Origin of the sequence: Amycolatopsis sp. CA-128772 (assembly GCF_002904295.1) — a bacterium.
GTDB lineage: Bacteria > Actinomycetota > Actinomycetes > Mycobacteriales > Pseudonocardiaceae > Amycolatopsis.
The window spans coordinates 171,029-226,021 of the sequence record NZ_PPHG01000018.1; the positions used below are offsets into that span (position 1 = coordinate 171,029).

56 protein-coding genes and 1 riboswitch (2 of these 57 only partly in view) are annotated in these 54,993 nt (G+C 71.8%); of the genes, 27 read left to right on the plus strand and 29 right to left on the minus strand.

Annotated elements, in window-relative coordinates; genetic code table 11:
* The 3 genes from C2L59_RS07645 to C2L59_RS07655 all read left to right on the plus strand — a co-directional run.
* Positions 1-36 carry the 3' portion of a DegV family protein gene (locus C2L59_RS07645; RefSeq protein WP_103348792.1) on the plus strand. Its footprint begins 870 nt before the window's first position, so 36 of the gene's 906 nt are visible here — the last part of the coding sequence; its start codon lies beyond the left edge, outside the window; the stop codon is at positions 34-36.
* A gap of 102 nt (positions 37-138) precedes the next feature.
* Positions 139-855 (plus strand): ComEA family DNA-binding protein, encoded by a 717-nt coding sequence (locus tag C2L59_RS07650; protein WP_103348793.1) that lies wholly within the window; start codon positions 139-141, stop codon positions 853-855.
* Positions 852-3,233 carry a ComEC/Rec2 family competence protein gene (locus tag C2L59_RS07655; RefSeq protein WP_103348794.1) on the plus strand — a complete coding sequence of 794 codons (2,382 nt, stop codon included), beginning with the start codon at positions 852-854 and terminating at the stop codon, positions 3,231-3,233. Before C2L59_RS07650 ends, C2L59_RS07655 begins: the two co-directional genes overlap by 4 nt.
* A 681-nt stretch (positions 3,234-3,914) precedes the next feature.
* Here C2L59_RS07655 and thrC read toward each other — a convergent pair.
* Entirely contained in the window at positions 3,915-5,180 is a 1,266-nt protein-coding gene (thrC, locus tag C2L59_RS07660) for a threonine synthase (RefSeq protein ID WP_103348795.1), read from the minus strand.
* Positions 5,181-5,193: 13 nt separating this feature from the next.
* A riboswitch (SAM riboswitch) is annotated at positions 5,194-5,329 on the minus strand.
* Between the two features lie 147 nt (positions 5,330-5,476).
* Here thrC and holA point away from each other — a divergent pair.
* On the plus strand, positions 5,477-6,457 hold the full coding sequence (holA, locus tag C2L59_RS07665; protein WP_103348796.1) for a DNA polymerase III subunit delta: 981 nt from the start codon (positions 5,477-5,479) through the stop codon (positions 6,455-6,457).
* A gap of 245 nt (positions 6,458-6,702) precedes the next feature.
* Here the strand turns inward: holA and rpsT are convergent, their stop codons facing one another.
* Entirely contained in the window at positions 6,703-6,963 is a 261-nt protein-coding gene (rpsT, locus tag C2L59_RS07670; RefSeq protein ID WP_091316168.1) for a 30S ribosomal protein S20, read from the minus strand.
* 332 nt (positions 6,964-7,295) lie between these two features.
* Here rpsT and C2L59_RS07675 point away from each other — a divergent pair, with 332 nt between their 5' ends.
* Positions 7,296-8,159 carry an EamA family transporter gene (locus tag C2L59_RS07675; protein WP_199198959.1) on the plus strand — a complete coding sequence of 288 codons (864 nt, stop codon included), beginning with the start codon at positions 7,296-7,298 and terminating at the stop codon, positions 8,157-8,159.
* Positions 8,160-8,182: 23 nt separating this feature from the next.
* Positions 8,183-8,557, plus strand: coding sequence for a VOC family protein (locus tag C2L59_RS07680; protein WP_103348798.1), 375 nt, complete (start codon positions 8,183-8,185; stop codon positions 8,555-8,557).
* Here the strand turns inward: C2L59_RS07680 and C2L59_RS07685 are convergent.
* Positions 8,554-9,174 (minus strand): class I SAM-dependent methyltransferase, encoded by a 621-nt coding sequence (locus tag C2L59_RS07685; protein WP_103348799.1) that lies wholly within the window; start codon positions 9,172-9,174, stop codon positions 8,554-8,556. The genes C2L59_RS07680 and C2L59_RS07685 overlap by 4 nt on opposite strands.
* Before the next feature lie 67 nt (positions 9,175-9,241).
* On the opposite strand from C2L59_RS07685, the gene lepA reads away from it, so the two are divergent.
* Both lepA and C2L59_RS07695 read left to right on the plus strand, forming a co-directional pair.
* Positions 9,242-11,128 (plus strand): translation elongation factor 4, encoded by a 1,887-nt coding sequence (lepA, locus tag C2L59_RS07690; RefSeq protein ID WP_103348800.1) that lies wholly within the window; start codon positions 9,242-9,244, stop codon positions 11,126-11,128.
* A gap of 132 nt (positions 11,129-11,260) precedes the next feature.
* Positions 11,261-11,827, plus strand: a complete 567-nt coding sequence (locus tag C2L59_RS07695) for a Uma2 family endonuclease (protein ID WP_103348801.1) — start codon at positions 11,261-11,263, stop codon at positions 11,825-11,827.
* 6 nt (positions 11,828-11,833) lie between these two features.
* Here the strand turns inward: C2L59_RS07695 and C2L59_RS07700 are convergent, their stop codons facing one another.
* From C2L59_RS07700 to C2L59_RS07715, 4 genes are all read right to left on the minus strand, one after another.
* A complete protein-coding gene (locus C2L59_RS07700; RefSeq protein ID WP_103348802.1) occupies positions 11,834-12,412 on the minus strand; it encodes a PH domain-containing protein in 579 nt (192 codons plus the stop codon).
* Positions 12,413-12,439: 27 nt separating this feature from the next.
* Positions 12,440-12,886 carry a pyridoxamine 5'-phosphate oxidase family protein gene (locus tag C2L59_RS07705; protein ID WP_103348803.1) on the minus strand — a complete coding sequence of 149 codons (447 nt, stop codon included), beginning with the start codon at positions 12,884-12,886 and terminating at the stop codon, positions 12,440-12,442.
* Positions 12,887-13,132: 246 nt separating this feature from the next.
* The gene (locus tag C2L59_RS07710; protein ID WP_103348804.1) at positions 13,133-14,347 is read right to left on the minus strand and encodes a pentapeptide repeat-containing protein; all 1,215 of its coding nucleotides are present in this window, start codon (positions 14,345-14,347) and stop codon (positions 13,133-13,135) included.
* Between the two features lie 82 nt (positions 14,348-14,429).
* Positions 14,430-16,193, minus strand: coding sequence for a family 20 glycosylhydrolase (locus C2L59_RS07715; protein ID WP_103348805.1), 1,764 nt, complete (start codon positions 16,191-16,193; stop codon positions 14,430-14,432).
* A gap of 108 nt (positions 16,194-16,301) precedes the next feature.
* Between C2L59_RS07715 and C2L59_RS07720 the strand changes: the two genes are divergently transcribed.
* The 3 genes from C2L59_RS07720 to C2L59_RS07730 are packed head-to-tail and all read left to right on the plus strand — an operon-like array spanning position 16,302 to position 18,286.
* On the plus strand, positions 16,302-16,811 hold the full coding sequence (locus C2L59_RS07720) for a MarR family winged helix-turn-helix transcriptional regulator (RefSeq protein WP_103348806.1): 510 nt from the start codon (positions 16,302-16,304) through the stop codon (positions 16,809-16,811).
* A gap of 51 nt (positions 16,812-16,862) precedes the next feature.
* Positions 16,863-17,219 carry a nuclear transport factor 2 family protein gene (locus C2L59_RS07725; RefSeq protein WP_103348807.1) on the plus strand — a complete coding sequence of 119 codons (357 nt, stop codon included), beginning with the start codon at positions 16,863-16,865 and terminating at the stop codon, positions 17,217-17,219.
* A 17-nt stretch (positions 17,220-17,236) separates the two neighbouring features.
* A complete protein-coding gene (locus C2L59_RS07730) occupies positions 17,237-18,286 on the plus strand; it encodes a nitronate monooxygenase family protein (RefSeq protein WP_103348808.1) in 1,050 nt (349 codons plus the stop codon).
* On the opposite strand, the gene C2L59_RS07735 is transcribed toward C2L59_RS07730, so the two are convergent.
* The 3 genes from C2L59_RS07735 to C2L59_RS07745 all read right to left on the minus strand — a co-directional run bounded on the left by C2L59_RS07735 (position 18,283) and on the right by C2L59_RS07745 (position 21,955).
* Entirely contained in the window at positions 18,283-19,722 is a 1,440-nt protein-coding gene (locus C2L59_RS07735) for an amino acid permease (protein WP_199198961.1), read from the minus strand. The genes C2L59_RS07730 and C2L59_RS07735 overlap by 4 nt on opposite strands.
* A 90-nt stretch (positions 19,723-19,812) precedes the next feature.
* On the minus strand, positions 19,813-20,853 hold the full coding sequence (locus C2L59_RS07740) for an alpha/beta hydrolase (protein WP_103348810.1): 1,041 nt from the start codon (positions 20,851-20,853) through the stop codon (positions 19,813-19,815).
* A 136-nt stretch (positions 20,854-20,989) separates the two neighbouring features.
* Complete coding sequence (locus tag C2L59_RS07745) at positions 20,990-21,955, minus strand: zinc-binding dehydrogenase (RefSeq protein WP_103348811.1); 966 nt, start codon at positions 21,953-21,955, stop codon at positions 20,990-20,992.
* A 59-nt stretch (positions 21,956-22,014) separates the two neighbouring features.
* Here C2L59_RS07745 and C2L59_RS07750 point away from each other — a divergent pair, with 59 nt between their 5' ends.
* Genes C2L59_RS07750 through C2L59_RS07760 form a run of 3 tightly spaced genes read left to right on the plus strand, consistent with a single transcriptional unit; the run spans position 22,015 to position 23,056 of the window.
* Positions 22,015-22,215: a hypothetical protein gene (locus tag C2L59_RS07750; RefSeq protein ID WP_103348812.1), complete on the plus strand. Its 201-nt coding sequence runs from the start codon at positions 22,015-22,017 to the stop codon at positions 22,213-22,215.
* A gap of 11 nt (positions 22,216-22,226) precedes the next feature.
* Positions 22,227-22,694, plus strand: a complete 468-nt coding sequence (locus tag C2L59_RS07755) for a ribonuclease domain-containing protein (protein WP_103348813.1) — start codon at positions 22,227-22,229, stop codon at positions 22,692-22,694.
* Complete coding sequence (locus C2L59_RS07760) at positions 22,691-23,056, plus strand: barstar family protein (protein ID WP_103348814.1); 366 nt, start codon at positions 22,691-22,693, stop codon at positions 23,054-23,056. Before C2L59_RS07755 ends, C2L59_RS07760 begins: the two co-directional genes overlap by 4 nt.
* On the opposite strand, the gene C2L59_RS07765 is transcribed toward C2L59_RS07760, so the two are convergent.
* Positions 23,031-24,008, minus strand: coding sequence for an Lrp/AsnC family transcriptional regulator (locus C2L59_RS07765; protein ID WP_103348815.1), 978 nt, complete (start codon positions 24,006-24,008; stop codon positions 23,031-23,033). The genes C2L59_RS07760 and C2L59_RS07765 overlap by 26 nt on opposite strands.
* A gap of 102 nt (positions 24,009-24,110) precedes the next feature.
* Here C2L59_RS07765 and C2L59_RS07770 point away from each other — a divergent pair, with 102 nt between their 5' ends.
* Positions 24,111-25,400, plus strand: coding sequence for an MFS transporter (locus C2L59_RS07770; RefSeq protein WP_103348816.1), 1,290 nt, complete (start codon positions 24,111-24,113; stop codon positions 25,398-25,400).
* Here C2L59_RS07770 and C2L59_RS07775 read toward each other — a convergent pair.
* On the minus strand, positions 25,397-26,164 hold the full coding sequence (locus C2L59_RS07775) for an enoyl-CoA hydratase family protein (protein WP_103348817.1): 768 nt from the start codon (positions 26,162-26,164) through the stop codon (positions 25,397-25,399). The two genes, C2L59_RS07770 and C2L59_RS07775, sit on opposite strands and share 4 nt — an antisense overlap.
* A 501-nt stretch (positions 26,165-26,665) precedes the next feature.
* On the opposite strand from C2L59_RS07775, the gene C2L59_RS07785 reads away from it, so the two are divergent.
* On the plus strand, positions 26,666-28,084 hold the full coding sequence (locus tag C2L59_RS07785; protein WP_103348818.1) for a ricin-type beta-trefoil lectin domain protein: 1,419 nt from the start codon (positions 26,666-26,668) through the stop codon (positions 28,082-28,084).
* Between the two features lie 344 nt (positions 28,085-28,428).
* On the opposite strand, the gene C2L59_RS07790 is transcribed toward C2L59_RS07785, so the two are convergent.
* The 9 genes from C2L59_RS07790 to C2L59_RS07825 all read right to left on the minus strand — a co-directional run bounded on the left by C2L59_RS07790 (position 28,429) and on the right by C2L59_RS07825 (position 36,707).
* The gene (locus C2L59_RS07790) at positions 28,429-29,166 is read right to left on the minus strand and encodes a sirohydrochlorin chelatase (RefSeq protein WP_103348819.1); all 738 of its coding nucleotides are present in this window, start codon (positions 29,164-29,166) and stop codon (positions 28,429-28,431) included.
* Positions 29,163-30,425 (minus strand): sulfate adenylyltransferase subunit 1, encoded by a 1,263-nt coding sequence (locus C2L59_RS07795; protein WP_103348820.1) that lies wholly within the window; start codon positions 30,423-30,425, stop codon positions 29,163-29,165. Before C2L59_RS07795 ends, C2L59_RS07790 begins: the two co-directional genes overlap by 4 nt.
* Positions 30,425-31,345, minus strand: a complete 921-nt coding sequence (gene cysD / locus C2L59_RS07800; protein WP_103348821.1) for a sulfate adenylyltransferase subunit CysD — start codon at positions 31,343-31,345, stop codon at positions 30,425-30,427. Before cysD ends, C2L59_RS07795 begins: the two co-directional genes overlap by 1 nt.
* A gap of 12 nt (positions 31,346-31,357) precedes the next feature.
* A complete protein-coding gene (locus C2L59_RS07805; protein WP_103348822.1) occupies positions 31,358-32,053 on the minus strand; it encodes a phosphoadenylyl-sulfate reductase in 696 nt (231 codons plus the stop codon).
* Positions 32,050-32,199, minus strand: a complete 150-nt coding sequence (locus C2L59_RS48680; protein WP_103348823.1) for an Insertion element protein — start codon at positions 32,197-32,199, stop codon at positions 32,050-32,052. Before C2L59_RS48680 ends, C2L59_RS07805 begins: the two co-directional genes overlap by 4 nt.
* Positions 32,196-33,890, minus strand: coding sequence for a nitrite/sulfite reductase (locus C2L59_RS07815; RefSeq protein WP_103348824.1), 1,695 nt, complete (start codon positions 33,888-33,890; stop codon positions 32,196-32,198). The genes C2L59_RS48680 and C2L59_RS07815 overlap by 4 nt, the downstream gene beginning before the upstream one ends.
* 96 nt (positions 33,891-33,986) lie before the next feature.
* Positions 33,987-34,073: a putative leader peptide gene (locus C2L59_RS50245; protein WP_370444723.1), complete on the minus strand. Its 87-nt coding sequence runs from the start codon at positions 34,071-34,073 to the stop codon at positions 33,987-33,989.
* 91 nt (positions 34,074-34,164) lie between these two features.
* Complete coding sequence (locus C2L59_RS07820; RefSeq protein WP_103348825.1) at positions 34,165-36,123, minus strand: tetratricopeptide repeat protein; 1,959 nt, start codon at positions 36,121-36,123, stop codon at positions 34,165-34,167.
* A gap of 143 nt (positions 36,124-36,266) precedes the next feature.
* Positions 36,267-36,707: a chromosome partitioning protein gene (locus tag C2L59_RS07825; protein ID WP_103348826.1), complete on the minus strand. Its 441-nt coding sequence runs from the start codon at positions 36,705-36,707 to the stop codon at positions 36,267-36,269.
* A gap of 106 nt (positions 36,708-36,813) precedes the next feature.
* On the opposite strand from C2L59_RS07825, the gene C2L59_RS07830 reads away from it, so the two are divergent.
* The 3 genes from C2L59_RS07830 to C2L59_RS07840 all read left to right on the plus strand — a co-directional run bounded on the left by C2L59_RS07830 (position 36,814) and on the right by C2L59_RS07840 (position 39,490).
* Entirely contained in the window at positions 36,814-37,230 is a 417-nt protein-coding gene (locus C2L59_RS07830) for a VOC family protein (protein WP_103348827.1), read from the plus strand.
* A 61-nt stretch (positions 37,231-37,291) separates the two neighbouring features.
* Positions 37,292-38,509 (plus strand): radical SAM family heme chaperone HemW, encoded by a 1,218-nt coding sequence (gene hemW, locus C2L59_RS07835; protein WP_233223325.1) that lies wholly within the window; start codon positions 37,292-37,294, stop codon positions 38,507-38,509.
* A 60-nt stretch (positions 38,510-38,569) separates the two neighbouring features.
* Positions 38,570-39,490 carry an NADP-dependent oxidoreductase gene (locus tag C2L59_RS07840; RefSeq protein WP_103348829.1) on the plus strand — a complete coding sequence of 307 codons (921 nt, stop codon included), beginning with the start codon at positions 38,570-38,572 and terminating at the stop codon, positions 39,488-39,490.
* On the opposite strand, the gene C2L59_RS07845 is transcribed toward C2L59_RS07840, so the two are convergent.
* Positions 39,487-40,188: a TetR/AcrR family transcriptional regulator gene (locus C2L59_RS07845; RefSeq protein WP_255410248.1), complete on the minus strand. Its 702-nt coding sequence runs from the start codon at positions 40,186-40,188 to the stop codon at positions 39,487-39,489. The genes C2L59_RS07840 and C2L59_RS07845 overlap by 4 nt on opposite strands.
* An 80-nt stretch (positions 40,189-40,268) precedes the next feature.
* On the opposite strand from C2L59_RS07845, the gene C2L59_RS07850 reads away from it, so the two are divergent.
* The 4 genes from C2L59_RS07850 (at position 40,269) to C2L59_RS07865 (ending at position 43,126) form a co-directional block, all read left to right on the plus strand.
* The gene (locus tag C2L59_RS07850) at positions 40,269-40,682 is read left to right on the plus strand and encodes an SgcJ/EcaC family oxidoreductase (protein ID WP_103348830.1); all 414 of its coding nucleotides are present in this window, start codon (positions 40,269-40,271) and stop codon (positions 40,680-40,682) included.
* Positions 40,679-41,011, plus strand: coding sequence for a hypothetical protein (locus tag C2L59_RS07855; RefSeq protein ID WP_233223326.1), 333 nt, complete (start codon positions 40,679-40,681; stop codon positions 41,009-41,011). Before C2L59_RS07850 ends, C2L59_RS07855 begins: the two co-directional genes overlap by 4 nt.
* A 63-nt stretch (positions 41,012-41,074) precedes the next feature.
* On the plus strand, positions 41,075-41,887 hold the full coding sequence (locus C2L59_RS07860; RefSeq protein ID WP_199198962.1) for a siderophore-interacting protein: 813 nt from the start codon (positions 41,075-41,077) through the stop codon (positions 41,885-41,887).
* Positions 41,888-41,896: 9 nt separating this feature from the next.
* Positions 41,897-43,126 carry a serine hydrolase gene (locus tag C2L59_RS07865; RefSeq protein ID WP_103348831.1) on the plus strand — a complete coding sequence of 410 codons (1,230 nt, stop codon included), beginning with the start codon at positions 41,897-41,899 and terminating at the stop codon, positions 43,124-43,126.
* Here the strand turns inward: C2L59_RS07865 and C2L59_RS07870 are convergent.
* Positions 43,105-43,530 carry a hypothetical protein gene (locus C2L59_RS07870; protein WP_233223327.1) on the minus strand — a complete coding sequence of 142 codons (426 nt, stop codon included), beginning with the start codon at positions 43,528-43,530 and terminating at the stop codon, positions 43,105-43,107. The two genes, C2L59_RS07865 and C2L59_RS07870, sit on opposite strands and share 22 nt — an antisense overlap.
* Before the next feature lie 171 nt (positions 43,531-43,701).
* Positions 43,702-44,307: a DJ-1/PfpI family protein gene (locus C2L59_RS07875; protein ID WP_103348832.1), complete on the minus strand. Its 606-nt coding sequence runs from the start codon at positions 44,305-44,307 to the stop codon at positions 43,702-43,704.
* Between the two features lie 63 nt (positions 44,308-44,370).
* Between C2L59_RS07875 and C2L59_RS07880 the strand changes: the two genes are divergently transcribed.
* Positions 44,371-45,702 (plus strand): PLP-dependent aminotransferase family protein, encoded by a 1,332-nt coding sequence (locus C2L59_RS07880; RefSeq protein ID WP_103348833.1) that lies wholly within the window; start codon positions 44,371-44,373, stop codon positions 45,700-45,702.
* A gap of 16 nt (positions 45,703-45,718) precedes the next feature.
* Here the strand turns inward: C2L59_RS07880 and C2L59_RS07885 are convergent, their stop codons facing one another.
* From C2L59_RS07885 to C2L59_RS07905, 5 genes are all read right to left on the minus strand, one after another.
* Positions 45,719-47,140 carry an alpha/beta hydrolase gene (locus C2L59_RS07885; protein WP_103348834.1) on the minus strand — a complete coding sequence of 474 codons (1,422 nt, stop codon included), beginning with the start codon at positions 47,138-47,140 and terminating at the stop codon, positions 45,719-45,721.
* Between the two features lie 71 nt (positions 47,141-47,211).
* Positions 47,212-48,210, minus strand: coding sequence for a TIGR03842 family LLM class F420-dependent oxidoreductase (locus tag C2L59_RS07890; protein ID WP_103348835.1), 999 nt, complete (start codon positions 48,208-48,210; stop codon positions 47,212-47,214).
* Between the two features lie 7 nt (positions 48,211-48,217).
* The gene (hydA, locus tag C2L59_RS07895) at positions 48,218-49,654 is read right to left on the minus strand and encodes a dihydropyrimidinase (protein ID WP_233223328.1); all 1,437 of its coding nucleotides are present in this window, start codon (positions 49,652-49,654) and stop codon (positions 48,218-48,220) included.
* Positions 49,654-50,436, minus strand: coding sequence for a nitrilase-related carbon-nitrogen hydrolase (locus tag C2L59_RS07900; protein WP_233223334.1), 783 nt, complete (start codon positions 50,434-50,436; stop codon positions 49,654-49,656). Before C2L59_RS07900 ends, hydA begins: the two co-directional genes overlap by 1 nt.
* 10 nt (positions 50,437-50,446) lie before the next feature.
* Positions 50,447-52,006 (minus strand): NCS1 family nucleobase:cation symporter-1, encoded by a 1,560-nt coding sequence (locus C2L59_RS07905; RefSeq protein WP_103348837.1) that lies wholly within the window; start codon positions 52,004-52,006, stop codon positions 50,447-50,449.
* A gap of 240 nt (positions 52,007-52,246) precedes the next feature.
* Here C2L59_RS07905 and C2L59_RS07910 point away from each other — a divergent pair, with 240 nt between their 5' ends.
* The 3 genes from C2L59_RS07910 to C2L59_RS07920 all read left to right on the plus strand — a co-directional run.
* On the plus strand, positions 52,247-52,918 hold the full coding sequence (locus tag C2L59_RS07910) for a response regulator transcription factor (RefSeq protein ID WP_199198970.1): 672 nt from the start codon (positions 52,247-52,249) through the stop codon (positions 52,916-52,918).
* A complete protein-coding gene (locus C2L59_RS07915) occupies positions 52,915-53,904 on the plus strand; it encodes an ATP-binding protein (protein ID WP_103348839.1) in 990 nt (329 codons plus the stop codon). The genes C2L59_RS07910 and C2L59_RS07915 overlap by 4 nt, the downstream gene beginning before the upstream one ends.
* Before the next feature lie 236 nt (positions 53,905-54,140).
* Positions 54,141-54,993, plus strand: partial view of a DUF4153 domain-containing protein gene (locus C2L59_RS07920; protein ID WP_103348840.1) — the 5' portion only. It continues 620 nt past the right edge of the window; only the first 853 of its 1,473 coding nucleotides appear in the window; it begins with the start codon at positions 54,141-54,143; its stop codon lies beyond the right edge, outside the window.

Here is a 54,993-nt window from a genome sequence, read left to right on the forward strand (position 1 = left end):
TCCAGCATGCCACCCGGGTACGACGAAAACGGCTGATCCCGGGCTTCGCGCCGGCCATCCACCCACAACACCCCGGTTGTCCACAGGACGCGGCGGCACCCCTGTCGGACCCTCCCCGCGGGCCCTAACGTCGATCGTGTGTTCGAGCAGACCGCCCGGGATCCGGGCCCTCCCGTCAACGACCGGCTCTCCTGGCTGGCCGACCAGCTCTCGCCCGATGCGAGCACGGTCGGACCGGGCGGCCGGCTGATCCGACGCTGGCTGCCGGGCGGACCGCCCGGAGCCGGCCGCCGCCGGTGGGCGCTGGCCGGCGTCCTCGCCGCGGTCGTGGTGATCGTCCTCGGCTCGGTCGCCCTGGCCGCGGACAGCCCGGCGCCCGAGCCGCCACCCGCGCTGCCGAGCGCGAAACCGGCGGCCGAGGCGCGCGCCGCGCCGCCGCCCGGTCTCGTGGTCAGCGTGATCGGCCGCGTCCGCTCGCCGGGGCTGATCACGGTGTCCCAGGGCGCCCGGGTGGCCGACGTGTTGCGCGCGGCCGGCGGCGCGGAGCCGGGCGTGGACCTCGGTCCGTTGAACCTGGCCCGCAAGGTGGCCGACGGCGAGCAGCTGGCGGTCGGGGTCCCGGCGCCCGCGGCAGTGCCCGGCTCGGCGCCGACGGGCAGCGGGAAGGTCGACCTGAACACGGCCACGCCGGACCAGCTGGACACACTGCCCGGCGTCGGCGAGGTGATGGCCAAGCGGATCGTCCAGTGGCGCACCGACCACGGCGGCTTCGCCAAGGTCGAGCAGCTGCGCGACGTCGACGGCATCGGGGAAAGCAAGTTCGCCCGCCTGCGAGAGCAGGTGACGGTCGGATGAGCGCCCTTCCCGTGGTCGACACCCGGCAGGACATGCGGCTGGTCCCGGCCGCGCTGGCGTGCTGGCTCGCGGCCCTGGCCGGCCTGCTGCTCGGCTGGTGGGCGGCCGTCGCGGCCGGCCTGGCGTCGGCGGTCGTCGCCGGGCTGGTGCTCTGGCGGGCCCGCGAACGTCCGCGGGTGCGCGAGGCGGCGGCGGTCCTGCTGGCGCTGGGCCTGCTCGCCGCCGGCCCGGTTGCCTGGCGCATCCGTGACGCGCAGGAGGACGGACTCCGGGCCGTGGCAGCGGAAGGGCCGCCCGCAGCGTTGCGAGTCGTCGTCGCCGAACGTCCGAAGCCCGTGCGCAGTGCGGGGTACGCCGACCGGCAGGCCGGCGCGCGGTCGGTCGTACTCGCGGCCGACGTGCTCACGGCGTCGGTCGACGGGCGGCCGGTCCCGTCGTCCGGGCGCGTCCTGCTGCTGGCGCCGGTCGCGCAGTGGGCGTCGCTGCTGCCGGGCCAAGAGGTGAGCGTGACCGGCCCGCTGATGCCGCCGCGCGGCTCGGACCTGACCGTGGCGGTCCTGTCCGTGCGCGGACCGCCGGGCGAGCCCGGCCCGGCGCCGTGGTGGCAGCGGGCGGCGGCCGGGCTGCGCACCGGTCTGCACGACCTGTGCCAGGTCCTGCCCGACGAGCCGGCGGGCCTGCTGCCGGGACTGGTGCTGGGCGACACGAGTGCGCTGTCGCCGCGCGTCGAGCAGGAGTTCGTCACGGCGGGCCTCGCGCACCTCACCGCGGTCAGCGGCGGGAACCTGGCGGTCGTCTGCGGGGCGGTGCTGCTCCTGCTGCGCCTGCTCCGGCTCGGGCCGCGGTTGTCGGCGACGGCGGCCGGGACGTGCCTGGCCGGGTTCCTCGTCCTGGTCGGCCCGGAGCCGAGCGTGCTGCGCGCCGGTGTCATGGCGGCCGTGGCGTTGCTGGCGCTGGCCTTGGGACGGCGGGGTTCGGCGCTGCCCGCGTTGGCGTTCGCGGTGTGCGTGCTGGTGGTGGCGGATCCGGCGATGGCCACGGACTTCGGGTTCGCCCTGTCGGTCTGCGCGACCGCCGGGCTCGTCCTGCTCGCGCCCCGCTGGGCCGGCGCGCTGGTCCGCCGCGGCGTCCCGCCGGGCTTCGCGGAAGGGCTGGCGATCCCGCTGGCGGCCTTCCTCGTGACGGCGCCGGTCCTCGCGGGCATGGCGGGCTCCGTGAGCCTGGTTTCGGTGCTGACCAACATCCTGGCCGCGCCGGTGGTGGCTCCGGCGACGGTGCTCGGCGTGCTGGCGACGCTGACCGGCCCGTGGTGGCCGGGCGCCGGGAAGATCCTGGTGCACTTGGCCGATCCCGAGGCCCGCTGGCTGATCACGGTGGCCCGCCACGGCGCACGAGCCCCGGGCGCGGTCGTCACCTGGCCCGGCGGCTGGACGGGCGGGCTCCTCGCTGCCGCCGTCCTCGGCGGACTGGTCCTCGCGGCCCGCCACCGGCGCGTGCGGCTGCTGATGGCGGTGCTCGTCGTCGGGGTGCTGCTGGTGTTCGTGCCGGTGAAGGTCCTGGCACCGGGCTGGCCACCGCAGAACTGGGCGGCGGTCGAGTGCGACGTCGGCCAGGGCGATGCGATCGTGCTGGCAACGGCAACACCCGGCCGCGCGATCGTGGTCGACACCGGACCCGAACCGGGACCGGTCGACGAGTGCCTGAACCGCCTCGGCGTCGACCGGATCCCCCTGCTGGTGCTGAGCCACCTGCACGCGGACCACATCGGCGGCCTCACCTCGGTCTTCGACGGCCGCGCGGTGGGCGCAATCGCGGTCGGGCCGGGCCGCGCGCCGGAGTGGGCGTGGCGGCAGGTCGCAGCGGAGGCCGCCCGGCAGGCCGTGCCGTTGGTCGAACTGAGCCCCGGGGAGCACCTGGATTGGCCAGGGCTGTCCCTGGACGTGCTCGGCCCCCGGTACGTGCCCTCCCGCTCACCCGGCCAGCAGGACGGCACCACGATCAACAACAGCTCGGTGGTCCTGCGCGCAAAAACCCCAGCGGGCCGGCTCTTGCTGACGGGCGACGTCGAGCTGGCGGCCCAGGCAGACCTCCTGGCCGACATCACCGACTTGAGAGCGGAGGTCCTGAAAGTCCCCCACCACGGCTCGAGATATTCCTTGCCGTCGTTCCTCGCGGCCGTGGAGCCGCGGGTGGCATTGGTCAGCGTGGGAGCAGGCAACACCTACGGCCACCCGAACAAGTCCACATTGGACACATTGACGGCCCTGGGAGCACGGGTCACGAGAACGGATCTCGACGGCGACACGGCAGTGGTGCCCGACCCAGCGGGCCCGGCAATCGCCCGCCGCGGCGAGCCCCGCGGACCGCCCCGCCCCTGAGCCGACACTGCTGCGCGCTGGTTCGCTCATCCGCCGGCAGGGCTGACTCACGTCGGCGAGCTCCGCGGACCGCCCCGGAGCACGGGCTCGGCCGCATCCGCCGAGTCCGTCGGCGGTGAGCTGCCGTGGTGAGCCGCGCGGCCGCCCCGCCTCTGAGCGCCGAGCTCGGCCGCACCCGCCGAGCCCGTTGGCGGTGAGCTGCCGCGGTGAGCCCCGTGGGCCGCCCTGCCTCTGAGCGGACACCTGCTGCGCGCTGGTTCGCTCATTCGCCGGCAGGGCTGACTCATGTCGGCGAGCCCACCGGACCGCCCCCTGAGCGCGGGCTCGGCCGCACCGGCCGAGCCCGGCGGCGGTGAGCTGCCGCGGCGGCGAGCCCCGTGGCACACCGCGCCCCGAACTGAGGCTCGCGGAGCCGCTGAGCCTTTCGGTGGCGAGTTGCCCGGGCGCGAGCCCGGCTTGCATCGGGCCAGTGCGTCGGCCGATCGCCCCCAGTCCAGCGCCCCTGAGCCGGCGCAGGTTTCCTGCTGGGCGAACCTGCCCCGGGCCGGCCAGCGGCACAAGCGAATCACTCACCGGCCGGGCTCACGCATCGGGCGGCTCACCTCACCGGACCCGCCACCTTGGCGCCCAACCGCCGACCACACCGGGGCGAGCAACGCATGCCCGCCCCGGTGCGGCAGCTCAGTAGCCGAGCGCCTTGTTCACCGCGGCGGCCGACGGCGGCAGAGTCGCCTTCGGGCCGACGTGGTTCTCGATCGCGTCCAGGGTCTTGAGGCCGTCGCCGGTGATGAGGAGGACCGTCTCCGCGTCCGGGTCCAGCTTGCCCGTCTCGACCAGCTTCTTCGCCGTGGCGACCGTGACGCCACCCGCCGTCTCGGTGAAGATGCCCTCCGTGCGGGCCAGCAGGCGGATGCCCTCGACGACCTCTTCGTCGGAGACGTCCTCGATCGCGCCGCCGGTGCGGTTGACGATGTCCAGCACGTACGGGCCGTCGGCCGGGTTGCCGATCGCCAGCGAACGGGCGATCGTGTCCGGCTTCACCGGCTGGACCACGTCGTGGCCCTCGCGGAAGGCCGCCGACACCGGGGAGCAGCCCGTGGCCTGCGCGCCGAACACCTTGTACGGGCTGGCTTCCACCAGGCCGAGCTGGCCCAGCTCGCGGAAACCCTTGTCCACCTTGGTCAGCTGCGAACCGGAGGCGATCGGGACGACGATCTGCGGCGGGATGCGCCAGCCGAGCTGCTCGGCGACCTCGAAGGCCAGCGTCTTCGAACCCTCCGAGTAGTACGGCCGGACGTTCACGTTGACGAACGCCCACTTCGGGTGCTCGCCCGCCAGCTCGGTGGCGAGGCGGTTGACGTCGTCGTAGTTGCCGTCGATGGCGAGGAGGTCGCCGTCGTACACCGCGGTGGTGAGGATCTTGGCGCGCTCGAGGGTCTTGGGGATCAGCACGACCGACCGCCAGCCCGCGCGGGCCGCGGCGGCGGCCGTCGCGTTGGCCAGGTTGCCGGTCGACGGACACGCGAGCACCTCGAACCCGAACTCGCGGGCCGCGGCCAGGGCGACGGCGACGACGCGGTCCTTGAACGAGTGCGTCGGGTTTCCGGTGTCGTCCTTGACCCACACGCGCTTGAGGCCGAGTTCCTTGGCGAGGCGGTCGGCGCGGACCAGCCGCGTCGCGCCCGGCTCGGTGTTCGGGATCTCTTCGACGTTGGACGGAACCGGGAGGAGCTTCTTGTAACGCCAGATGTTCTTCGGGCCCGCCTCGATGTCCTCGCGGCGGACGCGGCCGAAGTCGTAGGCGACCTCGAGCGGTGAGAAGTCTTCGGCGGAAACGAACTCCGGGGCGAGCGGCTGCCGGTGGCCCTCTTCCTTCGACACCAGTTCGACGGCGGGACCGAGATCCGGGGTCTTCGTGGTGGAGGTCGTGCCGAGGGTTGCGGTCATCGCGAGGTTCCTTTCCTCATCTGCCCCGCCGGGAAGCGGGCCGGAATTGGCACCGTGGTCGTCAGCTACCCCGCGATCGCGGGATGACAGGCTGTACGCCGGTTGCCGGGGCTTCGTCGGGCCGTTCCCTCTGCCCCTCTGGATGAGCGGTATTCGATTGTCGGAGCGCGCACACCGGATCTTCCGGGGCGGGCTGCCTCGGCTACACCGTACGACATCGCGCGCCGGCCGTGCCACGGTGGCCGGTCGACATCACCGGAGCGGGGGCACGACAGCGCAAGTGAGAAGATTCCGGGGTGACCGCGCAAGCCACCGCCCCGGCCCCGTTGCACCTGGTGCTGGGCGAGGAAGAACTGCTGATCGAGCGGGCCGTCCGCGAGACGCTCGAGGCCGCCCGCGCGACGGACGCGACGGCGGAGCTGAGCCGGGTCCGGGTGTCCGATCTCACAGCCCCTGAGCTCGCCGAACTGGTCAGCCCCTCGCTGTTCAGCGAGGGGCGGGTGATCGTCCTGGAGTCGGCGCAGGACATCTCGCAGGAGCTGGCCGACGCCGTGGCGGCGTACCTGAAGGACCCGGCGGACGGGGTCGTGCTCGTCGTCGTGCACACCGGCGGCGGGCGCAGCAAGGCGGGCAAGTCGCTCCCGGCCACGCTGAAGAAGGCCGGCGCCGAGATCACGGAGTGCCCGAAGCTGACCAAGCCGGCCGAGCGTGAGCAGTTCGTGCGCCACGAGGTGCGCCGGGTGGGCGGCAAGATCGACCCGGCCGGGGTCGCCGCGCTGATCGACGCCGTCGGCTCCGACCTGCGGGAACTCTCCTCCGCGGCGACGCAGCTGGTCGCGGACACGGGCGGCACCGTCGACGCCGAGGCCGTGCGGCGCTACCACCGCGGCCGCGCCGACGTGACGGGCTTCGCGGTCGCGGAGAGGGCGGTGAGCGGCGACCGCGCGGCGGCGCTGGAGTCGCTGCGCTGGGCGATGCAGCTGGGGGTCCCGCACGTGCTGGTCGCCGACGCGCTGGCCGACGCGGTCCGCACGATCGCCCGGGTCGCCGGCGCCGGCCGGGGCAACCCGAACCAGCTGGCGGGCGAGCTGGGGATGCCGCCGTGGAAGATCCGCAAGGCGCAGGGCCAGGTCCGCGGCTGGAACCCCGACGGCCTGGCCGCGGCGATGCGCGTGGTCGCGCGGCTGAACGCCGAGGTCAAGGGCGTGGCGGCGGACCCGGGCTACGCACTGGAGCGAGCGGTCCTCGAGGTAGCCGCAGCCAAGGGCGACCGCTGACCGCCGCCGGCCGGTAGCGGCGGAAGGTGATCAATGATCGCCGCTGGCGAGGGCGGCCGGGACGAATGATCGCGGCTGGCTGACCGCGGCCCGCGCACGCCACTACGAGCTTCGCCGCTGCGCTCCGCGAGGCGGGCTGCCGGGGAAAGTAGCGCGCCCGGCGGTCCTCGAACTCGCCGGCAAAGCGCTCCCGGGCATGAAGAAGGCCCCGGCCGGAGCCGGGGCCTTCCCAGAAATCAACCAGCTCAGAGCGCGTTGACGCGCTTCGCCAGCGCCGACTTCTTGTTGGCGGCCTGGTTGGCGTGGATGACGCCCTTCGAGACGGCCTTGTCCAGCTTCTGGGCGGCGTCGCGCTGCAGCTCGGCGGCCTTGGCCTTGTCGCCGGCCTCGGCGGCTTCGCGGACCTTGCGGATCGCGGTCTTCACCGAGGACCGGATCGCCTGGTTGCGCTGACGCGCCTTCTCGTTCGTCGTGATGCGCTTGATCTGCGACTTGATGTTGGCCATAGGGCAACTCCTGTTTCACTCGGTGAGATCGCCGCCGCGCTGAAGTGGCCCTGCGAAAACGCAGGTTTCCTCCATGACGGAATGCCGCACGGGCAGCGAACGGCCACTCTAACAGCCCGGCCACCGGCGTCCGGCGCCGGGAGTACCGTGGGTGACGGCAGTGCCTAGGGTTCCGTCGCCGGTCCGAGCAGCCCGAACCACACAACCAGGGCCGGCGAGGCTGGTCCGAGCGGCACCATCGGCGGGCCCGGACGGCCCTGCCGTTCATCTGACGGGGCAAAAGCCTGGAGGACCCGGTTCTCGCGCGCGCGAGAACCCGCCGGAGGGGTCCCGTGAACGTCACCGCCTTGTCCCTCGTCCTCGTCGCCGCCGTCGTGCACGCCGGCTGGAACCTCGCCGCCAAGCGGATCTCGTCCGGGGGTACGCAGTTCGTCTGGCTCTACTACACCGTCGGCGCCGTCCTGCTGCTTCCCATTACCGTCGTGCTGCTCGTCGTCGAACAGGACCGTCCACAGTGGAGCTGGCTGCTCGCCGCCGGGGTGACGGCCGTCCTGCACGTCGCCTACGGTGTCGTGCTGCAGCGCGGGTACCGCGTCGGGGACCTCTCCGTCGTCTACCCCGTCGCGCGCGGTACCGGGCCGCTGCTGTCGGTGCTGGCCGCCGTGCTGGTGCTCGGGGAACGCCCCGGCCCGCTGGGACTGGTCGGCGCCTTCCTGGTCATCGCCGGGGTGCTGGTGATCAGCACCGGCCGGCGGGCGGACGACCCCCGGGCGGTGCACGCGGGAATCCGGTACGGCCTGCTGACCGGGGCCGTCATCGCCGGCTACACGCTCTGGGACGCGCACTCGGTGACCGGCCTCGGCGTGCCGCCGGTCGTCTACTTCGGCCTCGGCTCGGTGCTGCAGAGCGTCCTGCTCGTGCCCGGTGCGCTGGCCGATCGGGGCGAAGTCGCGCGGATCTGGCGGGAGCAGCGGCGTGAGGTGCTCGTCGTCGCGGTGCTGTCGCCGGTCGCCTACGTCCTCGTGCTGTTCGCCCTCACCATGGCGCCGGTCAGCCTGGTCGCCCCGGCCCGGGAGCTGAGCATCGTGCTCGGCAGCCTCGCCGCGTGGCTGGTGCTGGGCGAACGCGACGCCGGGCGGCGGCTGGCCGGGGCGGTGATCGTGCTGTCCGGCATCGCCGCGATTGCGGCCGCCTGAGCCCGTCCGGTAGGGATGGTCGGATGGAGATCCTGAAGAGCCGGGTGCTGATCCGCCCGCGGGACGCCGCCGTGTCCACGGCGTTCTACCGCGACACCCTCGGGCTGGCCGTGGAGCGGGAGTTCCCGGGCGGCACCGTCTTCTTCCTCGGCCACGGCTCCCTCGAGGTCTCCGGCCGGGGCGAGACGGGCGCCTCGCCCGACCTGGTGCTCTGGCTGCAGGTCCGGGACCTGGCCGGCACCCTCGCGGACCTGAAGGCCCGGGGCCTGGAACCGGTGCGGGACGCCCAGCGCGAGCCCTGGGGTCTCGACGAGGCCTGGATCGCCGACCCGGACGGCACGCGGATCGTGCTGGTCGAGGTGCCGGAAGGCCACCCGATCCGCACGGACACCCGCTAGGCGGGCTTGCTCGCGCGCAACTGCGCCGCGAGCGCGGCGAAGCCCGGCGGCTCCCAGGTCCACGTCTGCAGGTCCGTGAAGCCCGCCGCGGCCGCTTCGTCGGCCAGGACGTGCCTGCTCACGGGCAGCCACTTCTCGTGCGCGGACAGCAGCAGCCGCCCGCCGGGGCGCAGCACCCGGAACAGCTCGGCGAACGCGGCCGCGCGGTCGTCCCAGAGCATGACGTTGTTCACGCTCAGCACGACGTCGGCGGACGCGTCCGGCTCGCCGGTGTGCGCGGCCGACCCTTCGCGCAGCTCGGCGCGGTCCCCGCAGCGCTCGTGGCAGAGCCCGAGCATCTCGGGGGAGGGGTCGACGCCGATGGTGCGCCCGGCCAGCCGCGCGGCGGCGGCCAGGCCGACGCCGGGGCCGGGCCCGACGACCAGGACGGTCTCGTGCGGCTCGATCTTCGCCAGGTCGACGATGCGGTGTTCGGTGGCGGCGTTGCCCCTCGCCATCACCCAGCCGCCGAGGCGGCCGAGCGTGCCGGACGGGTGACCGAAGGCCCGGTCGAGGACGCGGTCGAAGCCGCCTGGATCCGGCTGGGGAGGCGGGGCCGGCTGGTGCGAAGTGCTCATACTTCGAGGGCACCACTTCTCGGATCGGCCCGCATCGGGGATGACCCCCACCCGCACCCGGAGGGTCATGGGAACATGGAGGTGGCCATCCCCGACTTTCCGAGGACTCATTCGAGTGACGACGTTCGCCGACACCACCTTCACGCCTCCGGAGCTCATCCGGAACTTCTGCATCATCGCGCACATCGACCACGGCAAGTCGACCCTGGCCGACCGCATGCTGCAGCTCACCGGCGTCGTCGAAGAGCGCGCCATGCGGGCCCAGTACCTCGACCGGATGGACATCGAGCGCGAGCGCGGGATCACCATCAAGGCGCAGAACGTCCGGCTGCCCTGGAAGGTCGACGGGCAGGACCACGTCCTGCACATGATCGACACCCCCGGCCACGTCGACTTCACCTACGAGGTCTCCCGGGCCCTGGAGGCGTGCGAAGGCGCCGTCCTGCTGGTCGACGCCGCGCAGGGGATCGAGGCCCAGACGCTGGCCAACCTGTACCTCGCCCTGGAGAACAACCTCCAGATCATCCCGGTGCTCAACAAGATCGACCTGCCCTCGGCCGACCCCGACAAGTACGCGGGTGAGCTGGCCCACATCATCGGCTGCGAGCCGGACGACGTGCTGCGGGTCTCGGCCAAGACCGGCATGGGCGTCGGCGCGCTGCTCGACGAGGTCGTCAAGCAGGTCCCGGCGCCGCAGGGCGACGCCGACGCGCCCGCCCGGGCGATGATCTTCGACTCGGTGTACGACACCTACCGCGGCGTCGTCACCTACATCCGCGTCGTCGACGGCAAGATCACCCCGCGCGAGCGCATCAAGATGATGTCCACCGGCGCCACCCACGAGCTGCTGGAAGTCGGCATCATCTCGCCCGAGCCGAAGGCGAGCAAGGGCCTCGGCGTCGGCGAGGTCGGCTACCTGATCACCGGCGTGAAGGACGTCCGCCAATCGAAGGTCGGCGACACCGTGACATCGGAGCGCCGCGGCGCGAAGGAGCCGCTGGCCGGCTACCGCGAGCCGAAGCCGATGGTCTATTCGGGACTGTACCCGGTGGACGGCTCCGACTACCCCGAGCTGCGCGAGGCCCTGGACAAGCTCCAGCTGAACGACGCGGCGCTCGCCTACGAGCCGGAGACGTCGGTGGCGCTGGGCTTCGGCTTCCGCTGCGGGTTCCTGGGCCTGCTGCACCTGGAGATCACCCGCGACCGGCTCGAGCGCGAGTTCGGCCTCGACCTGATTTCGACGGCGCCGAACGTCATCTACCGCGTGGTGCTGGAGGACCGCAGCGAGGTGGTCGTGACCAACCCGTCGGACTGGCCGACCGGGCTGAAGATCGCCGAGGTGCACGAACCGGTGTCGAAGGTGAGCATCCTCGCGCCGTCGGAGTTCGTCGGCACGATCATGGAGCTGTGCCAGACGAAGCGCGGCACGCTGCTGGGCATGGACTACCTGTCCGAGGACCGCGTCGAGCTGCGCTACAACATCCCGCTCGCGGAAATCATCTTCGACTTCTTTGACACGCTGAAGTCGCGTACGCGCGGCTACGCGTCTCTCGATTACGAAGAAGCCGGCGAGCAGATTTCGGATCTGGTCAAGGTGGATATCCTGCTGCAGGGGGAAACCGTCGACGCGTTCTCGGCGATCGTGCACAAGGACGCGGCCTACGGCTACGGCAACCGGATGGCGACGCGGCTGCGCGAGCTGATCCCGCGCCAGCAGTTCGAGGTCCCGATCCAGGCGGCGGTCGGCTCGCGGATCATCGCCCGCGAAACGATCCGCGCGATCCGCAAGGACGTCCTCGCGAAGTGCTACGGCGGTGACATCTCGCGGAAGCGGAAGCTGCTGGAGAAGCAGAAGGAAGGCAAGAAGCGGATGAAGACCGTCGGCCGGGTCGAGGTCCCGCAGGAAGCCTTCGTCGCCGCACTGTCCACTGAGGACGGCGGGAAGAAGAAGTAACTGTTCCGTTGATGTGACACCGGCGCCCATATTCACGCTTCCGCGTGGATATGGGCGCCGAACTCGTGTTCGATGTGGTTTCTGTCGGTGCTCTCTGGTTTTCTCTGGTGCGAAGAGCGAAAGGAGAGCACCATGACGGTCGTGGCTGACATCGAGCATCCCGCCGGTTCGGGCCCCCTGACGGTGCAGGACCTCGAGCGGATGCCCGACGATGGACGGCGTTGCGAACTCATCGACGGGGTGCTCATCGTGAGCCCCGCGCCCGGTGGAAGACACCAGAAGATCGCTTACCGGCTTCATGGCGTACTGGAAGCTGCGTGCCGGCCTGACTTCGAGGTCGTCGGCGCGCCGTTCGCGGTGCACTCGGGTGACAAGGTCGAGCTCCAGCCGGACGTCCTGGTCGGCTTGGACGAGGACTTCACGGACAAGGATCTCCCGGCGCCGCCGGTGCTGGCAGTCGAGGTGCTGTCGCCGAGCACGGCGATCCACGACCTCAACACGAAGAAAGCGGTCCACGAACGGCTGGGGACTGGCAGCTACTGGGTGATCGATGAGGAGCCCGCACTGACCGTGTTCGAGCTGGACGCGGGAGGCCACTACCCGCAGGTGGCCAAGGCGGCGGGCGATGAGGTGGCCGAGCTCGAGCGGCCGTTCCCGGTGCGAAACGTGCCCCGGGAGCTGCTGGGCCGGGTCGGCTGACGCGCGTCAGTACTCCCGGAGGCGGGGGGTGCGGAGCTGGGCGTGCAGCTGCCGGTGCCGGAGTTCCTTGCGGAGCCGCTCGACCACCGCGTCGAACAGGGCCGGGTCGAGGATCGCCGTCTGCTCGAACTGCCTTCGCTCGGGAGGTGCCGGAGCGAGCCGGCCGCGGGGTGCGTACCGCTGGACCGAGCTCTCGACGCCACCTCCGGTGACCAGGTCGAGCCAGAGGGCGTCGCGCAGGTGGCCGTCGCCGAACCGGGCCGATCGCCGGGTGGAGATGTCGGCGATCTGGGCCCACGGGACCAGCCGGGTGCTGAGCGTGCCGGCGGGGAGGCGGATGCCTTCGTCGCTGACCGTGAGGTCGCGCAGGCCGTCGAAGCCGCGCTTGAGCTCGCGGGCGCGAGAGGCCCGGTAGGCCAGCACCGCGATGAGCACGGTCGCCGCGTAGGCGCCGCCGATCAGCCACGGCGACAGCCCGCGCAGCAGCCCGAGCGCGAGGGCCGCGCCGAAGCCGGCGTCGGCGAGGAGGAGCACGCCGAGCAGGATCTTGACCGGCGTGCTGACGCGAAGGGGGGACTCGGACAACGGGACGACTCCTGGGGGCCGGGCGGGTCAGGGGTTGCCGATTATCCGGTCCGCCCGCACGAAGACCGCGACCCGCCGCTCTTCGGCCATCACGCGGTCGTACTCGGCCCAGTCGTCGTGGGTGCCGGTGGCGGCGACAAAGACGTCCCGCAGCAGCTGCGGCAGGCCGGCGGGGTCGAAGGCGGGGTCGGGATCGTCGGGCCCGACGAGGTGGGTGGCACCGGTGACGGAGACCCAGTTCCAGCCCCGGCGGAAGGTCACGGTGGCGTGCCCGGCCCGGCGCAGCAGCGCGAGCTTGTGCGCCCGCCCCACGGCGACGTAAGCGATGCCGGGGGCGCCGGTCACCGGATCGCCGAAGACACCGGCATTGACGACGGAGGCGTGCACGGTGCCGTCGGCGCGGGTCGTGGCGACGGTGGCGAGGCCGTTCTCCTGCAGGGACAGCGTGCGAACCTGCTCCAGATCAACACTCATGCCCCAACCTAACCCGCCGGACGGCCCGCACGGCGAGAATTCACCGCGCGAAGTGTGCCGCTGACCGTCCGCACAGAGCGGCGACGTCGCCGCGCGGGGCGCCCGGCCCGTCGACTTCCAGCCACCTCGCCTTGGCCGGAGTGCCCGGACCCGGGCGCGAGTTCGGCCCGCAGCGCCCGCGCCCCGGCCCAGGTGGCCCGCGCTTCGGATTCGGTGAGCCCGTCGAACCCGGGGACGTGCCGCCGGTCAAGGCCGATCCGCCCGGGCCGCCCGGCCGCCGGGCGGCCAGACGTGGCCGGCGGTGTCGTCCGCCACCCGGGCGTGCTCGAGGACGACGTCCCGCTCGAAGGTCGCCGCGGCGAAGGAGACGGTGCCGCTGAACACGGCGCCGTCCGGGTGGGGTACGCCGTCGATCGAGCGCGCGCCGCCGAACAACGCCTCGCCGGAAAACACGGCTTCGTCGAACATCGCGTTGCTGCGGAAGGTCGTCCCGCGGAACAGCGCCCGGCCGTGGAACCGGGCCCGGACGAAGTTCGCGGACCTGTCGAACGTGCTGCCGCCGAAGATGGCGTACCCGGTGAATTCGACGTCCTCGAAGCGGGTCCAGCCGGCGAACCGCGCTCTGCCGAACCGGACGTTGCCGACCCGGCACCCCCGGAAGTCGAAGTCGCACAGGACGGCACCCGTCAGGGTGAGGGTGATGCCGGGCCAGAACTCCAGCCGCGTCTCCCCGGGTGCGTCGCCGGGGTAGAGGTGGTCGGAGAGGATGCGCTGGGCCGTTTTGCGGACCTCGAGTTCCCGTTCGCTCGCGTGACTGCCGGGGCCGGACGGCGGCGGGTCCTGGCTGGGCTCGCCCGCTCGCGGCGACGACCAGTGCGGCAGCTCCGGTCCGGTGGGCAGCGCATACGGCAGCCGCAGGTAGGCGCACAGGAGGTTGACGATCGTCTGCCGCTGGTCCGGTGTGTTCTGGGCCAGCCGCTCCAAGGCGTAGAGGCCGGCCAAGCGGATCGGCGTCTTCTCGGATCCCAGCTGGTCCGCCGCCTTGGTGTAGAGCTCGGTGATGCGCCGTTCCGCCGCGTCGGTCCGGGCGTCCTCGGCCAGCTGCCGCTGGTGCGCCGCGGTGTCCGAGGCCACCTGCTCGACGTGCCGCTGGGCGTCTTCCCGCTGGGCGAGCTCCTGCTCCTTCCGGCGTAGTTCGAGCTCGCCCAGGCGCTGCCGGCGCGCGGCCAGCACCAGCGCGACGGCTCCGCCCGCGCCGAGGACCACGTTCCCGGTGGCGCGGAAGACGTCCAGCTGCGCCTGATCCGCCGGCGTGCCCGCCCCGAACAGCGCCAGCAGCAGCGAAAGCGTGCCGATCGCGACCACGACGACGAGCAGCCCGGCGAGCACGATGGCCCGGGTGGTGAGCACCTTGCCGAGGCGCTCGGGGTGCTCCGGGGGAAGACCGGGCGGTGGGCTCACCCGTCGACTGTGCCACGCGCGAGGCCGGCCCGGAACCGGGTGCGTGCCGGGCCCGCCGCGCCGCGGGCCCGGCACCTCCCGCTCAGCAGGTGCCGTTGTCGGTCCAGACTCCCCATTGGCCCGTCGTTCCCGGCTCCTCACCCTGCGTCCACCACTTCGCCGTCCACTTGTGGCCGTTGTGGGACACGACGTTCCCGCCCGTGTACACCTGCGAAGCGCTCCACGCCGGGTCCGCGCACGTGCCCGGGTTGGTCGTCCCGCCGGTGTCCCACGCCACCTGGGACGAGCGGTAGAAGTTCACGCCCTGGGCCACCCACCGCGGTGCCTGTGCGCCCAGGCGCGTGCGGAACGCCGTCCAGTCGTGCGCCGACCACGGTGACCAGCCCAGCTCCGCGTGCGCCGCCAGCCGCGGGAACGCCAGGTAGTCGATGTCCGCCGGGGTCACCACCGTTTCGCTCCACAATGGCGACTCCACCCCGCGGACCGCCGATTCGCCGACGCCCGACAGGTACGAACCCGGGTTCCAGTTGTAGGCGTCCTGGACCTCGACGTAGCCCGCCCACGACAGGCCGATCGGGGTCGAGCTGGTGTACTTCATGTCCAGGTACGCCTTGTTCGCCGGCGACAGGATCACCTTGCTGCCGCGGGAAACCGCCGCCGAGACACCCGAGTCCGACGTCGTCGTGCCCCAGAACTGCGGGGTGGCCGACGCCGGCAGGGTCGCCTTGGCGATGTCGTGCCAGCCCACCGCCGACTTGCCCGTCGCCGCGACCAGGGGCAGCACCTTGTCGATGAACGTCAGGTAGTCCGCCGCCGAAGTGGACGACGCCTCGTCGCCGCCGATGTGCAGGTACGGGCCCGGGGTCAGGGCCGCCAGCTCGCGCAGGACGTCCGCGACGAACGTGTACGTGATGTCCTTCGAGATGCACAGCGAGCTGTAGCCGACCGCGGTGTCGGTCCGCAACGAAGGCGCCACCCCATTGCAGTTCAGCTCCGCGTACGACGCCAGGGCCGCGTTTACGTGCCCCGGCATCTCGACCTCCGGGATGATCGTGATGTGGCGCGACGCCGCGTAGTTCACGATGTCCGTGTACTGCGCCTTCGTGTAGTAGCCGCCCGCGCCGCCGCCGACCTGGGTGCTGCCGCCGTAGGTCGTCAGCCGCGGCCAGCTGTCGATCTGGATGCGCCAGCCCTGGTCGTCCGCCAGGTGCAGGTGCAGGTTGTTGATCTTGTACTGGGCGAGCTGGTCGAGGTACCGCTTGACCGTCGAAACCGGGTGGAAGTGCCGGGCGACGTCGAGCATCGCGCCGCGGTAGCCGAACCGCGGGTAGTCGACGATCGTCGCGCCGGGGATGCTCCATGGCCCTGGTTGCGCCGAAGTGCTCTCGACGCTCCCGGGCAGCAGCTGCCGCAGCGTTTGGACGCCCGCGAAGAGCCCGTCGCCGGTGGTCGCCCGTACGGTGACCGAGGACGCCGTCGACACGAGCTGGTAGCCCTGCGCGCCGACGGACGCCGGTGCCCCGCTGAGCAGCAGCGCGATGCTGTCCGACGGCACGGTCGCGGGCGCGTCGGACACCGGCAGCGCGAAGCCGGTCGACGGCCGCAGCACCCCGGCCAGGTAGTCGCCGACCTGCTTGGCCGGCGCCGAACCGGCTTCGGTGACGATCTTCGTGGTCGAGACCAGCGGGAACGTGACGCCGGCGGCCGGGGTCACCGAGACCGGCACCGGCACGATCGACTGCAGGGCGGGCGTGGCCGCCGACGCCGGCGTGAGCTGGATACTGGCGCCGATCAGGGCCAGTACGGCGAGCGCGCGGCCGAGGCGCCGCGTCCTGGACGTCTTCACCGGGGGACCTCCTGGCGGGAAGGGCGCGACCTCGCCGTCGCACCTGCCCGGATCGTCGCACTTCCGGCGCCGATGGTCTAGACCAGTTTGGGTGGTTAAGCTCGCGCCGTGACGCGGGACTTCGTGCCGGGGTCGCCGTTCGCGCTGCTTTCGAGCGCCGAGACGGCCGCCTGGTACGCCTACATGAAGGTGCACCTCCGGCTGGAGTACGAGCTGAACCGGCAGCTGCGGGCCGACAGCGGGATCTCGCTCGCCGACTACCACGTGCTGGTCGCGCTGACGAGCGAGCCCGGCGGACGGATGCGGGTCACCGACCTCGCGGTCCGCATCGGCTGGGAGCGCAGCCGGCTGTCGCACCACCTGAAGCGGATGCGCGACCGCGGGCTGGTCGAGACCGGAACCGCCGCCGGCGACCGCCGCGTGACCGAGGTCGTGCTGTCGGAGGCGGGCTGGGAGACGTTGCGGCAGGCCGCGCCGGACCACGTCGGCTTCGTGCGCGAAGCGTTCCTGGACGCCCTCGGGTCCGACGGGCAGGCGCAGCTGACGACGCTGCTGGAACGCGTCTACGACACGCTCGTCGAGCGCGGCAGCCTGCCCCGGCCGGAAGGCCACCCCTGACAGTTACGTGACATGTCACGTAATATGGCTCCGGACCCGAGGAGGACGCGCATGGCGACGGTGGCCGAGCTGATGGAAGCCAATCTGCTCAAGGTGTTCAACGAGCGCGACGACGAGCGGCGCGCGAAGGCCATCGCGGCGACCTACGCCGCCGACGTCACGTTCTCCGATCCGGAAGGCGTCGCGACCGGCCACGAAGAGCTGTCCGCCAAGGCGCGGCAGCTGCTGGCGCAGGCGCCGGACTTCGTCTTCGCGCCCGCGGGCCCGGTGCTGGTCAACCACGACCTGGGGCACCTCGCCTGGCAGTTCGGCCCGGAGGGGGCGCCGCCGGTCGTGCGGGGGATCGACATCGCCCTCGTGGAAGCCGGTGTGATCAAGAAGCTGTACACGATGCTGCTGCCCGGCTGAGGACTACGCTCGGCGGCATGTTCGACGAGCTGACGTTCCCGGTCATCGCCGCGCCGATGGCGGGCGGGCCCACCACGCCCGAACTGGTCGCCGCGGTGACCGAAGCCGGCGGCTTCGGCTTCCTCTCGGCCGGCATGCTCACCCCCGCGGCGCTGGCGGCGCAGATCGACCGGACGCGGGAGCTGACCGGCGGCGGGTTCGGCGTCAACCTGTTCGTCCCGCAGCCGGACACCGGCGCTGACGTCTCCGCGCACCGGGAGCGGCTGGCGGCCTTCGCCCGCGAGTACGATGTCGAGCTCGGCGAACCGAAGTGGGACGACGACAACTACCCGGCGAAGCTGGACGTCGTGCTCGAGAAGCGGGTGCCGGTGGTGTCGTTCACCTTCGGGCCGCCGTCGCCGTCGGAAGTGCTGCGGCTCAAGGAAAGCGGCGCGAAGGTGGTCATCACCGTGACCACCCCGGAGGCCGCGCACCGGGCTGCGGACCTCGGCGCCGACGCGCTGGTGCTGCAGGGCTTCGAAGCGGGCGGGCACCGGAGCCTGTTCACCGACGACCCGCACCGGCCCGGCGGCGGCGCGGAATACGGCGTCCTCGCGCTCCTGAGGCTCGCCGCCGCCCGCGTCGACCTGCCGCTGATCGCCGCCGGCGGGCTGGTGCACGGGGCCGACGTCGCCGCCGTGCTCGCGGCCGGAGCCGTCGCCGCCCAGCTGGGCACCGTCTTCCTGCGCGCGGACGAAGCCGGGACGTCCGAGGCGCACCGCAAGGCCCTCGCCCTCGCCGAACGCGAGACGGCGTTCACCCGCGCCTTCAGCGGCCGCCCGGCGCGCGGACTGGTCAACAGGTTCATGGACGCGCTGTCCGAAGGCGCTCCGGCGGCGTACCCGCAGCTCAACCACCTGGCCGGCCCGGTGCGCAAGGCGTCGGCGAAGGCGGGCGACCCGGAAGCGATCTCGCTGTGGGCGGGCCAGACCTACCCGCTGGCCTACGACGCCTCGGCCGCGGTGATCCTCGAACGGCTGAAGGTCGAGGCGCGCGAAGCCGCCGCGCGCCTCGACCGGATCCGCTAGGCGTCCGAGCCGCGGTTCAGCACCGAGTGCCGGCGGCTGTACAGGAAGTAGATGACCAAACCGATCACGAACCAGACCGCGAACCGCAGCCAGGTCGCCGGCTGCAGGAACGTGATCAGCCAGATCGAGAACACCACCCCGATCGCGGGCACCACCGGCATGCCCGGCGTCTTGAACGTCCGCGGCAGGTCCGGCTGCTTGTAGCGCAGCACGATCACCGCGACGCAGACGACGACGAACGCGAGCAGGATGCCGATGTTCGTCAGCTCGGCGGCCTCGCCGATCGGCAGCACGCCGGCGATGACCGCGGCCGCGCCGCCGAGGATCCAGGTCATCCGGCTCGGCACCTGGCGCTTCGGGTTCGTCTTGCCGAACCACGGCGGGAGCAGGCCGTCGCGGCTCATCGAGTAGCCGACGCGGGTGGCGCCCATCAGGAACGTGAACAGCACGGTCAGGATGCCGACGATCGCGCCGATCGCGATCACCGTGGCCAGCCCGTCGAGGCCGACCGACTTGAACGCCGTCGAGAAGCCGCTCTTCGGGTCGATCTCGGTGTACTTCTGCATGCCGGTCAGCACCAGGCAGGCCAGCACGTACAGCACCATCGAAATGGCCAGCGAGTACAGGATCGCCTTGGGCATGTGCCGCTGCGCGTCCTTGGACTCCTCGGCCGCCGTGGACATCGCGTCGTAGCCGAAGACGGCGAAGAACACCGTCGCCGCGCCGGTCACCGCGCCGCCGAAGCCCGCGGGGGCGAACGGCGTGTAGTTGCCGGTCTTGACGTAGAAGAAGCCGACCAGGATGACCACCAGCACGATCAGGACCTTGATCCCGACCATCGCCGTCTCGAACCGGGCGGCGCTGCGGATGCCGCGGTTGAGCAGGTACGCGATCAGCAGGCACAGCAGCGCGGCGAACAGGTCGACCTTGTGGCCCGGCCCGGTGCCGGGCGCGCCGAGCATCCACGCGGGCAGGTCGAGGCCGAGCTGGCCGAGCAGGAAGCTGAAGTAGCCGGAGATGCCGATCGCCACCACCGCGACGATCGCGGTGTACTCCAGCAGCAGGTCCCAGCCGATGAACCAGCCGACGACCTCGCCGAGCACCGCGTAGCCGTAGGTGTAGGCCGAGCCGGCCTTCGGGATCAGGCCGGCGAACTCCGCGTAGGAGAACGCCGCCGCGGCGCTCGCGACGCCGGCGATGAGGAACGAGATCAGCACGGCCGGGCCGACGCCCGGGATGCCCGCGGCGTCATCGCCGTGCGCGACGCTGCCGGCGAGGGCGAAGATCCCGGCGCCGATGATGCCGCCGATGCCGATGGCGGTCAGCTGCCACAGCCCCAGGGTGCGTTGCAGGCCGCCGTTTTCGCTCGTGTCCTGGATCTGGTCGATCGGCTTGCGCCGGAAGATGCCGGAGCCGGCACCCACTGGAGCGGACATCATCGTCTCCCGAACGGTCGGTGGAGAGCCCGGATCACGGACCCTCGCGGGAACCTACCGCCATCCGCGCGTGAAGACAGCGTGAGCCGCTCAGCCCGCCGCGGTGTCTTCGCTCACGGCTTCCGCCGCCGTCGCCACGGCCCGCTTGGCCTGCGTGGTCCGGACCGCGCTCGCGGCGAAGTAGCCGAGCAGCTCGGCGATCTCGACCGGGTCGTCCAGCTGCGGGCAGTGCCCCCAGTCCTCGCGGACCAGCAGCCTGCTGTGCGGGACCAGGGTGTGCAGCTGCCGCCCGGACGCGGCGGTGACCAGCTTGTCCTTGCCGCACGCGACGACCAGCAGGGGCACCTTCACCGAGTCGAGGCGATAGGCGTCGGCGAGTTCCGCGACGAGCTGCCGGGCCTGCTCCAAGCGGCTCTTGGTCGCGCGGTAGTCCGGGAACAGCGCGGTGAAGCGCTGCACCTGGGTCGCGTCCGCCGCACCCGAGTCGGCGTACAGCAGCCGCGGGACGAGCTGCTCGGCGACCTTGCGCACCAGGAACCCCGGCACCGGGACGGGCAGGGACGAGTACAGCCGCAGGGGCAGCGGGTAGCGCGCGACCGTGCGGATCAGCCACGAGTCGACGAACCCGGGCGCGGCGATCGAGACGACACCCGAGATCGGCAGCCGGCCGTTCTGGGCCGCGCGTAGGCTCATCGTGCCACCGAGAGAGTTCCCGGCCAGCACGACCGAGCCGAGCACGGCCTGCTCGCGGACGACGGCGGTGGTGAACGCGTCGAGCTGCGGCAGCATCGGGCCCGGCCGCAGCGGCTGGGCGTCGCCGAACCCGGGCAGGTCGACCGCGACCGCCGGGATCCCGGCCGCCGCGAGCTGCTCCAGGGCGGGGCGCCAGGTGTCGGCGCTGTCGCAGTAGCCGTGCAGCAGGACCAGGCGCGGTGCGGTGGGCCGGACGTGCGGCGCCGCGGCCCGGCGGCGCAGCGAGCGGCGCGCGGGCGGTTGCTCCGGTTCGGGGTCGCCGACCTCGAGCACCCGCGTGCGGACGCCGGCGTAGCGCCGGAAGGAGACCCGGATCGGGATCTCTTCACTGGGCCGGCCGCCCGGCTCAGCCGGAGCGGGCCGCTTCGTCGCGGTCATGACTACAGATTAGCTGGCCGAGGTGGGGTTTTGGTCGAATTTGGGTGCTAACGACCAGGTCTCGAACTGAAGACGTCAGTTATTCACCAGATGCCGGGACTGGGCGGGTCCGATGATCCGCCCAGCTCACGGCGGTCTAGCGGGCGAAGACGATCTTGCCGGCGGTGTCCCCGTCGAGCATCGCCTGGAATCCCTTGGGCGCCTCGGAAAACGAAAGTTCCGCGCCGATCTGCGGCCGGACGCCGGTGAGGTCGAGGTAGGCGAGCAGGTCCGCGAGCTCGTCGCGGGTACCCATGGTCGAGCCGGCGACGCGCAGCTGGAGGAAGAAGACGCGCTGCAGCTCCGCGTGCGCGTCCGGGCCGCTGGTCGAGCCCGAGACCACGATGATGCCGCCCGGCTTGAGCGATTTGACCGAATGCGACCAGGTCGCCTTGCCGACGGTTTCGAACACGGCGTCGACGCGCTCGGGCAGCCGGGCGCCCGACTCGAACGCCTGGTGGGCACCGAGGCTGGTGGCGAGGGCGCGCTTCTCTTCGCTGCGGCCGGTGACCCAGACCCGGAACCCGGCCGCGCGGCCGAGCTGCACCAGCGCCGTCGAGACGCCGCCGGAGGCGCCCTGCACGAGCATCGTCTGCCCCGGCCGCAGCCCGGACTTCACGAACAGCATCCGGTACGCGGTCAGCCACGCCGTGCCCATCGTGGCGGCTTCGGCGAAGCTGAGGCCGGCCGGCTTCGGGACGACGTTGCGGGCCGGCACGACGACCTGGTCGGCGAAGGTGCCCTGGTGCTTCTCGGTGAGCAGCGTGCGCTTCGGGTCGAGCGTGTCGTCGCCCTGCCAGCCCGGTGCGTTGATCACCGAGTGGAGGACGACCTCGGAGCCGTCGTCGAGGGTGCCGGCGCCGTCGCAGCCGAGGATCATCGGGAACTGGTCCGGCTTGATCCCGACGCCGCGCAGCGTCCAGAGGTCGTGCATGTTGAGGCTGGCCGCCTTGACGTGCACGCGGACCCAGCCGTCGGGCACTTCGGGTTCGGGGCGCTCGCCGACGACGAGCGAGTCCAGCGGGCTGTCGGCGTTGGGTTCCTGCGCGTACACGGCGAACATGCCTCGCAACGTACCGCCCCTGGGGCGCGGTGGCAGCAGGGCGCGCGTAGGCTCACACCGTGTTCAACGGGCTTGCCGACTGGTGGGACGGGGTCGAGCTGTGGCTCGCCCAGGCCTGGTTCCCGGTGCAGTTCGTGCTGGTCATGGTGGTCGTCGTGCCGCTGTGCCTGGCCGCCGCGTGGGTGCTCGACAAGGTCGTCGGGTTGTTCGCCCGCCGGCTGGCTCCGGGGCGTGACGATGACGCCGACGGGTCGGCATAGGCTCGCGCACCATGTTCAACCGAAGGCGGATCACCGCCGCGCTGATCGGGCTCCTCGTGCTGGTGCTGGGGGGCTGGCTGGTCAAGGACAACCTGGGCGGCGGTTCGTCGCCCCCCGCTCCGAGCACCTCGTCGAGCGCGAAGACCGGCACGCCGGCCAAGGGCGGCGCCGCCGTGCCGGGCGCGGACTCCGGGCTGCCGGTGAAGGCGCTTTCCGCGTTGCCGCCGCAGGCGTCGGACACGTGGAAGCTGATCGAGGCGGGCGGCCCGTACCCCTACCCCCGCAACGACGACGTCGTGTTCGAGAACCGCGAGAAGCGCTTGCCCGGCAAGAAATCCGGCTATTACCACGAGTATACGGTGAAGACGCCGGGCAGCCCCGACCGCGGCGCGCGGCGGCTGATCACCGGCCAGGCGCACGAGCTGTACTACACCGGCGACCACTACGCGTCGTTCGTCGTCGTGGACCCGGCCCGATGAGCGCCGACGACACGAAGGCCGCCGCGGAAGAGGCGTTCGCCCGCGGCGCGTACCCGCACCTGGTGAACTCGCGCCCGACCGTGGACAAGGCCGGCACGCTGAGCGCGTTCGCCGATGCACTGTCCTTTCCGGACTACTTCGGGCACAACCTGGACGCGCTCTACGACTGCCTGACCGACCTCTCGTGGCTGCCGCCGGGGGAGCACGTGCTGATCTGGCCGGGTTCGGACGCGTTGCGCAAGGCCGAGCCCAAGACGTACCTGGCCATCCGCAGCGTGCTTTCCGACGCGCAGCGCGCCCTCGGCCCGAACGGCCGCAGCGCCGGTTCGTGGCGGCTCACGGTCGTGCTGCCGGACGCCTGAGCGGCGTCCCCGCGCGTTTGACCGTGCGGATCACCGGCGCGCTTTCCAGCGTCTGCACACCGCGGATCCCGGCGACGCGCTCGGTGAGGTAGCGGTAGAGGTCGCGGCCGTCGCGGCAGTTCACCATGGCCGTGAGGTTCGTGGTGCCGGTGGTGGCGACGGCGAACGACGTCTCCGGGTGGCTCGCCAGCGCCGCGCCCGCCTCGGCGAGGTGCGCGGGGGAGACGGTCAGCCAGAGCCGCGTCTCCGACCGGAAGCCGAGGCGGGCCGGGGAGACGTCGAGGTGGTAGGTCAGCGTGCCGTGCCGCCGCAGGAGGTCCATCCGGCGCCGGACGGCGGAGTCGGACCAGCCGGTGGCCCTGGCCAGCGCGGTGTAGCTCGCCCGGCCGTCGTCGGCGAGCGCGTCGAGGAGCGGCTGGTCACCGGGTTCCGGCGGGATGCCGGGGCCTTCGGGTACCGGTGGGCGCAGCCGCCCGACCTGCCCGGCGGACAGGCAGTGCAGCCCGCGCCACCCGTCCGGGAGCGCGAACGTGTGCAGCAGTTCGTGGGCCGAGACGGCGGCGACGCGGCTCGCCCGCGGCAGCTTGTGGAGCAGCAGGTCGTCCCGCCCGCTCGTGTCGGGCGCGTGGACGGTGCACGAGATTTCGGTGCCGCCGGAGAGCAGGTGCACCCAGGAGACATCGGGCCGGTCGGCCAGCGCGTCCGCGACGGCGGCCCCGGCGTCCGGGGTCGTGCGCAGGCGCAGTGTCCACGTCGTGTAGCCGGCTTCGCCGCCGCTGACCGCGCCGGTGACCCGGAGGACCCCGGCGGCGCGCAGCCGCTGGTAGCGCCGGGCCGCGGTGTTCTCCGAGACGCCGAGCACCTGGCCGAGCGTGCGCAGCGACGCGCGGCCGTCGAGCTGCAGGGCGTGGACCAGGCCGCGGTCGACGTCGTCCAGGGTGACGGTTTCCATGACTGCAGCGTAGGGGACGACGGTATCCGGCGGATTTGTCGACTTTGCTGGTGGTGATCGGCGCATCGACCGCACTCTTCGGGGCAGACGAAGGGAGTTTCGATGCGCAAGTGGTGGCCGTTGTCCGCGGTCTGTGCGGGCTCGTTCCTGTTCCTGCTGGACACCACCGTCGTGACGGTGGCCCTGCCCCGGATCGGCGCCGATCTGACGGCGTCGGTGGGGCAGCTGCAGTGGGTGCCGGACGTCTACACGCTCGTCCTGGCGGTGCTGATGCTGGCGGCGGGGTCGCTCGCCGATCGCGTCGGCCTGCGGCGGGTGTTCCTCGGCGGGCTCGCGGTGTTCGGCCTGGCGTCCCTGGCCTGCGGGCTGGCGCCGGACATCGGGACGCTGATCGCGGCCCGTGGCGTGCAGGCGATCGGCGGCGCGGCGCTGGCGGTGACGGGATTCGCGTTGCTGGCCGCCTCCTACGACGGCCGTGCGCGGGGCACCGCGATCAGCGTCTTCTTCGCGGTGAGCGGGCTCGGCGCGGCGGCGGGCCCGGTGGTCGGCGGGATGCTGACCGAGTACTGCGGCTGGGCGGCGATCTTCTTCGTCAACGTGCCGTTGGCCGTGCTGACCGGGTTGTTCGCGCTGCGGGCGTTGCCGAGGGACACACCCGCGCGCCGAAGCCGGTTCGACGTCGCGGGCGCGGTGTGGTTCGCGCTCTTCGCCGCGGCGCTGGTGCACGGGCTGACCCTGGGCGGCTCGGGCCCGGTGGCGGTGGCGGCGCTGGTGGTTTCGGCGATCGCGTTGGCGGGGTTCGTGATCGTTGAACGCCGTCGCGCGGAACCGTTGCTGGAGCTGGGGTTGTTCCGCGACGGCGGGTTCACGGCGCTGGTCGCGTGCGCGGCGGCGTCGACGCTGACCTTCGCCGCACTGGTGTACGTGTCGTTGTGGCTGGGGCGTTCGCATTCGCCGGTCACCGCCGGGTTGGTCATGGCGCCGCTCGCGGTGGCGTCGTTCCTGACGTCGACGTTCCTCGGCAAAGCCCTGCACCGCTTCCCACCGCGGGTCCTGCTGGGCTCCGGCGTGCTGCTCGGTGCGGCGGGCTGCCTGCTGCAGTGGGCCGTGGGCATCGCGGCCGGCCTGGCGGTGACGGGCATCGGCGTCGGCATCGCGGGCCCCGCAACGGGTGCCGCGATCGCGGCGGCGGCACCGCCCGGGCGAGCGGGCATGGCGGCGGGAATCCTGACGACGACCCGGCAGTTCGGCCAGACGCTGGGCGTCGCGGTGCTGGGAATCGCCTACCAGGCAGGCGGCCTGGCGCCGGTGTACGTCGTGGCCGCGCTGTGCGGCGGGGTGACGGGCCTGCTCGCGCTGCTGCCGCGCAAGCAGGCCGCCGTCCCGGTCTAGTCCTGCGGGATCCAGTTCGGCTTGCGCTTCTGGGCGAAGGCCAGGATGCCCTCCTGGCCTTCCTCGCTGGCGAAGAACTTCGCCGACAACCCGAGCATCTCCTCGAAGCCGTCCGACGGGGTGGCCGGGCGGGGGCGGCTCAGCAGCGCCTTCGTCTCGGCCAGGGCCTTCGGGCCGCCCGCCGCCAGTGCCTTCACGTACCGGGCCACTTCGGCGTCGAGGTCGGCGGTCGCCGAGTTCAGCAGGCCGATCTCGACCGCTCGACGGGCGTCGAACGTGTCGCCCGTCAGGAACAGCTCGTGGGCCGCGCGCGGGTTCAGCCGCGGGAGGACCGTCAGGGAAATGATCGCCGGGACCACGCCGATGCGGACTTCGGAGAAGGCGAACGTCGCTTCCGGGACCGCCACCGCGATGTCGCACGCCGCCACCATGCCGATGCCGCCGGCGCGGGCCGGGCCGGCCAGGCGGGCCACCACCGGCTTCGGGCTGGTCCACAGCTGCTCGAGGATTTTCGGGAACTCGTTCACGCCCTGGTCGCCCGCGCCGGCGCCGCGGGCCTCCTTGAGGTCCATCCCCGCGCAGAACACCGGCCCGGTGTGGGTCAGCACGAGCACGCGCACGGCGTCGTCGGCGGCCGCGGCCGCCAGCGCCGACGAGAGTTCGCCGCGCAGCTGCGCCGAGAGCGCGTTGCGGTTGTGCGGGGAGTCCAGGGTGATCGTGGCGGTGCCGCCCGCCACGTCGTAGTGCACCAGTTCGTCAGCCATGTCCGACACCCTTGCACATGCACCGCACCCGGCCGGTGTCCCGGTGCTCAGCCGATGGTCGTCGTGGTGAAGACCGGGCTCGGGTCGGGAAAGCAGGCCGTCGGCGCGGTGAGGTCACCGATGATGGTGCCCGCCACCGCCTTGACCGTCAGGCCGGGATCGTTGTCGCCGGTGCCGGCTCGAACGTGGCGCCGCCGGCGATCGGGCCGGGGAAGTCAAGGGGCGCCACGCCGTCGGCCACGGACGGGGCGGCGAGAGCGATCGGCAGGCCGCGGTCACCGGCAAGTTGAGTAAGACGTCAAGGATTCACCGTTCCCATGCGCGCAGGGTGACAACTGGATGTGGATGTTTGTCACCTACCGGCGGTGGTGGTGCCGGTGCGTGACCGCGGCCGTGTTCGTCTCCGATCGATCCTGACCGCTTCGGTTCGGAACCCTGGCCCGGCGGCCGCTGCCTCTGTTACCTGTGTCACGTCGACGACGACGGTGAAGGGATGCGCCGATGAAGCCGTTTTCCACCGTAGCCAGGACGCTGGCGCTGGCCGTGCTGGCCGGCGGGCTGCTGACCGCCGCCCCGCACCAGGCCCAGGCGTCCACCGCCGGGTTCCGCGGCGTGAACTGGGCCGACGCGCGGGACAACTTCGTCAACGGCGTGCTGTACGTGTCGGGGCTGAGCGCGTCGGACACGCACGCGTCCGCGGCCGCGACGGCCGACCAGATCGTCGGGCAGCTGTCCTCGATCGCCGGCGCCAACACGGTCCGGATGCCGATCAACGAGCCGACGGTCGCCGGCTACTGGGACACCTACACCGGCGCGATCGACGCCGCGCTGGGCAAGGGCCGCGTGATCCTGGCGTACTGGGCCTACAGCGGCGGGAAACCGGCGAGCACGGCCGGGTTCCAGCAGATGTGGGACAAGGTCGTCGGGCGGTACGGCAGCAACCCGAACGCCTACTTCGAGGTCATCAACGAGCCGTACAGCTACGGCGCGAGCGACCTGAACAACTTCTACGACGCCTGGTTGACCCGGTACCCGCAGGTCCCCCGCGCGCGGGTGGTCCTCGACGGCACCGGGTACGCCCAGAACGTGCCCGCGGTCGGCGGCGACCACCGCCTCGACGGGACGCTGCTGGCGGCCCACGACTACTCGTTCTTCGCCGGCTACGAAAGCGAAACCGAGTGGGCCAACCACATCGGCGGCTACATCGGCGGGTACGCGGACCGGACGATCGTCACCGAGTGGGGCGGCCCGATGGGGCCCGGCAGCAAGAACGGCGTCCACTACGACAAGATCGACTACAGCATCCCGAGCGGGTCGTTCTTCGCCGACTACGTCCGGGGCGTCAGCGCGAAACTGCGCAGCCTCGGCGTGGGCAGCGTGTACTGGCCGGGCCTGCGCGACGGCGACTGGTACAGCCTGACCACCCGCACGGGCACCCAGCTGTCCCTGGTGAACCCGACGGGCCTGACCCGGCTGCAGTACGCGTGGGGCATCGGCACCGGCGGCGGCACGTACGTGCGGATCGTCAACGCGGCCACCGGCCTGTACGTCGACGGCATGGGCCGCGCGAGCAGCGGATCCACCGCGGGCCAGGCCACCGGCGACGCGAGCCGGCCCGAGCAGCAGTGGACGGTGGAGAACACCGGCAACCGGGTGCGCATCAAGAACCGCGCCACGGGCCTCTACCTGGACGGCGCGGGCCGCACGGCCGCCGGCGCGGCGGCCACCCAGTACGGCGACAGCGGCAGCGCGAACCAGCAGTGGTCGGTGGTGACGGACGCGGACAACGTCCGCATCAAGAACGCCGCCACCGGCGAATTCCTGGACGGCGCAGGCCGCACGACCAGCGGCGCCGACGTGGGCCAGTACGGCGACAGCGGCAGCGCGAACCAGCGCTGGCGGATCGTGGCCGCCGGCTAGGGCGTGTGTTGGTCCGGGTGATCACGGCATGGAGGACGACCGCGGATCGGTGGACGATGGCCAACTTGTCGTAGCGCGTGGCCAGACCGCGAGGTGTTGCAGCACGGTGTCCCAGGTACCGTCGCCGGCCATCCGGCGATGCCAGTCCAGATCGTCTGCCACGCACCGGACACCGCCGGCCCATCCCGTCACGCGATCCCGCACCGATACCGGTCGGCGTTGCTTGCCGGTGCGGACCGGCAACAGGTCCTCGGGCAGAGTCCGTTGATCGTCTGAGCGCAACCGGAACCGCGACACAGCCGGCTGCATCTCGGCAACCGGCGACAACCTTCGTCAAACACGCCCTACGCGAACGCGCGCAGCAGACCGGCGACCGCGGTGGCGTACCGCGCGACGACGACGTCCGCGACGCGCGGGTCGTCCGCCAGCGGTGCCGCGACGAACGCGTCCGGGTCGGCTTCGCGGGCCAGGCGGGCGATGCGGTCCGGCAGCAGGCCCGGCGCCAGGAACCACGACGCCACCACCAGGTGCCGCGCGCCGCGGGCCCAGAGGCGCTCGGCCGCTGCCGGGATGTCCGGCTGGGTGGCGCTGGCGAACGCCTCCGTCACCGGCAGCCCGAGCCGGTCCTCCCACCGTGCCGCCAGGGACGCGACGACCGCGTTGGCCGCCGCGTTCGACGAGCCCACCGCGCTGACCAGCACCCCCGTGCCGCGGCGGCGGGGGGCCGCCGCCAGCCGGTCCAGGGCGACGGCCTCCAGTGCCGGGTCGGCGCCGAGGACGTCGGACGTCCGCACGACGAAGCCCGGGCAGGAAGCCGTCACCGAGTCGATCAGGGCGGGCAGGTCGACCCGGGCGTGGAACGCGCTGCCCAGCAGCAGGGGCACCACGACCGCCGTGCGGTGGCCGTCCGCGTACAGCGAGCGCAGCACGTCCGTGACGAGCGGTTCCGACAAGTCCAAAAAGGACTCGTGCACCGGTACGCCCGGCGCTTGGGCGCGCACGACGTCGACCAGGGCCCGCACGGTCGCCGCCGAGCGGGGGTCGCGGCTGCCGTGTGCCACGGCGACCAGGGGTGGCGTCACGAGAAGCGCTCACCCACCAGGCCCGCGGCCAGCGTGTCGCCGTCCTTCGGGTCGATCACCAGGAACGCGCCGGTGCGCGGGCTGACGCCGTAGTCGTCGACGCCCAGCTCCTCGGCCAGCCGCAGCGAGACGCGGCCGATGTCGTTGAGCTCCAGGGACGCCGGTGAGTCCACACTGGACAGCGTCTGCTCGTCGAACCGTGCGTGCAGCTCGTCGACCAGCGCCTGGACCGTGCGGGTGCCGTGCTTGACGAGCACCCGGGCGCCCGGCTTGAGCGGCTTGGACGACAGCCAGCACAGCGTGCCGGTGATCTCGTCGGTGATCCGCGGCGGCGCGTCCGCGGCGGCAATCAGGTCGCCGCGGGAGATGTCGATGTCGTCGGTGAGCAGCAGCGTCACCGACGTCCCGGCGCCGGCTTCCCCGAGCGGGCCGTCCGCGGTGTCGATCCGCTCGACGCGGCTGCGAATGCCCTGCGGCAGCACGACGATCTCGTCGCCGGGCCGCACCGTGCCCGCCGCGATCTGGCCCGCGTAGCCGCGGTAGTCCAGGTACTCGGGCGTGCGCGGGCGGATCACGTACTGCACCGGGAACCGCAGCGCCGAGTCGTGCGGGTCGGGCGCGACCGGCACGTCCTCCAGGTGCTCCAGCAGGCTGGGCCCGGTGTACCACGGCGTCCGCTCCGAGCGGCTCGCGACGTTGTCGCCCTCCAGCGCGGACACCGGGATGGCGAGCACGGACCCGCGCTCGTAGCCCAGTGAGAGCGCGTGCGCGGCGAACTCCTCGGCGATCACGGTGAACGTCGCCTCGTCGTAGCCGACCAGGTCGATCTTGTTGACCGCCAGCACCAGCTGCGGTACGCCGAGCAGGGCCAGCACGGCCGCGTGCCGCCGGGTCTGCTCGATCACGCCCTTGCGCGCGTCGACCAGCAGCACGGCCAGCTGCGCGGTGGACGCGCCGGTCACCGTGTTACGCGTGTACTGCACGTGCCCCGGCGTGTCCGCCAGCACGAACGACCGCTTCGGCGTGGCGAAGTAGCGGTAGGCGACGTCGATGGTGATGCCTTGCTCACGCTCCGAACGCAGGCCGTCGACGAGCAGCGACAGGTCCGGTGTGGACAGTCCCTTGTCGACGGACGCGCGGGTGACGGCGTCGAGCTGGTCGGCGAGCACCGACTTGGTGTCGTACAGCAGCCGGCCGACGAGCGTGGACTTGCCGTCGTCGACGCTCCCGGCGGTGGCCAGGCGCAGCAGCGAACTCATCAGAAGTACCCCTCACGCTTGCGGTCTTCCATGGCTGCCTCGGACATCCGGTCGTCGGCGCGGGTGGCACCGCGCTCGGTGAGCCGGGACGCCGACACCTCGGCGATGACCTCTTCGACGGTGGCCGCGGTGGATTCGATCGCGCCGGTGCACGAGCCGTCGCCGACGGTCCGGTAGCGGACAGTCAGCTCGCGGACCTCTTCGCTCGGCCGCGGCCCGCCCCACGGGCCCTCGGCCAGCAGCATCCCGTCGCGCAGGTACACCTCGCGCTGGTGCGCGTAGTAGATCGACGGCAGTTCGACCTTCTCGCGGGCGATGTAGTTCCAGACGTCGGCCTCGGTCCAGTTGGACAGCGGGAAGACGCGGACCTGCTCGCCGGGGCGGTGCCGTCCGTTGTAGAGGTTCCACAGCTCGGGCCGCTGGCGCCGCGGCTCCCACTGGCCGAAGGCGTTGCGGAGGCTGAAGATCCGCTCCTTGGCCCGGGCGCGTTCCTCGTCCCGGCGGCCGCCGCCGAACACGGCGTCGAACTTGTTCTCCGCGATCGTGTCGAGCAGCGGCGTGGTCTGCAGCGGGTTGCGCATCCCGTCCGCGCGCTCTTCGAGACGCCCGTCGTCGATCCAGTCCTGCACCTTCGCCACGACCAGGCGCAGCCCGTGCTTTTCGACGACGCGGTCACGGAACTCGATGACCTCGTCGAAGTTGTGGCCGGTGTCCACGTGCAGCAGCGGGAACGGCACCGGCGCCGGCCAGAACGCCTTGATCGCCAGGTGCAGCAGCAGCGTCGAATCCTTGCCGCCGGAGAAGAGGATCACCGGGCGGTCGAACTCGCCGGCCACCTCCCGGAAGATGTGGATGGCCTCGGACTCCAAGGCCGCCAGGTTGTCTTGTGCCGCATCGGTCGCGGGCTCCAAGGTCGTCATGCGTCCCTTTCCTCAGCCGTGCAGTCCGCACTCGGTCTTGCTCTGCCCCGCCCACCGGCCGCTGCGCGGGTCCTGCCCCGGCTCGACGCGAGCCGTGCAGGGCGCGCAGCCGATGGAGAGGTAGCCGATCGACACCAGCGGGTTTTCGAGGACCCCGTGTTCGCGGATGTAGCCGTTGAACTCGTCGTCGGTCCACGCCGCGATCGGGTTGACCTTCACCAGGCCGTTGCGGTCGTCCCAGGTGACGATCGGGGTGTTCGCACGGGTCGGCGCGTCCACGCGGCGGACGCCGGTGACCCACGCCGAGTACTTCGCCAGGGTCTGGCGCAGCGGCACCACCTTGCGCAGGTTGCAGCACAACGTGGCGTCGCGCTCGTGCAGCTTCGCGCCGTACTCGGCGTCCTGCTCGGCGACGCTCTGCTCGGCCTGGGCGTTCACGATGCGGACGCCGGGGTACACGGCCTGCACGGCGTCACGCGTGCCGATCGTCTCCGGGAAGTGGTAGCCGGTCTCCAGGAACAGCACGTCCACATCGGACTTGACCTTGGTGGCCAGGTCGATCAGCACGGCGTCCTGCATGTTGGACGCCACGATGAAGTCGTCGCCGAACGTCTCGGCGGTCCACCGCAGAGCTTCGTCCGCGGTGGCTTCGGCGAGCTCCTTCGAAGCGCGCTCGGCGAGGGTCTTGTAGTCGGCGGTGGCGGTCATCGGGAAACCTCCGGAAGGGACAGGCCGAGGAACTTGACCGAGAAAACCCGGCGACAGGCGGAACACAGCCAGCCGCCGTTCTCTTCCGGCCGCAGGTCCTCGTCACCGCAATACGGGCAATAGAACGGTGTCGCTCGTTCGGTCACTGCAACGCGCTTTCCTCGGCACGCACGACCCACTGCGCGAACCGTTCGCCGGGCTGGCGTTCGGCGACGTAGTTGCGCACGACCCGCTCGACGTACCCGGTCAGCTCGTCCGAGGTCACCTTGTGGCCGCGCAGTTTCCGGCCGAACCCGGCGTCGAGGCCGAGCCCGCCGCCGAGGTGCACCTGGAAGCCTTCGACCTGGTTGCCGTCGGCGTCGGTGACGATCTGGCCCTTCAGGCCGATATCGGCGGTCTGGATCCGCGCGCAGGAGTTGGGGCAGCCGTTGAGGTGCACGGTCACCGGCGTGTCCAGCCCGGCCTGGATGTCGGCGAGGGACTTCTCAAGGTCCGCGACGAGCTGCTGCGCGCGGGCCTTCGTCTCGACGATGGCGAGCTTGCAGAACTCCAGCCCGGTGCAGGCCATCACCCCGCGCCGCCACGGCGACGGCTTCGTCTCCAGGCCGATCTCGGCCAGTTCGGCTTCGAGCGTGGCGACCTGGGCCTGGGGGACGTCGAGCACGACGACCTTCTGCTGCGGGGTGAGCCGCACCCGGCCCGAGCCGGCCCGCTCGGCGGCCTTGGCGACGGCGACGAGCGTGCCGCCGCTGGAGCGGCCGGCGACCGGCGCGGCGCCGACGTAGCAGTTGCCGTCGACCTGCGGGTGCACGCCGACGTGGTCGATCGGGACGGCCGGGTCCGCCGGTGGCGGGCCGTCGATCAGCGGGCGCTTGAGGTATTCGTCCTGCAGCACCTGCCGGAACTTTTCCGCGCCCCAGTCCTTGACCAGGAACTTCAGCCGGGCGCGCGAACGCAGCCGCCGGTAGCCGTAGTCGCGGAAGATCGAGATGACGCCTTCCCAGACGTCCGGGACCTCGTCCAGCGGCACCCAGGCGCCGAGGCGCTGCCCGAGCATCGGGTTGGTCGACAGGCCGCCGCCGACCCAGACGTCGAAGCCGGGTCCGTGCTCGGGGTGGTCGACGCCGACGAAGGCGACGTCGTGGATCTCGTGGGCGACGTCGGGCTGGCCCGAGATCGCGGTCTTGAACTTGCGCGGCAGGTTGGCGAACTCCGGCTTGCCGATGTACCGGCGCTTGATCTCGTCCAGCGCGGGCGTCCCGTCGATCACCTCGTCGGCCGAGATGCCGGCGACCGGCGAGCCGAGCATGACCCGCGGGCTGTCGCCGCACGCCTCCATCGTCGTCATGCCGGCGTTTTCGAGCTTGGCCCAGATCGCCGGGACGTCCTCGATCCGGATCCAGTGGTACTGGATGTTCTGCCGGTCGGTGATGTCGGCGGTGTCGCGCGCGTACGCCTGCGAGATCTCGCCGAGCACGGTGAGCTGGGCGGTGGTCAGGGCGCCGCCGTCGATGCGGACCCGCAGCATGAAGTAGCGGTCGTCGAGCTCTTCGGGCTCGAGCGTCGCGGTGCGGCCGCCGTCGATCCCCGGCTTGCGCTGGGTGTAGAGGCCGAACCAGCGGAACCGGCCGCGCAGGTCACCCGGGTCGATCGCGTCGAACCCGCGGTGGGCGTAGATGTTTTCGATCCGCGCCCGCACGTTGAGCGGGTGGTCGTCCTTCTTCGACCGCTCGTTCGGGTTGAGCGGCTCCCGGTAACCGAGCGCCCACTGCCCTTCGCCGCGCTTCTGCTTGGCGCGCGCGGGACGGGCGGGGGTATCGCGGGTGGGCGTGGTCATGAGGGATGTCCTCCGGGGCGGTTGGGAAGGCGTGACCGCGCGGCAGCGTTGCCGTGCGCGACCGGCCTGGTCCGTCGTCGTGGTGGTGGCAGGGAGTCAGCGGAACACGACACAGAGTGCGCTCGCCACACGCCGGAGATCGACGTGGCGGCGGGCCACCAGGCGGATACCGGCGCGAGTCACGTCGCCAGCGTCTCACGTGCCCAGAATGTGGTCGAGCCCCGCCCGAATGCTGGGACAAGGCTCACTACCTGGCCTTTCGGCCCACCGCACCTCAGCCGCGGCGGCTGCCGGAGCCGGCCCGGTTCGCCCAGTGGGCGAGGTTGGCGCGGGCGACCGCGGCTTCCGGGTGCTGCGGGCCGAGGACGCGGTCGAACGTCGGCAGCAGGTCGGTGAGCTGGTCGCGCGCGCCCGCCGGATCGCCGGCCTCGCCCGTCCAGTGGGCCAGGTTGTGCCGGGTGGTGAGGGTGAAGGGGTGCAGGCCGCCGAGCCGGTCCCGGCAGGCGGGCAGCAGGCGGACGAACTCGTCGCGCGCGCCCGCCGGGTTGCCGGCCTCGCCGGTCCAGTGCGCCAGGCTGCCGCGGACGGTGAGCGTGTCGAGGTGGTGCGGACCGAGCACCCGTTCGGTGAGCGGCAGCAGCGCGCGGAACTCGTCACGCGCGCCCGCCGGCGCACCGGTCCGGCCGATCCACTGGGCGAGGCTGCCGCGGACGGCGAGCGTGCCGGTATCCCGGGGACCGAAAACGCGGACGTAGGTCGCGTGCAGGGCCGTGTACTTCTCGCAGGCACCCGCCGGGTCGCCCGATTTCCCGGTCCAGTTGGCGAGGTTGCCGAGCGCGGTGAGGGTGAGCGGGTGTTCGGGGCCGAGCACCTCTTCACAGAGCGGGAGCAGCGCGGCGCATTCGGCGAGGGCGGCGGCGGTGTTGCCGGACACCGCCGTCCAGTACGCCTGGTTGTTGCGGGTGGTGAGGGTGACGGGGTGCCGGGCGCCCAGAACGGTTTCGCACAGGGGCACCAGGGCGGCGAACTGCGTCCGCGCGTCGCCCGCGTTTCCGGCCTGCCCGGTGCGGTCGGCGAGGTCGATGCGCGTGGCCAGGGTCTCGGGCGCGTCGGCGTCGAGGTGTTCCAGCAGTGCGCGCAGGTGCGTGTGGACCTGGTTCCACCGGTTCAGGGAGGCAGCGTCGTTCAGCACGGCCGGGGTGATCTCCAGCAGGAGCTCGTGGGCCGCCTGCGCCCAGTCGCCGGCCGTGCCCTCGGCCACGAGCTGTTCGCGGTTCACCGCCTGCAGCAGCCGGTGCACGTCGACGGCCGCGGCCTTCCGCCCGCCGGTCGGGGTGAACAGGCTGTAGGACAACAGCTCGCCGACGGCCCGGTGCCGGGCCAGCTCGTCTTCGATCAGCGGCCGCAGCCGGGGTTCCAGCGACGCGGGCAGGGCGATGTAGGCCGGATCGGGCGGAGCCAGCAGCAGGCCGACCGGAATCGCGTCGGGGGCGTAGCAGCACAAGAGGTTCAAGACCGCGCGGGCGGTGGCGGGCAGCCGCTCGATGGCCAGCTGCCAGGTGGTGGCCACGGTGTGCGGGTAGCCGTCGCCGAGGCGCCCTTCGCGGTGGAGCTCGGCGCGGTTGCGGCGGTACAGCCGCAGGTAGGTCGCCAGGTCGAGGGCGTTCGCGCGGGCGAACGACCCGGCCTGGACCAGGGCCAGGGGGAGCCGGTCCACCTCCCGGGCGAGGGTGATCGCGCTGGCGCGGTCGTCGTCCTGGGTCAGGGAGAGGAGCAGGTCCGCGGCGGCGTCGAGGCCGAGCTTGGTCACCGGCACCAGCACCTCGTCGGGCCAGTGCGACGCCTGGCTGGTCACCAGGACCAGGCCGGCGCCCGCGGCCGGGATCAGCCGGGCGGCCGTGGCCGGTTCGGTGACGTTGTCCAGGACCAGCAGCCACGGCGCCGGTTGCCGGGCGAGGGCGGCGTGGGCCGCGGTCACCGCGTCCCGGATGTGGCGGGCGCCGTCCGGGTTCAGCAGCTCGAGCAGCGCGCGGAACTCCCGGTCGACCGCCGCGGGGTCCTCGGCGTGCACCCACCACACGACGCCGTAGTCCTCCCGGTGCCGGGTGGCGTAGGCGCGGGCCAGGCTCGTCTTGCCGACGCCGCCCAGCCCGGCCAGCACCCGGACGACCGGGCGGTCCGGCCGGCCGGCGGCGGCCGTGCGCAGCCGGCGGAGTTCGTCGTCGCGGCCCACGATCGGGGCGAGCTGGTTGATGTGGGGCGAGACCGGGTGGTCCAGGGCGAAGCCGGCGGTCCGGCCGGGCGCGGTGACGAAGACCTGGCCGGCCGTGCCGATGGCGGTGCCGGAGTACCCGGCGTGCAGCGAGCCGGACGCGGTCAGCCTTCCGACCGGTCCGGCCGGGGAGGGTCCGCGAAGTTCACCTGCCCGCCGGTCACGCCGCCGATCGAGATGCCGCCGCGGTCGGCGCGGACGTCCCCGTGGACGACCACGTTGTGCGAGCCGCCGGACGCTTCGAGCTCGGCCACCGCCTTCTCGACCGCGGCGGTGAACACCGGGTCCTGCTCCACCGCGTCCTCGAGAGCCAGCCGGACCCGGGCCTGCGTGCGGGTGCCCACTTCGCCCGTCTGCGCGGCTTCCTCGCGGAGCTTCTCCAGGGCCGGGTCGTCGCCGAGCTTCGCCGCGACCAGGTCGTGCAGCCGGTCGAGCCCGGCGTCGATGGCCTGGTCGACTTCGGCGTCGACCCGCTTGCCCACCCGGCCCGCCTTGCGCACGGCCCACGCGATGAGCCAGCCGACCGCGACTTCGAGACCCGTCATGCCGGAAATAGTCGCACACGACTGCGGGGCGTTACGCTGCTTGCGCCGAGCAAACGACTATGGTTAAAGTACTACGAACATAGTGATTAACAAGAAGGAGAGCGGTTTGCAGGTCAGAGGTTTCGGGGCGGGCTACCTGGTCGACGACGTCGCGGCGACCACCCGCTTCTACGCGGACGTCATCGGCCTGCCGGTCACGGTCGAGCTGGACTGGTTCGCCAGCGTCAACGCCGGCGCGCCCGGGTTCGAGATCAGCTTCGTGCAGCGCGGGCACGAGTCCGTCCCGCCCGGCTACCGCGCGCCGGAGACGACCGGGCTGATGTTCGGGCTGGTCGTCGAAGACGCCCGGGCGGAGGCGAAACGCCTGGAAGAAGCCGGTGTGGAGCTGGTGACGCCGGTCGTCGACGAGGAGTATGGGCAGCGGCACTTCTACGTCGCGGACCCGGACGGCGTGCTGCTCGACGTCATCGAGGTGATCCCGGCCGACCCGGAGTGGGCGGCGGCCCACCTTCCGGCGTCGTAACGGGTGTTGACCCGATCGGCCCCTCGAGGCGACGGGGCGTGACGGGGTGGACAATCCGGGGGTGTCCGCACTGCGTCCCGGCCCCGCCGCACCGATCGACCCGGCGTTGCCGGAAAGCGCGCTGAAAGAGCTCGGCAGCCGAGCGTTCGGCGTGTACGTGCACGTCCCGTTCTGCGCCACGCGCTGCGGCTACTGCGACTTCAACACCTACACCGCGGGGGAGCTCGACACCGGTTCGTCGCCGCAGTCCTGGCTCGACGGGCTGCGCCGCGAGCTGGAGCTCGCCGCGCGGGTGCTCGTCGTCCCGCCCGCCGCCGACACCGTGTTCGTCGGCGGCGGCACCCCGTCGCTGCTCGGTGCGGACGGGCTGCGTTCGGTGCTCGACGCGGTCCGCGACGTCTTCGGGCTCGCCCCCGGGGCCGAGGTGACGACGGAATCGAACCCCGAGTCGACGTCGCCGGAGTTCTTCGCCGGCATCCGCGAGGCCGGCTACACGCGGGTGTCGCTGGGTATGCAGTCGGCCGCGTCGCACGTGCTGAAGATCCTCGACCGCGTGCACACCCCGGGCCGGCCGGGGCAGGCCGTCGCCGAGGCGCGCGCGGCGGGGTTCGAGCACGTGAACCTCGACGTGATCTACGGCACGCCGGGCGAGCGGCCCGACGACCTCCGCGCGACGCTCGACGCGGTGCTGGGCGCCGGCGTCGACCACGTCTCCGCCTACGCGCTGATCGTCGAGGAGGGCACGGCGCTGGCCCGCCGCGTGCGCCGCGGCGAGCTGCCCGCGCCGGACGACGACGTGCTGGCGGCGGACTACGAGATGATCGACGGGATGCTGTCGTCGGCGGGGCTGCGCTGGTACGAGGTGTCCAACTGGGCGGCCTCCGACGCGGCCCGCTGCCGCCACAACCTCGGCTACTGGCGGGGCGACGACTGGTGGGGCGCCGGCCCGGGCGCGCACAGCCACGTCGGCGGGGTGCGCTGGTGGAACGTCAAGCACCCGGCCCGCTACACGGCTCTGCTCGCGGACGGCCGGTCGCCCGCGGGCGGGCGCGAGGTGCTCACCGACGACGACCAGCACCTCGAACGGATCATGCTCGAGCTCCGCGTCGCCGAAGGGCTGCCGCTGGACGTGCTGGACGAGCCCGGGCTCGCCGAGGCCCGCGCGGCCGCGGCCGAGGGCCTGCTCGACCCGTCCGCTTTGGACAGCCGGGGCCGCGCGGTGCTCACCGACCGCGGCCGGCTGCTGGCCGACGGGGTGGTGCGCCGCCTCGCCGGTTAGGGATTAAAACCCGGGACCCGGTGGTTGCTTGTATTGAGCAACGACTTTCGAGGAGGCCCCATGGCGCGCGCGATCAGGTTCGACGAGTACGGCGACGTGGAGGTTCTGCGGGTCGAGGAGGTGCCGCGGCCGACGCCGGGGGCGGGCCAGGTGCTGGTCGAGGTCCGCGCCGCGGGCATCAACCCGGGCGAGGCGTCGATCCGGAAGGGACTGCTCCACGCGCGCTTCCCGGCGACGTTCCCGTCGGGGCAGGGCAGCGACTTCGCGGGGGTGGTCGTTTCGCTCGGCGAAGGCGTCTCGGAGATCGCCGTCGGCGACGAGGTGATCGGGTTCGTCGACACGCGGTCGAGCCACGCGGACTTCGTGGTCGCGGAGGCCGGGAACCTCACACCGCGGCCGGACGGTGTCCCGTGGGAGGTCGCCGGCTCGCTGTTCGTCGCCGGCACGACCGCGTACGCCGCGCTGAGCGCGGTGTGCCCGCGCGAAGGCGAGACGGTCGTCGTCTCGGGGGCGGCGGGCGGGGTGGGCTCGCTCGTGGTGCAGCTGGCGAAGCTGGCCGGTGCCTCGGTGATCGGCCTCGCCGGCGAAGCGAACCACGAGTGGCTGCGCGAACTCGGCGTCATCCCGGTGTCCTACGGCGACGGTGTGCTCGAGCGGATCCGCGAGGCCGCGGTGGACGGTGTGCACGCGTTCGTCGACACCTTCGGCGACGGGTACGTGGAACTGGCGCTGCACCTGGGCATCCACCCCGGGCGGATCGACACGATCATCGACTTCGCCGCGGCGGAGAAGTACAACGTGAAGGCCGACGGCAACGCGGCCGCGGCGTCGGCCGACGTGCTGCGCGAGCTGGGTTTGCTGCTGGACAAGGGATTGCTGACGCTGCCGATCGCCCGGGTGTACCCGCTGGAGGAGGTCCGGGACGCCTATCGCGAGCTGGAGCAGCGGCACACGCGCGGCAAGATCGTGCTGCGGCCCTAGTTTCTCGCCAGCGCCTTCAGCCCGGCGAGGAACGCTTCGAGCGCGAACTCGAGGCGTTCCTTGGCCGTTTCCGCGGAGAAGAACTCGCCGACCTGCAGCAGGTGGGGGAACGACTCGGCGGGCAGTGACCGCATGTACGCCACCATCTGCTTGCCGCGTTCGCCGGCTTCGTCCTGGTTGATCTCGCCCCAGGTCCAGCCGCTCGCTTCGTAGGCGTACGCCTTGGCGTAGAGGGAAAGGGCGTCGCCCGCGAAGGTCGCCTGCTTGAGGGTCAGGCCGCCCGCGCGAAGCAGGGCGAGCATCCCTTCGCCCTGCTTCAGCGAGTTGGGCGTGACCGGCACGGCGATGTCCCACGCGATGCGCGCGATGCCGCGGTGCGCGGCCATCACCTGGATCTGGTCGCGGACGAGGTCCTTGACCTGCTCGTCCCAGCGCGCCGGGTCCGGCTCCGGGACCAGCACGTCGGCGAGCACGGCGTCGAGCATCAGCTCCGCCAGTTCGTCCTTGTTCGAGACGTGCGCGTAGAGCGACGCGGGCCCGGTCTCCAGCTCCTGGGCGATCCGCCGCATGGTGACCGCGTCGAACCCCTCGTCGTCCAGGACGATCAGGGCCGCTCGCACGATGGTGGCCTGGGAGAGGGCGGGTTTCGCGGCACGGCGGCGGGGAGCGCTGCGCCACGGCGGCGGGGGAACGGTCACCCGAACACTGTACTTGACGCGAACAGCGTTCGAGAGTAGAACGGTGTTCGTGAGACGAACAGCGTTCGAAGGGGGATCCGATGACTGCTCTGGCTGAATCCGAGGTGCGTGCGGTGCTCGGCCGGCTCACCGACGCGTGGAACGCCGGTGATGCCGCCGCGTACGGGCGGCTCTTCACCGAAGATGCGGACTACGTGACGTACTTCGGGCTGAACTTCCCGGGGCGGGAGGCGATCGAGAGCTCGCATCGTGCTCTGTTCGAGGGGCTGCTGAAGGGGTCGAAGCTGACCGGGCAGCTCGGGGCGGCGGCGAAGGTGCGGTTCGTGCGGCCGGACGTCGCTGTGGTCGTCGTCGGGGGCGGTTCGTCGCTCGGCGGCGCGGAGGTGACCGACGAAGGGCGGGAATCCACCGTGTCCTTCGTGCTCGTCCGCGAGGGAGGCGAATGGCTGATCACGGCGTTCCAGAACACGCGGGTTTCGGATCCGCGCGGGTGAAAACGCTTGCGCAGGCGTCCGGGCTGGTCGCGCGGCCGCCGGAGGAGGTGTTCGAGCGGTTGCGGCTGAAGCTGGGCGGCGGCCACCCGATGCGGATGGAGGTCGACCGTTCGCGCGGGTTCGTCGCGGTGCAGGGCGGCTGGTGGTACCGCGGCGAGTACCGCGTGACGGCGGTTCGGGGTGGTGCCCGCGTCGCGCACCGGGTCGTCAACGCGGCCTCGCGTGGGCGGTGGGGAGTGCCGTTGGCCAACCGGTTCTTCATCGGCTTCCCCGCGGCGACGACGGCCGGGTTCGCGCGGTTGCTCGAAGAACTGGGTACACCTGAGTAGCCGCGCGCCGTTTTCGGCGCGTAGGCTGACTTAGGTAAGCCTTAGCGATGGTTGGAGTGGCCGATGGCTGAAGCACCCCGGCGGTCCGGGCGTCCCGCGGTGCGGCTGCGGGTGCTGCGGACCGAGCGGCTGACCCCGCACATGATCCGGATCGTCGCGGGCGGCGAGGGGATCGCGCAGTTCACCCCGAACGACTTCACCGACGCCTACGTGAAGGTGCTGTTCAAGGTGCCCGGCGTCGAGTACCCGGAGCCGTTCGACGTCCAGGAGTGCCGCGCGTCGATGCCGCGGGAGCACTGGCCACGGCAGCGTTCCTACACCGTCCGGGCGTTCGACGCCCAGGCCGGCGAGCTGGTCCTGGACTTCGTCCACCACGGCGACGAGGGCATCGCGGGTCCGTGGGCGGCCACGGCCCGGCCCGGTGACGAGCTGCTGCTGCTGGGCCCGGGCGGCGCGTACGCACCGGGCGCCGAGGCGGACTGGCACCTGCTGGCGGGGGACGAGAGCGCGCTGCCGGCCATCGCCGCGTCCCTCGAGGCGTTGCCGGCCGGCGTCCCGGCGCACGCGGTGATCCTGGTCGAGAACGCGGACGAGCAGCAACCCCTGGTCACCAAGGCGGACGCGCAGATCACCTGGCTGCACCGGGCATCGGGCGGCGATGTCGCGGCGGCGGTGCGCGAGCTGCCGTGGCGGGAGGGTGTCGTCCAGGCGTTCGTGCACGGCGAGGCCGGGTTCGTCCGCGAGCTGCGGCGGTACCTGCTGGACGAGCGCGGGGTGCGGCGCGAGCTGTTGTCGGTCTCGGGGTACTGGCGTCACGGCAAGAACGACGAAGCGTGGCGTGAGGAGAAGGCGGCCGAGCGGGCGCGGGAGAAGTAACCTCGCCGCATGGCGGATTTCGAGGTGGACGTCGACCCGGCCGAAGCCGGCTTCGACGCGGCACGGCTGTCCCGGATCGACACGCACTTCGACCGGTACGTCGACGATGGACGGTTGCCGGGCTGGCTCGCGGTGGTGAGCCGGCACGGCCGCATCGTCCACCTGGGCCGCGGCGGCCACCGGGACGTCGAAGCGTCGCTGCCGGTGGAGCAGGACACGCTTTGGCGCATCTTCTCGATGACGAAGCCGATCACCTCGGTGGCGGCGATGATGCTCGCCGAAGAGGGCCTGCTGGAGCTGGACGACCCGATCTCCCGCTGGCTGCCGGAGTTCGCGTCGCCGCGGGTGTACGTCAAGGGGTCGGCGCTGTCCCCGCTGACCGAGCCGGCCACGTCGCCGATCCGCGTCTGGCACCTGCTGACCCACACGGCGGGCCTCACGTACGGCTTCCACCACGGCCACCCGGTGGACGCGATCTACCGAGCGGCCGGCTTCGAGTGGGGCACGCCCCCGGGGCTCGACCTGGCGGCGTGTTCCGAGCAGTGGGCGTCTCTGCCCCTGGTGTTCCAGCCGGGCACGGAGTGGAACTACTCGGTGGCGACTGACGTCCTGGGCCGGCTCGTCGAGGTGGTGTCGGGCCGGCCTCTGGACGAGTTCTTCGCCTCGCGCATCTTCGCGCCCCTCGGCATGACGGACACGGGTTTCGTGGCACCGTCACCGGACCGCCTGGCGGCCCTGTACGTCCGCGACCCCGCATCAGGCCGCGCGAAGCGCAACGACGCCTTCGGCCGCCTGGGCACAACCCGCCCGGACTGCCTCTCCGGAGGCGGCGGCCTGGTGTCCTCGGCCCAGGACTACTGGCGCTTCACCGAACTACTCCTCCGCGGCGGAGCCTTGGACGACGTCCGGTTGCTGTCCCCGCGAACGGTGTCACTGATGACCAGCAACCACCTGCCGGGCCACGTGGACCTGGAGCAGTTCGGCCGCCCCCTGTTCGCCGAGATGCCCTTCGACGGCCACGGATTCGGCTTGGGCTTCTCAGTCCTGGAGGACCCGGTAAAGGCCCGAACCCTGTCATCCCCGGGCGAGTTCGCCTGGGGCGGCGCAGCATCGACGGCGTTCTGGGTGGACCCGGACGAGGACCTGACGGTGGGCTTCTACACCCAGCTGCTGCCGTCAAGCACGTACCGGTTGCGCTCCCAGCTGCGGCAGCTGGTCTACCAGGCGCTGGTGGACTGAGCCGGCGAAACCGGCTCCGCAGTGGCGGCCGGCGGCCGCGCGGCGGTGAGGTACCTCGCCACCGTGTTCCTCAAGTGGTCCGCGTGCTGGTAGATGTCCTCGACCGCGGTGATCGGCAGGCGGGTCTCGACCTTGTTCTCGTCGAACACGCCGAGGTACTTCTTCGACCGGTTGAACCACAGCCGGGCGATCGGCTTCCGGTTGTTGTCGTCCAGGAGAACACCGAAGTAGGTCTGGGTGTCGCGGGCGGCGATTCTCGCGGCAGGCACCTCGGCACAGACGATGGCGCGGACGATCCGGAAGCCCTCGAGTTCCTCTTCGGTCGTGACGACTCGCTCACCTTCCTCACCCGAACCGGCATCGACCACTGGCGCCGGCTCCTGCTGCTTGGGCTTGGCATCCATCCGGTTCGGCGCGTCAAAATCGGGTTGAACTCGTACACCTGCCGTTGGTGCACGATCGCGTAGTCGATGTTCTCGCCCCGCTTCGTGCTGACGTCGGCAGTGAACTCGGGGATCACCTCGGCCGGAGCGCGAATTGCTTCCCGGTTGCCGGCCTCGTCGGCTGAGCTCGGGTCACCTCAGGGCGGGCTCCAGGTACGGCGTCACGTTGCCCAGCGCACGCGCGACGTACTCCTCCTTCTCCCCGACCGGCGCCACATAACGCATCGCCTCCTCAGCCGCCTCCAGTCCGCTGAGCCGCGCGATGATCCACGTCGCCAGGTACGTCGATGCCAGGCAGCCGCCCGCTGTCGCTATGTTGCCGCGGGCGAAGAATGGCTGGTTCAAGACCTTTGTCCCCGCCGCCACCACCCAGGGTTTTGTCGTCAGGTCCGTGCACGCCGGGACGTCCGCGAGGAGCCCCAGGGCGGCCAGCACCAATGTTCCCGAACACTGCGCCGCCAGCAGCCGGCGATCCGGGTCGAGTCCGCGTAGGGCCTCCATGATCGAGGCGTCCTCCACCACCTCGCGCGTGCTGATGCCGCTGCCGATGATCACCGCGTCCGCCTTACAAGCTTCGGCGAGGGTGGTTGTCGCGTCGATCGTCACGCCGTTCATCGAACGGACCCGGGGGGCCGGGCTTGCGATCGACGCCCGCAGGCCCGCTCGGTTCAGGACGCCCAGGGCGATCAGGGAGTCGAGTTCGTTGTAGCCGTCGAAAGTCAGGATGGCGATGTGCATGCCCGCACGCTAAGGCCGCCGAAGCAGGACAGTCCAAGAATTGTCCTGCCTACAATCCGCGGGGTGCGCGTACCGAAGTACAAGCAAGTCGTCGACGCCTTTGCGGCGCAGATCCGTGGCGGGCGGTGGGCCGCCGGGACGAAGCTGCCCACGCACCGGCGGCTGGCCGCCGACGAGGGGATTGCCGTTGTCACCGCGTCGCGCGTGTACGCGGAGCTTGAAGCGATGGGGCTCGTCAGCTGCGAACAGGGCCGTGGCACCTTCATCCGCGATCCTGCCGGTGCCGCCGCGGTCGACGAGCGGTCGGTGGCCGCCGATGCGCTCGATCTCAGCTTCAACCATCCCGCCCTGCCCGGGCAGACCGGGCTGCTGCGTCAAGCCCTGCGAGATCTCGCTACCGCCGGCGACCTCGACGCGCTGCTGCGCTACCAGCCCCACCGCGGCCGGCCCCATGATCGCGCCGCCGTTGCGCGGCACCTGGGGCGGCGGGGGCTCGACGTCGGGCGCGAGCGCGTGCTGATCGTCGACGGTGCCCAGCACGGCCTCGCCGTGACGGCCATGACCCTGTTCCGGCCCGGAGACGTCGTCGCGGTCGACGCCCTCACCTACCCCGGCTTCCGGGCGCTCGCCCGCACCCTCGGGCTCGAGCCGGCGCCCCTGCCGATCACCGCGGACGGGCCCGACCTGGCCGCCCTCGACCGGCTGTGCCGCCGGCGGACCGTCCGTGCTGTGTACGCGATGCCGACCCTGCACAACCCGCTCGGCTGGGTGCTCGGCGAGGCCCAGCGCGCGCAGCTCGTCGCGATCGCGCGCCGGCACGGGCTGACCCTCATCGAGGACGCTTCCTACGCCTACCTCGCCGAGGACGCGCCACCGCCGCTGGCGATGCTCGCGCCCGAGAGCACCGTCTACGTGTCCGGGTTGTCGAAGAACGTCGCCACCGGGCTGCGGTTCGGGTTCGTCGCCGCCCCCGCGGCGCTCGTGCCGTCCCTCGAACGCGCGATCCGGGCCACGACGTGGAACACGCCCGCGCTCACCGCGGAAATCGCCCGCCGCTGGCTCGACGACGGCACGGTCGACCGCCTCGAGACGCAGAAGCGCGAAGACGCCCGGCAACGGCAGGCCATCGCCGCCGACGTGCTCGCCGGGCTGCCGGTGGTCGCGCACCCCTCGTCGTACTTCCTGTGGCTGCCGCTGGCCCCGGACGCGCGCCCGGACCGGATCACGGCGGCGCTCGCCCGGCGGCGGGTCGCGGTCGCCACCGCCGAGCCGTTCGCGACCACGCCCACCGTGCCCCACGCCCTCCGGCTGGCGCTCGGGTCCGTCGGGCTCGCCGAGCTGCGCGACGCCCTGGAAGCCGTCCGGCAGGAGGCCGGCGCGGACGCGTTCCGCTGACCGGGCGCCGTGCCCCTCAGCCCGGCGCGCACACCGTGCCGGGGGCGGGCACCGCGCCGGTGGTGAAGTAGCGGTCCAGCCACGCGTCGACGCAAGCGCTCTTGCCGCGGGAACCGTGGCCGTACGTGTCGAGGCTCAGCAGGCGCGCGTTGCCCAGCAGGCGCTCTGTTCGCTGCGCTCCGGCGTACGGTGTCTCGAGGTCGCCTTGGCGGTTGGCGAGCAGGAGGATCGGTGCCGTCGGGCGGTTCCACGGTCCGGTGTAGCGGCCCGGGTCCGTGACGTCCCACGTGGCGCACGGCAACGTCTTGTAGACGTCGTACGGTCCGAAGCCGCGGCCGGCCCGGTCCGCGCGTCGGGCGTAGTCCCACCAGAGAGCCGGGTCCCGCGGGTTGGCCGAGTCCGAGCAGAGCGTGGCGCCGCCGCCCAGCAGGGAGTCGATGTCCGGCGGGCCGCCCGCCGCGGCCGGGGCGGGCGAAGCCGGGTCGGCCAGCGCCTGGAGGAACGCTGCCAGCTCGGGCGCGGCGCCGGCGTCGGTGAGGTAGTTGTGGATCCGGGCGATCGCGCTCTGGTAGGTGACGGCGATCCGGCGGCCGGCCGTGTCGGTCACCGTGATCGGGCCGCGTTCGAGGCGGTCCAGGATGGCGTCGTAGTCGAACGTGCAGTGCGCGCCACAGGATTCCGAAAAGGACTGCAGCGCGCGCGGGCCGTCGGCGTAGCCCTGCAGGCGGTAGCTCATCGGGCCGGGGCCGGTCGCCCAGCGTGCCGGGTCGTCGACCGCGTCGAGGGCGAGGGTGCCGACGCGGCCCGGGAACAGGTTCGCGTACGTCTCGCCCAGGTACGTGCCGTACGACTTCCCGTAGTACCGCAGCTTCGGCTCGCCGAACGCCGCCCGCAGCCGGTCCAGGTCGCGGGCGATCGTGCCGGTCGACAGGTGGTTCGCCAGCGGGCCCGCGTTCTGCTCGCACAGGTCGGTGACCGTGCCCGTGTCCGTGATCTGCTGCTGTTCGGCCTCGCGCGTCAGCGGGAACGTGCCGAGGGCGCGTTGCAGCACTTCGAGCTGCGCCGGATCGGTGAAGCAGTGGATCTTCGAGCTCGCGCCGACGCCCCGCGGGTCGAACCCGACGATGTCGAAGCGCGTGTGCACTGACGGCGTCAACGCGGGTGCGAACCGGCCGGAGGAGCCCGGGCCGCCGGGGTTGTAGAAGATCGTGCCCAGTTTGCGGGCCTGGTCGGTGGCCGGCAGCCGCGCGACCGCCAGCCGCACCGTACCCGCCGATGGGTCCTGATAGGACTGCGGGACGTCGAGGTGGCCGCATTCGTAACCGGTGGCGCAGGAGGCTTCCCAGACGATTCCGGCCGGGCTCGCCGCGGCCGCGGGCGCGAGGGCACCCACCGTGAGAGTGGCCGTCCCCAGGGCCAGCGCAACACGAAGGTTCATGGCCCGATCGTCCCGGCACCGGGACCGGGGGCGCGCTGGTGCGCGCCCCCGGAACCGGGGTAGGGCGGGCCCTACGCGGTGAGTTTCGGGATGACCTGCGTCCCGTAGGACGCCAGGGTCGCCTCGCGGTCGTCGTGCATCAGGTACAGCGAGAACTGGTCCACGCCCAGTTCCGCCAGCTCCTGCAGCCGCTCGACGTGGGCAGAAGGCGGCCCCAGCAGGCAGAACCGGTCGACGATCTCGTCCGGGACGAACTCCGTCGACGGGTTGCCCGCCTTGCCGTGGTGGCTGTAGTCGTAGCCCTCGCGCTCGCGGATGTAGTCCGTCAGTTCGCGCGGCACCGCACCCGACGAGCCGTACCGCGCCACCAGGTCCGCGACGTGGTTGCCGACCATGCCGCCGAACCAGCGCAGCTGTTCCCGCTGGTGCGGCCGGTCTTCGCCGACGTACGCCGGCGCCGCGACGCAGATCGTGATGCCGCCCGGGTCGCGGCCGGCCGCTCGGGCCGCGTCGCGGACCGCGCCGATCGTCCAGCGGGCGATCGCCGGGTCCGCGCACTGGAGGATGAAGCCGTCGGCGTGCTCGCCCACCGTCTGCAGGGCCTTCGGGCCATACCCCGCCATCCACATTTCGAGCTGCCCGTTCCGGACCCAGGGGATCTGCACGGTCTTCTCGTTCATGGTCACCGCGCGGCCCTCGGCGAGGTCCTTGACCACGCGCATGCAGTCGCGCACGGTGGCCAGGGTGGACGGCGGCTTGCCGACCACCCGGTGCGCCGAGTCGCCGCGGCCGATGCCGCACACGGTCCGGTTGCCGTACATGTCGTTGAGGGTCGCGAAGGTCGACGCCATCACCGACCAGTCCCGCGTGCCCGGGCTGGTCACCATCGGCCCGACGACGAGGGACGACGTCGCCGCGAGGATCGCCGAGTAGACGACGAACGGTTCCTGCCACAGCACGCAGGAGTCGAACGTCCAGCCGTAGCGGAACCCGCAGTCCTCGGCGTCCTTCATCAGCCGCACGACGTCCCGCGCGGGCGGGTCGGTCTGCAGCACGATCCCGAAGTCCATGGCGTCCTCAGTTCAAGTACTGGTTCAGCGAGCGGGACAGGTACTTGCCGTGCGACGTCGACCCGGTGAACCCGTCCGGCGACACCACAACGCGCCCACGCGAGAGCACCGTGTGCACCCGGCCGGTGATCTCGAACCCTTCGTACGCCGAGTAGTCCACGTTCATGTGGTGCGTCGCAGCCGACAACGTCTGACGAGCAGCAGGGTCGTAGATCACGATGTCCGCGTCCGAACCCGCCGCGATGACTCCCTTCTTCGGGTACAGCCCGAACATCCGCGCCGGCGTCGCCGAGCACGTCTCGACCCAGCGACCCAGCGTCAGCTGGCCCGCGACGACGCCCTGGTGCAGCAGGTCCATCCGGTGCTCGACGCCCGGCATCCCGTTCGGGATGGCCCGGAAGTCGCCGCGTCCCAGCTCCTTCTGGTCCTTGAAGCAGAAGGGGCAGTGATCGGTGGACACCACAGACAGGTCGTTCGTCCGCAGCCCGCGCCACAGGTCGGCCTGGTGCGACTTTTCCCGCAGCGGCGGCGAAGCGACGTACTTCGCGCCTTCGAAGTCCGGCTTGGCCAGGTCCTCAATGGACAGGTACAGGTACTGCGGGCACGTCTCGGCGAAGACGTTCTGACCGTCGTTGCGTGCTTCCGCCACCGCCGCAAGCGCTTGCGACGCCGACAGGTGCACGATGTACAACGGCGAGCCGGTGACTTTGGCGAGCTGGATCGCCCGCGATGTCGCTTCTCCCTCCAGTTCCGGTGGCCGCGTCAGCCCGTGCTGCACCGGGTCGGTGTTCCCGGCCGCCACGGCCTGCGCCGCCAGCTGATCGATCGCGATGCCGTTTTCCGCGTGCATCATGATCGTAGCGCCGATTTCCCGCGCCTTCTGCATCGCCAGCAGGATTTCCCCGTCCGTGGAGTAGAACACCCCCGGATAGGCCATGAACATCTTGAAGCTGCCGACGCCGCCGTCGATGCAGGCTTCCATCTCCTTCAACGACTGGTCGTTGACGTCGGAGACGATCATGTGGAAGCCGTAGTCGATCGCGCAGTTGCCGTCGGCCTTGGCGTGCCACTTGTCCAAAGTGGACAGCAAGGACGTGCCCTTGGCCTGCACGGCGAAGTCGATGATCGTGGTCGTGCCGCCCCACGCGGCCGCCGTCGTCCCGGTCGCGAACGTGTCCACCGAATGGGTGCCGCCGAACGGCATCTCCATGTGGGTGTGGGCGTCGATGCCGCCGGGCAGCACGTACTTCCCGGTGGCGTCGATCGTCTCGTCGCCGGTGAGTGTCCCGGGCGCCCCCACGGCGGCGATGGTCTCGCCGTCGACGAGGACGTCCGCCGGGAACGCGCCGGACGGCGAAACGACCCGACCGCCACTGATGAGGAGGCGGCGCGAAGCGCCTCGATTGAGGGTGGTGGCGGGGGCATGGATGGGGAGGGTGGTCATCAGGCCTCCGCGAGCGGGCCGTAGGTGTCCGGGCGGCGGTCGCGGTAGAACGCCCACTGGTTCCGGACTTCCTCGAGCAGCGACATGTCGAGGTCGCGCACCACGACCTCGTCTTCGGTGTCGGAGGCGGCCTCGTCGACCAGCTGGCCGCGCGGGTCGACGAAGTACGTCTGGCCGTAGAAGTCGTTGTCGCCCAGGGGTTCCACGCCCACCCGGTTGATCGCGCCGACGAAGTACTCGTTCGCCACCGCGGCCGCCGGCTGCTCCAGCTTCCACAGGTACTGCGACAGGCTGCGGCTGGTCGCCGACGGGTTGAACACGATCTTCGCCCCGGCCAGGCCGAGCGCGCGCCAGCCCTCCGGGAAGTGCCGCTCGTAGCAGATGTAGACGCCGATGCGGCCCACCGCCGTGTCGAACACCGGGTAGCCGAGGTTGCCGGGGCGGAAGTAGAACTTCTCCCAGAACCCCTTGACCTGCGGGATGTGGTTCTTGCGGTACTTGCCGAGGTAGGTGCCGTCGGCGTCGATCACCGCGGCGGTGTTGTAGTAGACGCCGGGCTGCTCGACCTCGTACATCGGCACGATGAGCACGATGCCGTGGCGCTCGGCCACCTCCTGCATGAGCTTCGTGGTGGGTCCGTCCGGGATGGCCTCGGTGTAGGAGTAGTAGTCGGCGTCCTGCACCTGGCAGAAGTACGGCCCGTAGAACAGTTCCTGGAGGCAGACGACCTGGGCGCCCTGGGAAGCGGCGGTGCCGATGTGGTCGACGGCCGCCTTGATCATGGACTCCTTGTCACCCGTCCACCGCTGCTGGATCAGGCCGGCTCGAACCACGCTCACTGATTTCCTCCTTCGTCGTGGACAAGGGCATGGACAGGGCGGCGAAGACGGCGAACGCGCCGACCAGGCCGACCACCCAGTTGTAGTCGTAAAGCGGCTTGAGGAACGGGATGAGACCGGCGTCCGGGAACGGCCCGCCGTAGGCCCCGCCGACCGCCAGCAACGCTCCCACCAGCGTCGCGACCAGGGCGCGCCAGTTCCAGCCGCCGCTGAACCAATACACCCCATCGGGTGTGTAGAGGTCCTTCAGCCGCAGCTTCGTGCGGTTGATGACCCAGTACCCGGCGACGAGCACGCCGGCCACCGCGCCGAGCAGGCCGCCGTAGAAACCGAGCCAGGCGAAGATGTAGATGTTCGGGTCGGAGTACAGCCGCCACGGCTGGATGAGGACACCGATGACGCCGGTGATCCCGCCGCCGACCGCGAAGGTGATCTTCTTGGGGAAGGCGTTCGAGAAGTCGTAGGACGGGCTGACGACGTTGGCCGCGAGGTTCGCCGAGATCGTCGCCAGCACCAGCGCGACCAGCGCGACGACGACCACGACCGGGCTGTCGAACTTGTCCGCCAGCTGCGCCGGGTCCCAGATGTCCTCGCCGTACAGGACGTGCCCGCCCGACGTGGTCAGGATGGCCACGATCGCGATGAACGTCATCGTGGTCGGCAGGCCGAGGATCTGGCCGCGGACCTGCTTGCGCTGGCTGCCGCCGAAGCGGGTGAAGTCCGGCATGTTCAGCGACAGCGTCGACCAGAACGCGATCATCGCCATCAGCGACGGCGCGAACACCTTCCAGAAGTCCGGGCCCCAGCCGAGCTTGCCGCCGTCGGCCAGGATCGGGCCGAGGCCGCCCGCCTTGACCAGCACGTACCCGAGCATGATCAGGAAGCCGACGGACACCAGCGGCGCCGTCCAGTTTTCGAACCGGCGGACCGCCTCCATGCCGCGCCAGATGATCAGCAGCTGGCCGATCCAGAAGACCACGAAGGACAGCCAGAGCGTCCAGTGCTGCCCGGCGACGACGGCGGAGTCGCGCCACCACGAGCCGAGCAGCCGGCCGAGGATGACGTAGATGGCCTCGCCGCCGACCCACGTCTGGATGCCGAACCAGCCGCACGCGATGAACGCGCGCAGCAGCGCGGCCAGGTTGGCGCCGCGCAGGCCGTAGAACGCGCGGGCGAACACCGGGAACGGGATGCCGTACTTCGTGCCGGCGTGGCTGTTGAGCAGCATCGGCGCGAGCACGACCAGGTTGCCGATCGTGATCGTGATCAGCGCCTGCACCCAGTTCATGCCGAGCGCGATGAGGGAGGCGGCCAGGGCGTAGCTGGGGATGTTGTGCGCCATCCCCATCCAGAGCGCGAAGTAGTTGTAGGTGGTCCAGGTCCGTTTTTCGATCGCGACGGGGGCCAGTTCCTCGTTGAAGAACCGGCTGCCTTCGAGAGACCGGACGCCGGCGGGGTCGAGCTCGACCCGGCCGTCGTCGTGCACGCGCTGGTCTGCGGGTGTCGGCGCCATTGCGGCATCCTGCGCGCCAGGTCAGGGCCGCGGCAACGGCAGTCTGTTCACTGTTCGCTGATCAGGAGTGCAGTCTGTCGATTGCGCGAACCGGCCCGGAGTGCATGACCTGCGTCACACCTCTGCCCGTCACGAACCGGCAAAGCGGGTGAAACGTCTCCACAGGATCTTCACACTTCACGCGGACCGTCTCCACCGGAGGTGCTTAGGGTCGTGGCCATGGAACTGGGTGGACGACGGGTGCTCGTCGTCGAGGACGACGTCACGATCGCCGCGTCGATCGCGGCCCGGCTGCGGGCCGAGGGGTTCGGGGTGGACGTCGTCCACGACGGACCGGCCGCCGTCGAGGCGGATGCGGCCGCGGAGCCGGACCTGGTGGTGCTGGACGTGATGCTGCCGGGGTTCGACGGCCTGGAAGTCTGCCGCCGGATCCAGGGGCGGCGCCCGGTGCCGGTGCTGATGCTGACCGCGCGGGCCGACGAGACGGACATGCTGGTCGGGCTGGGCGTCGGCGCCGACGACTACCTCACGAAACCGTTTTCGATGCGGGTACTCACGGCCCGGGTGCACGCGCTGCTGCGGCGCGTCGAGCGCTCGTCGTCGGTGACGGGCACCCGGATCGTGCTCGGCGACCTCGAGATCGACGTCGACCAGCGGCGCGTCGCGCGAGCCGGCGTCGCGGCGCAGCTGACGCCGATCGAGTTCGACCTGCTGGTGCACTTCGCGCGGCGGCCGCGGGTCGTGCAGCCGCGGGAACGGCTGCTGTCGGAGGTGTGGGACTGGGACGTCCACGGCACGTCCGCGGGCACCCGGGCGGTGGACAGCCACATCAAGGCGCTGCGGCGCAAGCTGGGGGCGGACCTGATCCGGACCGTGCACGGCGTCGGCTACGCGCTGGAGGCGGGCTCGTGAACCTCGTGCCGCGACCGCTCGACCGGATCCGGTCGATCAAGCTGAAGCTGGCCATCCTGATGGTGGCCTCCGGTGGGGTGGCGTTCGCGTTCTTCAACTGGCAGATCGGCTGGCTGCCGCCGAAGACGACGATCACCGCGATGGTGCTGGCTCTGGTGCTGTCACAGGTGCTGGCCCACGGCATGACGCGGCCGCTGCGCGAAATGACGGCGGCGGCCCGGGCGATGGCGAAGGGCGACTACACGCGGCGGATCCGGGCCACCACGCGGGATGAGGTCGGGGTGCTGGCGTCGGCGTTCAACCAGATGGCCGGCGACCTCGGCGACGCGGACCGGCAGCGCCGCGAGCTGATCGCGAACGTGTCGCACGAGCTGCGAACGCCGATCACGGCGTTGAACGGGGTGCTGGAAAACCTGGTCGACGGCGTCGAGGACCCCGATCCGGCGACGTTGAAGACGGCGCTGCAGCAGACCGAGCGCCTGGCGACCCTGGTGGACGAACTGCTGGACCTGTCCCGCCTGGACGCCGGGGCCATGCCGCTGCACAAGACGTCGTTCTCGCTTGCTTCGCTGCTGTCCGAGGCGGTGTCGGAGGCGGCTCTGGTGCGCGGGGTCGGTTTCTCGGTGTCGGTGACGCCTGGTGACGCGGTGGTGGTCGCCGACCGCGGCCGGTTGTTCCAGGTGGTGGCCAACCTCCTGGAGAACGCGGCCCGCCACGGCCCGTCGGGCGGTTCGGTGCGCGTGCTGGCCGAGGTGCGGCCGGGCGAGGTCCGCATCGACGTGTGCGACGACGGGCCCGGGGTCGCCGCGGCGGACCGGGAGCGGGTGTTCGAGCGGTTCACGCGCGGGGAGCGGACGTCGGGCGGGGGGACGGGGCTCGGGCTGGCGATCGCGCGGTGGGCGGTGGAACTGCACGGCGGGACGATCGGGGTGGTGGACCCGTCGGCCGGGGCGGGCAGCCGGATCCGGGTGACGCTGCCGGGTTGAGACGTTCTCGTCGGGAGGCTCGCGGTTTCGCGGGCGGGGTATTTGCAGAAGCGAACATGGGAGCAGACGGGATGCCGAAGAACAGGGTGGATGGGCCGGGGGTTGCCGCGGTGGCGCACGGGGGAGGGGAGCGTGTGCCGCGGGGGAAGCGGCCGGGGGTTGCGGAGGCGACCGGTGCGCCGGCTGCGGGCGGAGGACCCGCCGTCGGCGCGCCGGGCGCCGGGTCGAGTGGTGGGGTGGCCATTGCCGCTCCGCCCGTTCTCATGCGGGCGCTGCCGCCGCCGAAGTACGCCGTTGTTCCGCTTCCGCCCGCCGTTCTGCCCGCCGCCGGGGTGGCCGGGATCGCCGGCGCGCTGGTGCTGCCCGTCGATCGGCCCGGGGTCGGGTGGGTGCTCGGCGGGCTGGCCGTGGCCGCGGGGGTCGTCGTGGCCGACCGGCGGTCGCGAAATGGCGAAGCAAGCGCTTTCACCTGGCGCAATGCCGGGTGGGCCGTTCTCGCCCTCGCGCTGCTCGCCATGGGCGCCGTGCGGGCGTCGGGGTGGTTGTTCGCCCTCTGCGTGGCCGGGGCCGTGGTGGCCGGGTCGCTGGCGGTCGTCGGGGAACGGACCGTCAACTCCGTTCTCTACGACATGCTCGCCCTGCCCGTCGAGGCGTTCCTCGCCCTCCCGTGGGTCGGGCGCGGGGTCGGGCGCTTCGCCGGCCGGCGCGACGGCGTCGCCCGGCGGATCGCGCTGGCCGTGCTCGCCGCCGCCGGGCTCGTCGGGGTCTTCGTGCCGCTGCTCGCCAGCGCCGATGCCGCCTTCGCCGCCGTCGTCAACGCCATGATCCCGGATCTCAGCGGCGCGACGCTCGTGCGGTGGTGCGCGGTCTTCGCCGTCGTCGCGTCGGTCGTCGCCGGGGCGTGCTACTTCCTCGCCGCGCCACCGCGGCGGGCGTCGGGCGACCGTCCACACCAGACCAGATACGGTCTGGAATGGACGGTCCCGCTCGTCGTGCTCATCGTGGTGTTCGGCGTTTTCGTCGGGGTACGGCTGGTCGTGCTGTTCGGCGGGACGGAGTACGTCCTGCGCACCGGCAACCTGACCTCGG

Excerpts from the sequence above, each read along its gene's own strand:
- C2L59_RS07655 (WP_103348794.1), top strand. The coding sequence starts at position 852 with ATGAGCGCCCTTCCCGTGGTCGACACCCGGCAGGACATGCGGCTGGTC.
- thrC (WP_103348795.1), bottom strand. The coding sequence starts at position 5,180 with ATGACCGCAACCCTCGGCACGACCTCCACCACGAAGACCCCGGATCTC.
- rpsT (WP_091316168.1), bottom strand. The coding sequence starts at position 6,963 with ATGGCCAACATCAAGTCGCAGATCAAGCGCATCACGACGAACGAGAAG.
- C2L59_RS07680 (WP_103348798.1), top strand. The coding sequence starts at position 8,183 with ATGGAGATCCTGAAGAGCCGGGTGCTGATCCGCCCGCGGGACGCCGCC.
- C2L59_RS07685 (WP_103348799.1), bottom strand. The coding sequence starts at position 9,174 with ATGAGCACTTCGCACCAGCCGGCCCCGCCTCCCCAGCCGGATCCAGGC.
- lepA (WP_103348800.1), top strand. The coding sequence starts at position 9,242 with ATGGGAACATGGAGGTGGCCATCCCCGACTTTCCGAGGACTCATTCGA.
- C2L59_RS07695 (WP_103348801.1), top strand. The coding sequence starts at position 11,261 with ATGACGGTCGTGGCTGACATCGAGCATCCCGCCGGTTCGGGCCCCCTG.
- C2L59_RS07705 (WP_103348803.1), bottom strand. The coding sequence starts at position 12,886 with ATGAGTGTTGATCTGGAGCAGGTTCGCACGCTGTCCCTGCAGGAGAAC.
- C2L59_RS07725 (WP_103348807.1), top strand. The coding sequence starts at position 16,863 with ATGGCGACGGTGGCCGAGCTGATGGAAGCCAATCTGCTCAAGGTGTTC.
- C2L59_RS07730 (WP_103348808.1), top strand. The coding sequence starts at position 17,237 with ATGTTCGACGAGCTGACGTTCCCGGTCATCGCCGCGCCGATGGCGGGC.
- C2L59_RS07735 (WP_199198961.1), bottom strand. The coding sequence starts at position 19,722 with ATGTCCGCTCCAGTGGGTGCCGGCTCCGGCATCTTCCGGCGCAAGCCG.
- C2L59_RS07740 (WP_103348810.1), bottom strand. The coding sequence starts at position 20,853 with ATGACCGCGACGAAGCGGCCCGCTCCGGCTGAGCCGGGCGGCCGGCCC.
- C2L59_RS07745 (WP_103348811.1), bottom strand. The coding sequence starts at position 21,955 with ATGTTCGCCGTGTACGCGCAGGAACCCAACGCCGACAGCCCGCTGGAC.
- C2L59_RS07755 (WP_103348813.1), top strand. The coding sequence starts at position 22,227 with ATGTTCAACCGAAGGCGGATCACCGCCGCGCTGATCGGGCTCCTCGTG.
- C2L59_RS07760 (WP_103348814.1), top strand. The coding sequence starts at position 22,691 with ATGAGCGCCGACGACACGAAGGCCGCCGCGGAAGAGGCGTTCGCCCGC.
- C2L59_RS07765 (WP_103348815.1), bottom strand. The coding sequence starts at position 24,008 with ATGGAAACCGTCACCCTGGACGACGTCGACCGCGGCCTGGTCCACGCC.
- C2L59_RS07770 (WP_103348816.1), top strand. The coding sequence starts at position 24,111 with ATGCGCAAGTGGTGGCCGTTGTCCGCGGTCTGTGCGGGCTCGTTCCTG.
- C2L59_RS07775 (WP_103348817.1), bottom strand. The coding sequence starts at position 26,164 with ATGGCTGACGAACTGGTGCACTACGACGTGGCGGGCGGCACCGCCACG.
- C2L59_RS07785 (WP_103348818.1), top strand. The coding sequence starts at position 26,666 with ATGAAGCCGTTTTCCACCGTAGCCAGGACGCTGGCGCTGGCCGTGCTG.
- C2L59_RS07795 (WP_103348820.1), bottom strand. The coding sequence starts at position 30,425 with ATGAGTTCGCTGCTGCGCCTGGCCACCGCCGGGAGCGTCGACGACGGC.
- cysD (WP_103348821.1), bottom strand. The coding sequence starts at position 31,345 with ATGACGACCTTGGAGCCCGCGACCGATGCGGCACAAGACAACCTGGCG.
- C2L59_RS07805 (WP_103348822.1), bottom strand. The coding sequence starts at position 32,053 with ATGACCGCCACCGCCGACTACAAGACCCTCGCCGAGCGCGCTTCGAAG.
- C2L59_RS07815 (WP_103348824.1), bottom strand. The coding sequence starts at position 33,890 with ATGACCACGCCCACCCGCGATACCCCCGCCCGTCCCGCGCGCGCCAAG.
- C2L59_RS07825 (WP_103348826.1), bottom strand. The coding sequence starts at position 36,707 with ATGACGGGTCTCGAAGTCGCGGTCGGCTGGCTCATCGCGTGGGCCGTG.
- C2L59_RS07840 (WP_103348829.1), top strand. The coding sequence starts at position 38,570 with ATGGCGCGCGCGATCAGGTTCGACGAGTACGGCGACGTGGAGGTTCTG.
- C2L59_RS07850 (WP_103348830.1), top strand. The coding sequence starts at position 40,269 with ATGACTGCTCTGGCTGAATCCGAGGTGCGTGCGGTGCTCGGCCGGCTC.
- C2L59_RS07860 (WP_199198962.1), top strand. The coding sequence starts at position 41,075 with ATGGCTGAAGCACCCCGGCGGTCCGGGCGTCCCGCGGTGCGGCTGCGG.
- C2L59_RS07865 (WP_103348831.1), top strand. The coding sequence starts at position 41,897 with ATGGCGGATTTCGAGGTGGACGTCGACCCGGCCGAAGCCGGCTTCGAC.
- C2L59_RS07870 (WP_233223327.1), bottom strand. The coding sequence starts at position 43,530 with ATGGATGCCAAGCCCAAGCAGCAGGAGCCGGCGCCAGTGGTCGATGCC.
- C2L59_RS07875 (WP_103348832.1), bottom strand. The coding sequence starts at position 44,307 with ATGCACATCGCCATCCTGACTTTCGACGGCTACAACGAACTCGACTCC.
- C2L59_RS07885 (WP_103348834.1), bottom strand. The coding sequence starts at position 47,140 with ATGAACCTTCGTGTTGCGCTGGCCCTGGGGACGGCCACTCTCACGGTG.
- C2L59_RS07890 (WP_103348835.1), bottom strand. The coding sequence starts at position 48,210 with ATGGACTTCGGGATCGTGCTGCAGACCGACCCGCCCGCGCGGGACGTC.
- hydA (WP_233223328.1), bottom strand. The coding sequence starts at position 49,654 with ATGACCACCCTCCCCATCCATGCCCCCGCCACCACCCTCAATCGAGGC.
- C2L59_RS07900 (WP_233223334.1), bottom strand. The coding sequence starts at position 50,436 with ATGATCAAGGCGGCCGTCGACCACATCGGCACCGCCGCTTCCCAGGGC.
- C2L59_RS07905 (WP_103348837.1), bottom strand. The coding sequence starts at position 52,006 with ATGGCGCCGACACCCGCAGACCAGCGCGTGCACGACGACGGCCGGGTC.